Origin of the sequence: Burkholderia stagnalis (genome assembly GCF_902830275.1) — a bacterium.
Lineage (GTDB): Bacteria > Pseudomonadota > Gammaproteobacteria > Burkholderiales > Burkholderiaceae > Burkholderia > Burkholderia stagnalis.
The window spans coordinates 225,214-282,884 of sequence record NZ_CADESW010000007.1 but is presented as its reverse complement, the minus strand read 5'-3'; the positions used below and the strand labels follow the sequence as shown (position 1 = coordinate 282,884).

Here is a 57,671-nt window from a genome sequence, read left to right as displayed (position 1 = left end):
TTGGCGATCACCGAGCGGTCTTTCTCCGCCTTCGAGCCGAGGATCAGCAGCAGCGTCGCGTCGCCGCCGTCGTCGAGGATCATGTTCGCGAACTCGCCGTTCGGCCATTCGAAGATGCGGTGCGAGAACTCCCAGTATTCGTCGAGCGACTCGCCCTTGAACGCGAACACCGGCGTGCCGGCTTCGACGATCGCGGCAGCCGCGTGGTCCTGCGTCGAGAAGATGTTGCACGAGGCCCAGCGCACGTCGGCGCCGAGCGCCTTCAGCGTCTCGATCAGCACGCCCGTCTGGATCGTCATGTGCAGCGAGCCGGCAATGCGCGCGCCCTTCAGCGGCTGCTGCGCCTTGTATTCGTCGCGGATCTGCACGAGGCCCGGCATTTCGGTCTCGGCAATGTTCAGTTCCTTGCGGCCCCAGCCGGCAAGCGCCATGTCGGCGACGAGGTAATCGTTGGAAGCTTTGGAATCGATGACGGCGTTCATCACGCCCTCCTTTCTAAAAAAAGTTTAGAAAATGGTGACGTGAGCGCCGTTCAGGAAGCGGCTTGCCGGCGCAATGCGCACGGGCCCTGCCGCTTGGTGAAGCTTTCCGAGCCTGGCGGACGCTGATGGTCCGTCGCAACGCTCCTCGGAAAACGGGTGGGATTGTAGCAAATCGCCACGAAAATTGCGTGACCGGCACGCGCGTGTGCGACGCGCGCCGATGAAGGGGTCAGTTCTCCGTGCCGACCCACGCCTGCTCGCGCAGGCGCGCGCGCAGGCGTGCGACCGCCTGGCTGTGCAGCTGGCACACGCGCGACTCGCTGACCTCGAGCACCGCGCCGATCTCGCGCAGGTTCAGGCCCCGCTCGTAGTACAGCGACATCAACAGCTTCTCGCGCTCCGGCAGCCGCTCGATCGCCTCGATCAGCGCCTCGCGCAGATGCTCGTCGAGCAGCGACGACAGCGGATCGGCGTGATCGACGCGGTAGCGGTCGAGGAACGGCTCGTCGTCGGCCGCGCGGTCGAAATCCTCGTAGTAGATGAGCTGGCTGCCGTGCAGGTCCTGCAGCATCCCCTGGTATTCGTCGAGCGGCATGTTCAGGTGCTGCGCGATCTCCGCCTCGCTCGCGGCGCGGCCGAGCTGCTGCTCGACCTTGTGCACCGCGTGCTCGACCTCGCGCGACGTCTTGCGCAGGCTGCGCGGCAGCCAGTCGTTGCTGCGCAGCTCGTCGAGCATCGCGCCGCGGATGCGCTGCGTCGCGTAGGTCTCGAACTGCGCGCCCTGGTCTTCCTTGTAGCGGCCGGCCGCGTCCATCAGGCCGATCATGCCGGCCTGGATCAGATCGTCGAGATCGACGCTCGCCGGCATCTTCGCGACGAGCTGCAGGCCCAGGCGGCGCACGAGCGGCGCGTACTGCGACAGCACGTCGGCCTGGGAAATCCTTCCTTGAGCGTTATACATCGTGGCTCTCTCCTTCCGGTGGCGCTCACGCGGCGTGTGCCGCGCCTGCCTCGAACGACGGGCTGCCGCCCGCGCGGTGCCGTCCGGCGCCCGGCCGCGGGCGCAACGGCCAGTACAGCAAGTCGGCGGCGATCTGCCGGTAATCGCGCGCGGCCGGCGACGACGGAAACGCGTCGACTGCCGTGCGCACCAGGTCGCGCGCGCGCTCGACGAGCGGATCGGCGCTCACGCAGCCCGCATCGGCGATCGACACGGTCAGGTAGCGGCTCGCGACGCCCGCGAGGTTCTCGAACGCGGTCTTCGCGTCGTCGTGGCTGCCGACGTGGTTGGTCAGCACGCGGAACTGCGCGACCGCGTGCGCGAAATGCAGCCGCTTCATGCATGCGTAGGCCTCGGTGATCGCCTGCGCGGCCACCCGCGTGACGATCAGCACGTCGTGCGCCTCGCGCGCGAGCGCGGAGAAACCGCCGTCCGCGTCGAGCTGCGCGTCGATCAGCACGATGTCGGCCGGCCCGTCGATGAAATCGCTCAGGTGCGCTTCGCTGTAGCCGGCGCGCGCGAGCGTCGCCGCCGCGCACACGCCGAACCCGGCGGTGACGCGCGTGCGCTCGCCGTCGCGCAGCCACGCGCCGGCCAGCGTCGCCGCGGCCGAATTCACGTCGGCGCGCTCGTCGACGACGAGCACGTCCTTGCCCAGCGCGGCAAGCGCCGCGGCCAGGTTCACGACCGTCGCGGTGCAGCCGACCCCCGTCGGCCCGCCCACCACCGCCACGATCCTCGATGCGCGCCCGGCCAGCAGGCGCCGCAGTCCTTCGGCCTGGTCGATCATCGGTTTATCCAAAGCGCACCTCGTGCAGCTCGGCGGTCGAGCGTGCGGTCAGCGCGGACAGCAGCGCGGGCATGTCCTCGTCCTGCGGCACGAAGGGCGAGCCGTCGCGCGGCACGCAGAACGCGCTCTTCATCAGGAATTTCCGGGTCGCGACGTACAGGTTCTCCGGCACCTTCTGGCCGGTCGACACGTAGTGCACGGGCAGCTTGTAGCGGATCACCGTGTCGAGCACGCCGCCCAGATGGGTCGCCTCGTCGAGCTTGGTGAGGATGCAGCCGGCGAGCGCCGGCTGGCCGTCCGCGCTGCGGTACGCCTGCACGACCTCGTTGAGGGTGTCGCCGTGGCTCGTCGCGTTCAGCAGCAGCAGGCGCTGCACCGGCGTGTTCGCGCCGTGCAGCATCGCGATCTGGTCGGACACCGCGCGGTCGCGCTGGCTCATGCCGATCGTGTCGATCAGCACGATGTGCTTGTTGCGCAGCTCGGACAGCGCGAGCTGCAGGTCGCCGCCGTCCTTCACCGCGTGCACCGGCACGCCGAGGATCTTGCCGAAGATACGCAGCTGCTCGTGGCCGCCGATCCGGTAGCTGTCGGTGGTGAGCAGCGCGACCTTGCTCGCGCCGAAACGCATCACGCAGCGCGCGGCGAGCTTCGCGGTGGTGGTGGTCTTGCCGACGCCCGTCGGGCCCATCAGCGCGAACACGCCGCCGCGCTCCATCAGCGCATCCTCGCTGTCGAGCACCGGCAGGTTCGACGCGAGCACCGACTGCGCCCACTCGGACGCCTGCTCGAAGGTTTCCGTGCCTTCGCCCTGCGGCAGGTTGTCGACCATCATCCGCACCAGCTGCGCGGAGAAGCCGGCCGCGAACAGGTGCTTCGTCAGCGCGCCGTGCACGGGGCTGCGGCGCTGGCGCTCCTGCCACATCAGGCCGTCGAACTGCTCCTCCATCATCCCGCGCAGCGAACCGAGCTCGCTCATCACCGTGTCGTTGACGATGCGCTCGAGGCGCGCCTTCACCGCGTCGGCCACGGCCGCGGCCGTGTCCTCGGCCAGCCGTGCGCGCTCCGCGGGCTTCGCGGCGGGTGCGGCGGGTGCATCGGCGATACGGCGCGGCGCCGGTTCGTCGGCCGGCTGGCGGCGCGCGACGTTGCGCTCGACGTTGCGCACGATGTCGCGCGCCCATTCGGGGGTCGTCACGGTGCGGGCCGCGTCGTGCGGCGCGCGGATCGCGCTGTCTTCCGCCGGCGCAGCCTGCGCGCGCGCGATCAGCGCGTCGCGCTGCTGCGTCAGGCGCTTCGCGTGCTCGACGAGCCACGGGGCGGGTTCGGCGGGCGATCCTGCAGCCGGCACGCTCGCGGCCGGCGCCGCCGGTGCGTCTGCCGCGTCGGCGCTCGCGCCGAACACCGACGAGAACACGTCCGGCAAGCCGCCGTCGCCGGTCGCATACGGGTTCATCGCCGAAGCACGCGCCGCCGCCGCGGCGCTGGCCGCCGGCATCGTGCCGCCGGCCCGCAACGCCGCGCCGGGCAGCGCGGCCGCATCGGCAGCCGGCGGGGCGATCGCCGACAGTTCGGCATCGGCGAGCGCGACGATTTCGACGCTGCCGTCATCGAGCGTACGGTTCGACAGCACGACGGCGTCGGCGCCGAGTGCCTCGCGCACGAGACGCAGTGCGTCGCGGCTCGTCGCGCCGGTGAATTTGCGAATGTTCAAGCGGAACCCCCGATGACGTTAACGACCTTGATCGTGCGTGTGTCCGGCACTTCGGCGTACGACAGCACTTTCAATTGCGGCAGGCTGCGGCGCAGGAAGCGCGCCAGCATGGCGCGCAGCGCGTGCTGCACGAGCAGCACGGGCGGCAGCCCGAGATTCTGTTGACGCAGCATCGCTTCCTGCGTGCCGGTCAGGAGCGCGTGCGCGAGGCCCGGCTCGAGGCCCGGGTTCGCGCCGGTGGCGAGCGCCTGCGACAGCACGCGCTCGAGATTCGCGTCGAGGCCCATCACCTGCATCTCGCCGCCGCCCGGATACCACTGCTGCGTGATCGCGCGGCCGAGCGCGAGGCGCACCGCGGCGGTGATGTCGTATGCGTCGGTGAGGCGGCCGGCCTGCTCGGACACGGCTTCGATGATCGTGCGCATGTCGCGGATCGGCACGCCTTCCTCGAGCAGGTTCTGCAGCACCTTCTGCAGCGTGGTGAGCGAGATCGTCTTCGGCACGAGGTCCTCGACGAGCGACGGCGAATCCTTGCCGGTGCGCTCGATCAGCGCCTGCACTTCCTGGCGGCCGAGCAGCTCGGCCGCGTGCTGGACGACCAGGTGGTTCAGGTGGGTCGCGACGACCGTGCTCGCGTCGACCACCGTGTAGCCGTACACCTGCGCCTGCTCGCGCATCGCGACGTCGATCCACACGGCCGGCAGCCCGAACGCCGGGTCGGTGGTCGGCACGCCGGGCATCGCGGCCGTCACCTGGCCCGGGTTGATCGCGAGCCACTGGCCCGGGAACACCTCGCCGGCGCCGATCTCGACGCCCTTCAGCGCGATCCGGTACGCGTTCGGCCGCAGCTCGAGGTTGTCGCGGATATGGATCACCGGCGGCAGGAAGCCGATTTCCTGCGCGAATTTCTTGCGGATGCTCTTGATCCGCTTGAGCAGCTCGCCGTCGCTGTTCTTGTCGACGAGCGGGATCAGCCGGTAGCCGACTTCGAGGCCGAGCGGGTCGATCAGCTGCACGTCGTCCCAGGTCGCCTCGTGGCTGTCGGCCGGCAGCGCCGCGGGCGGCGCGATGTCGGAGACGTCGCCGGCCGCCTTGCGGGCCGCCGCGCGCTGCGCCTGCGTGCGCGCGAGCCAGATCGCGCCGCCGCCGAGCAGCAGGAACGCGAAGTGCGGCATGCCGGGGATCAGCCCCATGATCACGATGATCACGCCGGTGATCGTCAGCACGCGCGGGTTGGTGAACAGCTGGCCGGTGATCTGCGTGCCGATGTCCTCGTCGGTCGCGACCCGCGACACGATCACGCCGGCCGCCGTCGAGATCACGAGCGACGGGATCTGTGCGACGAGGCCGTCGCCGATCGTCAGCAGCGTGTAGTTCGTGCCGGCCGCGGCGAACGTCATGTCGTGCTGGATCATCCCGACGATCAGCCCGCCGATCACGTTGATGGCCATGATGATCAGGCCCGCGATCGCGTCGCCGCGCACGAACTTCGACGCGCCGTCCATCGAGCCGTAGAACTCGGCTTCCTGCGCGACGGCGGTACGGCGCTTGCGCGCCTGTTCCTCGTTGATCAGGCCCGCGTTCAGGTCGGCGTCGATCGCCATCTGCTTGCCGGGCATCGCGTCGAGCGTGAAGCGCGCGGACACTTCCGCGATCCGCCCCGCGCCCTTCGTGATCACCATGAAGTTGATGATCATCAGGATCACGAACACCACGATGCCGACCGCGAAGTTGCCGCCGACGAGGAAGTGGCCGAACGCCTCGATCACCTGGCCGGCTGCGTCCGGGCCGGTGTGGCCCTCGAGCAGCACGACGCGCGTCGACGCGACGTTCAGCGACAGCCGCAAGAGCGTCGAGAACAGCAGCACGCTCGGGAAGGCCGCGAAGTCGAGCGGCTTCATCGTGTACATGCTGACGAGCAGCACCATCACGGACAGCGCGATGTTGAACGTGAACAGCAGATCCAGCAGCAGCGGCGGCAGCGGCAGGATCATCATCCCCAGGATCATGCAGATGAGGACCGGGCCCGCGAGCGCGCGCAGGTTGGCGCCTGCGAGCAGGTTCGGGCGCTTCGCGAACAGGCCGGCGGGGGTGCTCATGCCTGGCCTCCGCGCGCGGTCGCGCCAAGCACGTCCTCGACCTCTTTCTGCTCATCCTCCGCCGACACCGACGCGCCCTTGTCCAGCTCGGCCGGCACGTCGAGATCGACCGGCGTGGCCGGCACGTCGCCGCCTTCACGCCGGAAGCGCTTGAGCTGGTACACCCACGCGAGCACTTCGGCGACGGCCGAATACAGCGAACCGGGAATCTCGCGCTCGAGTTCGACGTTGTGATACAGCGCCCGCGCGAGCGGCGGCGCTTCGAGCGTGGGCACGTTGTGCTCGGCGGCGATCTCGCGGATGCGCGCGGCGACGAGGTTCACGCCCTTCGCGACCACCTTCGGCGCGCGCATCTCGCCATCCGTGTATTGCAGCGCGACGGCGAAGTGCGTCGGGTTCGTGACGACCACGTCGGCCTTCGGCACGGCCGCCATCATCCGGCGCCGCGCGATCGCGCGCTGCTGCTGGCGGATGCGGCCCTTCACGTGCGGATCGCCTTCGTTCTCGCGATGTTCGCGCTTCACTTCTTCCTTCGTCATGCGCAGCTTCTTGTTGTACTGCCAGAGTTGATACGGCACGTCGAGCGCGGCGACGACCAGCATGCCGGCGACCGTCGTGCCGCAGCACACGGCGACGAGGTGCAGCGCATCCGCGAGCGCCGCGTCGAGCGGCTGGGTCGCGAGGCCGAGCAGTTCTTCCTTGCTGCGCCAGATCGCGATGCCGCCGATGCCGCCCACCACCAGCGTCTTCGCGAGCGACATGCCGAGCTGGATCGGCCCCTGGATCGAGAAGATCCGGCCGAGGCCCGTGATCGGGTTCAGGCGGTCGAACTTCAGCTCGAACGTCTTCGACGAGACCAGCCAGCCGCCGAGCGCCATCGGCGCGAGCAGCGCGGCGAGCCCCATCAGCGCCAGCATCGGCGCGAGCGCGGCGAGCCCTTCGAGGCTCGCGCTGCCCGCCGCCGACAGCATCCGGTTGGTATCGAACGCGGTCGCGCGCTCGAACGTGAACGCGCCGCGCAGCATCGTGCGCAGGTGCGTGCCGATCGGCCCCGACAGCAGCCACGCGCCGTAGAAGCCCGACGCGAGCAGCGCGAACGAAGCCAGCTCGCGCGAGCGCGCGACCTGCCCCTCCTCGCGCGCCTTCTCGCGGCGCCTCGGAGTGGCGGCTTCGGTTCTGTCGAGATCGCTCTCGTCTGCCACGGGGCCTCCAGACGGGTACGGCGGGATGCCGTTTTCCAGTGACACCGATTATTCATGGACCGGTCAACCGGCGATCGGTCGAGCAAAGCCGGGAAAGGGGGGTATTTCGGAGAATCGGGCGACGCTGCGGCGGGCGGCGGTCGCCGGTAGGCAAAGCGGTTTGGAAACGGGCGACGGGCAGCCGGCTACGAGCAGTCGGCTACGAGCAGTCGGCTACGGACAGTCGGCTACGTTCCGGCGACGGGCAGCCGGCGACCGGCGGCGGCGGGCACCCCGCCGCGGCCGCCTGCGATGCGCGCCGGTGGGTCAGGCCGCCGCGGCGAGCGGATCGGGCCCGAAGCGGTTCGGGCCGTTGTTGCCGCGCGAGCACATCCAGACGAGCAGGATGATCCCGCCGACGACCGGAATGAGCGCGATCAGCAGGAACCAGCCGGAGCGGCCGATATCGTGCAGGCGGCGCACCGTCACCGAGAGGCTCGGCACGATCAGCGCCAGCGAGACCAGCAGGGCCGCGATCGCCAGCAGCAGCGCGATCGTGTTCTCGCTGCGGCCGACCATCGTGACGAGCTGGCACGCGATCGACACGATGAACGTCAGCAACGCGAAATACCAGTATTCCGCGCGACGCGCGCGGCCGTCGAATCGTGCGTATTGATTGAAGACCGATTGAATTGCATCCGTGAAATTCATTTTATTGACCTCCTGTTCTATTTGAACGACACCGGACCAACGCGTGAAGTATAGGCGGGATTTTCAGGAAATCAGCCACTTTTGCGGCAGCCCCGGGCAGCGCTTTACGCCGGGCGGCGCGGCTGCAGCCGGATCGATTTAATCAATGACGTAACGCGTCATTTCGTTTTTTAAATCACGGCGGCGTGCCGTTATCGACGCGATAATCGCCCGCGCATTTGTTGCCGGAATATCCCGCCGCCCCGGCCGACAGAAGAAAAGGGGGCGATTGCTCGCCCCCCTCGTCATGCCGCCTGCGTAATGCCGTTCAATACGCGACGTAAGGCGCCGCGCCGCCGCTGCTGCGCCGGTCCATCCCGAAGTAGATCGTCTTGCCGTAGAAATGCGTGAGGCCGAGATCGAGCCACCCCGCGTTGCCGAACGGGCCCGCGATGTCGTTGAACGCGAACGCCGACGCGTTCGAGAACACCGAATCCGCATTCGCGACCGGCATCGACACCTGGCTCTGCGTGCCGTTCTGGCCGGTGAGCGTCGCCGTGTAGGTGACCGTCGACGCCGGGCAGTAGAACTCGGTGTTGCGCGTGCAGATCCGCTGCGTCGAATCGTTGAAGAAGTACGCGTTCGAGCCCGTATCGAAGAACGCGGTGACCGCGCCGCCGAGGAACGTCGCGTTGAGGTCGCCGGTCGTGGTGGACGTCAGCACGGTGCTCGCGCGCAGCGTATTGTTGGCCTGCGTGCCGATCCCGAACGTCAGCAGCCCGGTCGCGCTGCCCTGGCCGCTGCTCGCGATGTCCGGCATCTGCACGATCACGCCGTTGTTGTCGACCGCGAAACGGTGCACCGGGTTGGCGACCTGCTGCGCCAGCGGCACGAGCGTCACCGCGCAGCTCGCATTGCCGTTCGGGCATGCGTAGTAGTTGTTGCTCGCGGCGGCCGTCGTCGTCGTGCAGGTCGTGCCGCAGTCGAGCGGCGCCGGCCCGATGCCGAGGATGCCGTTCGCGCCGAGCGCGCTCGCCGTGTTGGCGGCCGTGCCGTTGTTCGTGCACGAGGTCGGCACGCCCGTGGTGCCGAGGTCGCCGAGAACCTGCACCGGCAGCGCGCTCGCCGTTTCGCCGCCGATCTTCAGGTCGGCGGTGCGCACCGAGCCCCACGTGTAGGTCGACACGAACTTGCCGCACTCGGCGAGCGGCGCGCCGCCCACGGTCGACACGGGCAGGCTGCCGAGCACGCCCGTCACGGCGCCGCTGACGAGCCGCAGCCCGTACGACGCGGTATCGACCAGCACGTTGTTGACGACCTGGCAGTTCGACGTGCCGGGCGCACAGACGGTCACGCTGACGGTCGGAATGTTGATGACGTTCGCGACGCCGCGATCCACGGTGATGACCGCGGTGTTCGACGCGACCGGCGTGGAGCCGCCGCCGTTGTTGTTGCCGTCGCCGCCGCCGCATGCGGCGACGAGCACCGCCGTCGCGGCCGCGAAGCTCAGCGCGCCGAACCAGCGGATGAAGGTACGAGGATTGCGCAAGATCGGTCTCCCGCTGTCACTGGATGTCGTTGCCGGTCAGGCCGGCAGGCAGCGCCTGCGGCAGCCAGGCCTGGCCGGAGAACGAGCCCATGTGGCCGCCCGTCCGGATCACGAGGGTGCCCGTCTCGACGGACACGGGCGCGCGCCAGCCGCGCGCCGCGTGGGCCGCGTCGACGCCGGCCCTGTACTGCGGGAAATAATTGCCGAGCAGCGCCGCGAGATCCGGCATCGTCGGGCCGCGCCACGCGAGCCCGAACACGCTGCCCGCGGCGGAGGTGTATTCGCGGATCACGGTGCCGGAACCGAGCGTGACCTCGCGCACGGTATAGGTGGCCGCGCTCGCCGACACGCCGTCGGCCGAGCGCATCGCGCGCTGCACCGCGCGCACGGTGGCGGCATGATCGTCCGCCGGCGGCGACATCGGCGCGCCGCCCAATTCAGCGTGCGCGTGGATGCTCCACAGCACGCCCATCGAGACCGTCGCGCACGCAACGGCACAGCCCAAACGTTTCAGCTTCACGTTCCCCCCCAGGGACTGGCCTCGTAGTCGATCGCGCGGCGGAGTCGCCCGCGCCATCGCCGAGGTTCATGTCAGACAAACCAAAAGATGTCTTGATGCTGAAGCGTAGTATGCCTGCGCGGCGTTTCAAAGTGTCAAGGACCGACGTTGGGGTTCGTCCGGGTTCGCGCAGGCGGCCGCCGTGACGGGCCGCCGCGATCCGCAATCCGGGTGCGACGGACGTGCGGCGCCGCCCGCTTGCCGGGCGGCGCCGCACGCGCCGGTCAGAAGCCGAGGCTGGCGAGCAGGTCGTCGACCTGCGCCTGGTCCTGGACCACGTCGGTCTTGCCTTCGGGGTTGATCTGCGGGCCGTTCAGCAGCGAGACGGGGCTGCCGGTGCTGCTCATCGTCTGCTCGGCCTCCAGCGCGAGCGCGGCCGCGGTCGCCGCGAACTGCTCGCGCCGCTCGGGCGCGATGTTCTCGACCAGCACGGTGAGCAGCTGCTGCTCGATCAGGTAGACCATGTCCGTGATCTTCTTGATCACCTGCCCGGTCAGATCCTGGAAGTCCTGCGCGAGCATGATCTCGAGCAGATGCGCATTGGTCGCGGTCGTCGCTTCCGGCAGCGCGCGCAGGAACGCGCGCGTGTCGTCCATCAGCTCGCGAACCTCCGCGCGCTCGATCGGCGCCGCATACCACTGCGACCAGCGCGCGTCGAGCGCCTCAGCCTCGTTCTGCATGCGTTCCTGCACCGGCTTGGCCAGCTCGATCGCGGACAGCACGCGTTCGGCCGCCTGCTCGGTCATCGTCGCGACGTAGCGCAAGCGATCGCGCGCGTCGGGCACGGCTTCCGCCGCGCGCTCGATATGCTTGTCGAGACCGAGTTCGCGCATCGAGTCGCGCAGCGCGCGGGTAACGTGGCCGATGCGCGCGAGGATGCGGTCGCTCGTCAGATCGGCGCCATCGGGCAAGCTGTCGGCGGCGAAGCCCGCCCCGGCCATCGCCGCGTGGATCGGCTCGTTCACGTCAGCTCCCGGTCTTGGCCATCTTGTCGATGATCTTGTTGAGCTTCTCGTCGAGCGTCGCCGCCGTGAACGGCTTCACGACGTAGCCGCTCGCGCCGGCCTGCGCCGCCGCGATGATGTTCTCCTTCTTCGACTCGGCCGTGACCATCAGCACCGGCAGGTGCGTGAGGGTCGCGTCCGCGCGGATTTCCTTGAGCATCGCCAGACCGTCGAGGTTCGGCATGTTCCAGTCGGAGATCACGAAGTCGAAGCCGCCGCCGCGCAGCCGCGCAAGGCCGGCCGCGCCGTCTTCCGCCTCGTCGACGTTCGTGTAGCCCAGTTCCTTGAGCAGGTTGCGGACGATCCGGCGCATCGTCGGGAAATCGTCCACCACCAGGATTTTCATGCTCTTGTCCATCTTCATTCCTTTCCAGATTCGTTTCGTCGGGACGCGTGCATGATAGCCCGCCTCCGTCGTTTTTCCTTATACGCGCTGCACCCGATCGCCCATCGTCGCGAGTCGCGCCATCACGCGGCGGCTCATGTCGGCGAGCGGCACGATTTCTTCCGCGCCGCCGAGCGCGATCGCCTCGCGCGGCATGCCGAACACGATGCAGCTCGCTTCGTCCTGCGCGAACGTGTACGCGCCCGCGCGCTTCATCTCCAGCAGGCCGGCCGCGCCGTCGCGGCCCATGCCGGTCAGGATCACGCCGAGCGCGTTCTTGCCGGCGTGCGTCGCCGCCGAGCGGAACAGCACGTCGACCGACGGGCGGTGCCGGTTCACCGGCGGCTCGTCGGACAGCTGCGCGATGTAGTTCGCGCCGCTGCGGGCGAGCAGCAGGTGCGCATGGCCCGGCGCGATGTACGCATGGCCGGGCAGCACGCGCTCGCCGTGCTCGGCTTCCTTCACCGAGATCCGGCACAGGCCGTTCAGGCGCTGCGCGAACGACTTCGTGAAGCCGGGCGGCATGTGCTGCGCGATCAGCACCGCCGGCGCATCCGGCGGCAGCGGCGTCAGCACTTCGCGGATCGCCTCGGTGCCGCCCGTCGACGCGCCGACGATGATCAGCTTCTCGGTACTGACGAGCGGATTGTTGATCATCGGCGCGGCCGGGTGGCCGCTGCTCGCGCGCGCGGCCGCGGCCTGCGGCTGCGGCGCCTGCCGCACGCGGGCGCGCGAGGCCGCACGGATCTTGTCCGCGAGCTTTTCCGCGTAGTCGAGCATGCCGTCGCGGATGCCGACGCGCGGCTTCGTGACGAAGTCGACCGCGCCGAGCTCCAGCGCGCGCAGCGTGATTTCCGAGCCGCGCTCGGTCAGCGACGACACCATCACGACCGGCATCGGCCGCAGGCGCATCAGCTTCTCGAGGAAGTCGAGCCCGTCCATGCGCGGCATTTCGACGTCCAGCGTGAGCACGTCGGGGTTGTGCTGCTTGATGAGCTCGCGCGCGACGAGCGGATCGGGCGCGGTCGCGCACACTTCCATGTCGGGCTGGCCGTTGATGATCTCCGTCATCAGGCTGCGGATCAGCGCCGAATCGTCGACGCACAATACCTTGATCTTATGCACTGCGTTCTTGCCTCCTGCTATTTCGATACGGTCTGGCTCGCGGCGCCTGCGCCGCGCGCACCGAACAATTCGATCCTCGGCCGTGCCGGCCGGGCCGGCGGCGCCGCGACCGGCTGCTTCGAGAGGTTGATCCCGCCGGCCTGCGCGGGCCGCCTGGCCGGCGCGGCGAACAGCTCCACGTGCGCGCGCGAGCGGGCGCGCACGGCTTCCGCGTGGCGCGCGAGCGCGGCTTCGCGCTCGGTCACGCCGGGCACCTGCAGGCGCAGCTTCTTCACCATCGCGCGCCCCGAATGCGGCATGAACGCGACCTTGCGCGGGTGCACGTCCTGCAGGTCCTCCGCCGTGATGCGGATGCGCTCGAGCGCGAGGTAGCGGCGCACGAAGTCCGCATTGCGGTCGCCGATGTTGATCGTCGTCATGCCGGCGAGCACGGCCGCGCCGCCGAACACCTTCGCCTCGAAGCGCTCGCGGCGGCCGCCCGCCTTGATCAGCTCGTTGATCAGCACTTCCATCGCGTATGCGCCGTAGCGCATCGACTCGGACGCGGCCGCGCAAGCGTCCGCGCCGTCGTCGGGCAACATGAAGTGGTTCATCCCGCCGATGCCCGCGTACGGGTCGTGCAGGCATGCGGCCACGCACGAGCCGAGCACGGTCACCAGCACCATGTCCTCGCCGGTCGTGTAGAACTCGTTCGGCAACAGCTTCACGCCCGGACGGCCGAAGTGGCTGTCGAAGTAGTGGTTGGTTGCGATCGGCAGCGCGCTCATCGCCGTTCTCCGACGGCCGGCGTCGCGGCCCCGCTCAGGCGCGCGCGCGGCGCGGCGCCGCCGCCGGCCGACGGCGCGCCCTTCGGCGCGCGCGTCAGTTCGTAGACCGTCTGGCCGCGCAGCCGGAACGCCTGCGTCACGTACGTGAAGTTCTCCGAGTGGCCGGCGAACAGCAGCCCGCCCGGCTTCACGAGCGGCTCGAAGCGCGACAGCACCTGCCCCTGCGTCGGCTTGTCGAAATAGATCATCACGTTGCGGCAGAAGATCGCGTCGAACGGCTTCGGGATCCCGTAGTCGGCATCGGTCAGGTTCAGCTGCTCGAAGCGGATCATCGCGCGCAGCTCGGGGCGCACCTTCACGCGGCCGGCCTGCGCGCCGGTGCCTCTCAGGAAGAAGCGCTTCAGGCGCTCCGGCGACAGGTGCTTGACCTGGTCGTACGTGTAGATGCCGGCCTCGGCCTTCGCGAGCACCTGCGTGTCGAGGTCGGTCGCGAGGATCGACGCGCTGCGCGCCGCCGAGTCGCCGAGCGCCTCGATCAGCGTGATCGCGATCGAATACGGCTCCTCGCCGGTCGACGCGGCCGAGCACCACACCGACACCGGCGCTTCGCGGCCCTTCACGAAATCCGCGAGGATCGGAAAGTGATGCGCCTCGCGGAAGAACGCGGTCAGGTTGGTGGTCAGCGCGTTGGTGAACGCCTCCCACTCGGCAGGATCGTTTTCCTGTTCGAGCAGGTCGAGATAGTCGCGGAACGAGTCGAGGCCACGCGCGCGCAGCCGGCGCGCGAGCCGGCTGTACGCCATGTCGCGCTTGTGCTCGGACAGCGAGATGCCCGCACGGTGATGGATCAGCGTACGGATGCGCGCGAAATCGGCGGACGTGAACGCGAAGTCGCGCCCCGTCTCGCCCGCCCGTTGCGGCGACCGGGAAGCGTCCCCGTGCGGGGCGTCCTGGGGTTCGGCACGATGCAAAGCGCGCGCGGACAGCATGATTTAGAAGGTCTCCCAATCGTCGTCGGACGCGCCGGCGGCCGCAGGCGCCGGCTTCGGCTCGCCTGCCAGCGCCGGACGCACGAGCGCGGGCTTCGCGGCCGGCGCGGCGGGCTTCGCGGCATCGGCGGCAGCCGACTTCGCGAGGCGCGGCGCGTAACCGCTTGCTGCCGGCGCCGCATGGGCGGCCGGGGCCTTCGGTTCGATCGCGGCGGCGGCGCGCTTCGCGGGCGCACGCGCGGCGGCGGGCGCCGGTGCAGGCGCATGCGCGTGCTGCGCCGGCCGCGCGGCGGGCTGCGCCGCCTTCGCGGGCGTATGCGCGATGCCGCCGATCACCCGCCAGCCCGACACGACCGCCTTCATCTGGCGCGTCTGCTCCTCGAGCGACGCGGCGGCGGCCGCGGCCTGCTCGACGAGCGCGGCGTTCTGCTGCGTGACGGCGTCCATCTGGCCGACCGCGCGGTTGACCTGCTCGATGCCGGTCGACTGCTCTTCGGACGCGGCGCTGATCTCGCCCATGATGTCGGTCACGCGGCGCACGGCCTGCACGATCTCGTCCATCGTCGTGCCGGCGCGCGCGACCAGCTCGGAGCCGCTCTGCACCTTGTCCGCCGAATCGCCGATCAGCTGCTTGATTTCCTTCGCGGCCGTCGCGCTGCGCTGCGCGAGCGAGCGCACCTCGCCCGCGACCACCGCGAAGCCGCGGCCCTGTTCGCCGGCGCGGGCCGCTTCCACCGCCGCGTTCAGCGCGAGGATGTTGGTCTGGAACGCGATGCCTTCGATCGTGCCGATGATGTCGACGACCTTGCCCGAGCTCGTCGCGATGTCCTGCATCGTCGACACCACCTGGCCGACCACCTCGCCGCCCTGCGTCGCGATGTCCGACGCGTTCACCGCGAGCTGGCTCGCCTGGCGCGCGTTCTCGGCGTTCTGCCGCACGGTGCCGGTCAGCTGCTCCATGCTCGATGCGGTTTCCTGCAGCGACGCGGCCTGCTCCTCGGTGCGCTGCGACAGGTCGGTGTTGCCGGTCGAGATCTCGCGCGCGCCGACGTCGACCGACTCGGCGCCGCGATGCACGGCCTGCACCATCGTCGTGACGGCGTCCTGCATCCGGCGGATGCCGCCGAACAGGCGGCCGATCTCGTTGTCGCCGGCGGCCTGCACCGGCGCGGTCAGGTCGCCCTCGGCGATGCGCTCGAAGTGCGCGACCGCCGATTCGAGCGGCTGCACGATCAGCCCGCGCAGCGCGAAGCGGATCACGATCACCATCACGACCGCCAGCGCGATGCCGGCCGTGATCAGCCCGATCATCAGCGCGATCCGCGTCTGCGTCGCCGCCTGGCGCGTTTCGGCGCGCTTCTGCAGCGCGCTGACGACGGCCGCCGCGGCCTGGTCGTAGACGACGAACATCGGGCTGATCTTCGTGTCGGCGATCGCGTGGTACGCGGCCATGTCGTTCGCGCGCGCGGCCGTGAACTCCGGCTCGACGCCGTCCTTCACGATCGTCGCGTAGCGGGCGGAGAGCTCGTCGAGCAGCGCCGGCTCGATGCCGTCCTTCGACGTCGACTGGAACGTCTGCCAGTTCTGGCTCGACTTCGTGAACAGTTCCTGCGCGCGCGCCAGCACCTTGGCCGCCTCGTCGGCGTTGCCGGCTTCGCTCAGCGCGCGGAAGCGGTCGAGCGACACGCGGGCGCGCAGCAGGTACGTCGACGTGTCGTCGAGCGCGTGGATCGCCGGCAGGTCGACGTGCGCGATCTCGTCGAGCGAACCGCTCGCGTGATGGAGCGCGTAGAGGCCGAGCCCGCCGACCGCCGCGGCGAGGCACGCGAGTATGAGCCCGACCGCCGTGAGCGTCGTGCGGATCGACCAGTTTTGCAACATCGCAGATTCTCCCGAAATTCCTTGCGCCCGGCCGTGCTTACGCGCCGAGCGTCTCGATCAGCGCCATTTCCCGGCTCGACATCAGTTTCTCGATGTCCATCAGGATCAGCATCCGGCCATCGACCGTGCCGAGGCCCGTCAGGTACTCGGTCGTCAGCGTCGCGCCGAATTCCGGCGCGGGCATGATCGCGTCGGTCTGCAGCGTCAGCACGTCGGACACGCCGTCGACCACCATCCCGACCACGCGATTCGACACGTTCAGGATGATCACGACGGTCTGGTGGTCGTACTCGACGCGGCCCAGGTGGAACTTGATCCGCATGTCGACGATCGGCACGATGATCCCGCGCAGGTTGATCACGCCCTTGATGAAATCGGGCGCGTTCGCGATGCGCGTGACGCTGTCGTAGCCGCGAATCTCCTGCACTTTCAGGATGTCGATCCCGTACTCTTCGTCGCCGAGCGTGAAGACGAGGAATTCCTGACCCGTCGCATCGCCATGCTCCGCATCGCGGCGGCTCGTGGCCGCGTTCGCCGCGGCCGGATTGATCATTTGGACTTCAGCAGACACGTTTGCCCCCAATCGGTTGATGGCGAGAGTCAGAACATCGCGACCGCGGCGCCCGCATGGGCCCCGTGCGTCGCACGCGTTTCGCGGTTCAGCGCCGCGACGTCGACGATCAGCGCGACGCTGCCGTCGCCGAGGATCGTCGCTGCCGAGATGCCGTGAACCTTGCGGTAATTGGTTTCGAGGTTCTTCACGACCACCTGCTGCTGGCCGACCAGTTCGTCGATCAGCATCGCGAAGCGGCGCCCTTCGGTTTCCATGATCGTGACGATCCCCTGGGTTGGATCGGTGCGCGCGTCGCCCACCGAGAACACCTCGTGCAGCGCGACGAGCGGCAGGTATTCGCCGCGCACGCGCACCACGCGCTCGCCGTTGCCGACCGTGTAGATGTCTTCCGCCGACGGCTGCAGCGACTCCATCACGAAGTTCAGCGGCAGGATGAAGATCTCGCCGCCGACCTTCACCGACATCCCGTCGAGGATCGCGAGCGTGAGCGGCAGCACGATGCGCGTCGTGGTGCCCTGGCCGGCGTGCGACGAGATCTCGACGTGGCCGCCCATCGACTGGATGTTGCGCTTCACGACGTCCATCCCGACGCCGCGGCCCGACACGTCGGTCACCGTCTCGGCGGTCGAGAAGCCCGGCGCGAAGATCAGCTGCCACACTTCGTCGTCGCTGATGTTGTCGGGAATCTGCATGCCCTGCTTCGCGGCCTTCGCGAGAATCCGCTCGCGGTTCAGGCCGCCGCCGTCGTCGCTGACCTCGATCACGATGTTGCCGCCGTGATGCGCGGCCGACAGCACGAGCTGGCCGACCGCGTCCTTGCCGGCGGCAAGCCGCTTGTCGACGGTCTCGATCCCGTGGTCGAGGCTGTTGCGCACGAGGTGGGTGAGCGGATCGATGATCCGCTCGATCAGGCTCTTGTCGAGCTCGGTCGCCTGGCCGAACGTGACGAGCTCGACCTGCTTGCCGAGCTTGCCGGCCAGGTCGCGCACGAGGCGCGGGAAGCGGCTGAACACGTAGTCCATCGGCATCATCCGGATCGACATCACCGCTTCCTGCAGGTCGCGCGCGTTGCGTTCCAGTTGCGCCATCCCGTTGAACAGGCGGTCGTGCAGCGCCGGGTCGAACGCGCTCGCGGTTTCCGCGAGCATCGCCTGCGTGATCACCAGCTCGCCGACCAGGTTGATCAGCTGGTCGACCTTCTCGACGCCGACGCGGATCGAGCTGCCTTCGCCGCCCGATGCGGCCGCGGCGGCCGGGCGCGCGCGCTTGTCGTCATGGTGCGGCTGCGCGGCCGGTTGCGCGGCAGCCGGCTGGGCGGCCTGCGGCTCGGCGGCCGGCGCGGGCGCGGGCGCGGCGGCGGGCTGCGGCTCGGCGGCCGGCGCGGCAGCGGCGGGGGCGGCAGCAGCCGGGGCCGACTGTGCGGCGGCCGGTGCGGCAACGTGGGCGTCGGCAGCCGCCTCGGCCGGTGCCGCGTTCGCGGCCGGCGCGGTGCCGCGGCCGATGCGGATCTGGCTTTCGTCGATCACGAAGCAGCACACCGCGACGATGTCGTCCGACGACACGTCCGATTCGAGCCACAGCGTCAGGTCGGCAGCCACCTCCTGGCGGCCGACGATCTTGCCGAGATTGCCGAGTTCCTCGGTGAGCAGCTCGCGGTCCTTCGCGTCGACGCCGGACAGCGTGATCTTCAGGTGCGGGCCGTCCCCCGTATCGGCCGGCGCGGCCGCGGCGGCCGGATGCGCGACCTCGAACGCCTGCTCGATCACATGATCGGGCGCGCCGGAGCCGGCCGGCTCGGCCGGTGCGGCGGCGGCCGGTGCGGGCGCCGGTGCGGCAGCGGGCGCCGGCGCGGCGGCCGCGTCGCCGCTGCTCGCGGCCTTCAGCCGCTCGAGCTTCGCGCAGATCGTCGCGGCGGCGGCCGCGTCAGGCTCCGCGCTCGCGCGGTAGTCGGCGAGCTGGTCGGACAGCACGTCCTTGGTTTCCAGGAACGCGTCGACCATTTCCTTCGTCAGCGTCAGCTCGTGGTTGCGCGCGCGGTCGAGCAGCGATTCGAGAATGTGCGTCGTGTCGGTAAGCGCCGAGAAGCCGAACGTCGCCGCCCCGCCCTTGATCGAGTGCGCGGCGCGGAAGATCGCGGCCAGATCCTCGGGATCGGGCGCATCGACGTCGAGGTTCAGCAGCAGCTGCTCCATCTGCGCGAGGAGCTCGTCCGCTTCATCGAAGAACGTCTGGTAGAACTGAGTGATGTCGAGAGTCATGCCGGGTCACCGGATAAATACGTCGCGTTCAGGTCAGGAAGCAGCCGGCGCGGACAGCGTCGCGACCAGGTCGATCAGCTCGGCCGGGTCGATCGGTTTCTCGATCCAGCCGGTGGCGCCAGCGTCGCGCGCGGCGGCCTTGAACGCATCGCTGCCCTCGGTCGTCAGCACGAGGATCGGCGCGTCCGCGTAGGCGGTCAGCTGGCGCAGCGCCGAGATCACCTCGAGCCCGCTCTTGCGCGGCATGTTCTGGTCGGTCAGCACGAGGTCGTAGCGCTTGGTGGCCGCCATGTCGAAGCCGGCTTCGCCGTCCGGCGCAACCGTCACGTCGTAGCCCGCCTGGACCAGCGTCGCCTGCAGCAGCGCGCGCATGGTCGCGGAATCGTCGATGGCAAGAATGGTTCGGATCATGTCTGTCTCGGGAGCATCAGGGTCGCGGCGCGGACGCGGCGGGCGCGACGGATGGGGCGAGCGCCGGGCGCGCAACCGCCGGCGCCGGGGCGGCCAGCTGCTGGGCAAGCTGCTTCGAGCCCGCCGCGTCGGCCGACAGCGTGGTCGTCGTCGCGTCGTCGCGCATCAGCGCGTCTTCGGATTTGCGGTTCAGCACGATCACGCTGATCCGGCGGTTTTCCGGATCGAGCGGATCGGCCTTGTTCAGGTTCTGCGTCGACGCGAGGCCGAGCACGCGCAGCACTTTCGCCTCGTCCATGCCGCCGGCGATCAGCTCGCGGCGCGACGCGTTCGCGCGGTCGGCGGACAGCTCCCAGTTGCTGTAGCCGCCTTCGCCGCCCGCATACGCCACCGCGTCGGTGTGGCCCTGCACGATGATGCGGTTCGGCACGTCGTTGAGGGTCTTGCCGATCTCGCGCAGGATGTCGCGCATGTACGGCTCGACGTGGTCGCTCGACATCGCGAACATCGGCCGCTTCTGCGAATCGACGATCTCGATGCGCAGGCCCATCAGCGTCGAATCGATGCGGATCTGCTGCTTGAACTGGCGTAGCGTCGGGTTCGCCTCGATCGCGGCCATCAGCTTGATCTGCAGGTCGTGCAGGCGCGCCTGCTCGCGGCGCTCGATCGCGCCCTGCGCCTGCGATTGCGCATTCTCGTCGTTCTTCTTCGCGACGCGGTCCGCGAGGCTCGTCGAGCCGTCGGTGCGGCGCGTCGTGCCCGCGTCGATGCTGGAGATGTCGCGCCCGCCGCCGTTGAGGATGCTCGAATCCTGCGCGCTGCGATCGCCGCTGCCGAACAGCGCGGCCTTCAGCGGCGTGTTGAAGTATTCGGCGATCCCCTTGAGCTGCACCGGCGTGACCGAGCTCAGCAGCCACATCAGCAGGAAGAACGCCATCATCGCGGTCATGAAGTCCGCGTACGCGAGCTTCCAGGCGCCGCCGTGGTGGCCCTTCTTCGCCGGGGCCACCCGCTTGACGACGATTGCGCGATCCTTGCTCTTGCTCATCTGGGGCTCCGCGTCACTTCGCCTTCACGCGGCGCACGTGCTCTTCGAGCTCGGCGAACGACGGCCGCTCGGTCGAGAACAGCACCTTGCGGCCGAACTCGACCGCGATCGCCGGCGCGTAGCCGTTCAGGCTCGCGAGGATCGTCACCTTGATGCACTGGAACATCTTGGTCGACTCGGCCACGCGCTGCTCCGCGAGGCTCGCGAGCGGCCCGATCAGGCCGTACGACAGCAGGATGCCGAGGAACGTGCCGACCAGCGCCTGCGCGATCATCGCGCCGAGCACCGCGGGCGGCTTGTCGGCGGAGGCCATCGTGTGCACGACGCCCATCACCGCCGCGACGATGCCGAACGCCGGCATCGCGTCGCCGACGCGCATCAGCGCGTGCGCGGGGCCTTCGCCTTCCGTGTGATGCGTCTCGATCTCCTCGTCCATCAGGCTCTCGATCTCGAACGCGTTCATGTTGCCGCCCACCATCAGGCGCAGGTAGTCGGTCAGGAATTCGACGATGTGGCGATCGGCGAGGATCTTCGGGTATTGCGTGAAGATCGGGCTCTTGTCCGGATCGTCGATGTCGGCCTCGAGCGTCAGCGTGCCTTCCTTGCGCGCCTTCGCGAGCAGCACGTACAGGAGCCCCATCAGCTCCATGTAGACGTCCTTGTTGTACTTCGAGCCCTTGAAGAGCGTCGGCAGCACTTGCAAGGTCGCCTTGATGGTCTTCATGCCGTTGCCGAGGATGAACGCGCCCACGCCCGCGCCGACGATCATCAGAATTTCGATCGGCTGGATCAAGGCGCCCAGATGCCCGCCTGCCAGCGCGTAACCGCCGAAGACGGACAAAATCGTCACGAGTGTTCCCACGATAATCAGCACTGCCCTGTCCCTCACGAATGGCCGGCGGGGAGACCGCCGTTAAGTGGTTTACGGCAGTCGGCAGGAAAACTTTGAGCGCCGCGCGCCGGCCGCCCGACGGTGTTTACCAGCAGTACGCGCCGTGTCGCGCATCGCTGCCGCCCCCGCCGCGCCGCCGCCCGGGCCCGGCCCGGCGAGGCTCAGAGCGCCATCGCCGCCCGTTCCGCCTGCGCGGCGGCCGCCTTGCGGGTCTTGCCCGCGCGCGACGGCGGCTGGCACAGGCCGCAGACGAAACCTTGATGCGGATCATGCGCATGCGCGACGAAGTGGCCGCCGCAGCGCGTGCACGGGGTCATCTGCAGCATCCCCGAATCGAAGAAGCGCACGAGCGTCCACGCGCGCGTGAGGCTCAGCGCCGCCTCGTCGCCGGACAGGTTCACGTGCTCCAGGTAGAGCCGGTACGCCTTCACGATCGACTGGATCGGCTCGCAGCGGCCGTGGTCCTGCATGAACCGGTAGATGTTGTAGAACAGCGACGAGTGAATGTTCGGCTGCCACGTCATGAACCAGTCGGTGGAGAACGGCAGCATCCCCTTCGGCGGCGACACGCCCTTCAACTCCTTGTACAGCTTGATCAGACGATCCCGCGACAGGCTCGTCTCCGCCTCCAGCAACTGCAGCCGGGCGCCCAGTTCGATCAGTTCGATGGCGAGGGTGATTTCCTTCACCTCGACCACGACGCTTTTGCTTGCCATAGTTGATAGCTGTCCGCGTGTCGTTGCTTCGGATGGAATCGCCGATGCGCCGCCCGACGGTGCGCGAGGCACCGGGACGAACGCAGGGCGGGACGCGTCAGCGGACGCTTTCGACCGGCTGGCCGGCCATCAGGATCGCCGAATGGGCGTTCGAGACGACTGCGCTGCGGCCCTTGTCCGCGAGCGACGACAGCAGTGCGTGATCGTCGAAGCGGAAGCGGCACAGCATCTGGTTCGACGCCGCGAGCTTCACGGTCTGCGCGAGCGTCAGGTTGCCGAGCACGTCGGCCAGTTCCTCGGAAATGCCCATGCGGAACATGCCCATCGCTTTGTCCTCGCGCAGCAGGCGCTGGGCGAGCAGGAGGTACGACAGGTTCACCTCTTTGATCTCACTGAGCATTTCGCTTGTAGCGCTCATGATTTCCCCGTTAAGAACTTCGGCCATTTGTGTTATGAAAACGTTTGCTCGATCGCATGGCTCGTGGCCCCGATTCGGCACGTTTATAGTCTTACAGCCGAATTTTGGCCAAACGGGTTTTATGCCGGTATCAGCGAAATGGCGTGCGCCATGCAGGATTTGTCTGTAAACCGTGTAGGAATTTTTCTGACAAAGCCAATTGAAAGGCTGGAGGCCGAAATGACGCGGCTGAATGCCGCGGAGGGCCGGTAGACGAGGGTTCCGGCGCGTGGATCGGTAAAAATTATAGTGCTTTTTCACGCAGGCGCAACAATAGTCTTGGCCATCTCACATTCTGCGCCACCGCCTTTTTCAACCCCGGGCATCGCCTTTCACGCGTATTTCAGCGTGTAACAAGCCTTAAGTGTTTGAAAAAACACTCGAACCCCGCCGGCCGATCCCGATAATGGACTTCAATGGGCAGCGCGACACGTGTCGGCCCGCCCCCGCAGCTTGCCGTACGGACGCCGCCCCCTCGGCGCCCGGCCACGCCCCGCCAACCGCGTGTTTCGGCAGGTCCCGCCCCTCATGCAACCTCGTACGGGATCGGAACAGGTGCGCCAGCGCCGCCCGCGACCGACACAGGAGATCGCCCATGCGCATTGCCCAGATCGCGCCGCTCTACGAAGCCGTCCCCCCGAAGCTCTACGGCGGCACCGAGCGTGTCGTGTCCTATCTCACCGAAGCCCTCGTCGAACTCGGGCATGACGTCACGCTGTTCGCCAGCGGCGACTCGGTCACGTCCGCCCGCCTCGAGGCGGCCTGGCCGCGCGCGCTGCGGCTCGATCCGTCGATCCGCGATTCGATCGCCCCCCATATGCGGCTGCTCGAGCACGTGGCGCGCGTCGCGCACGAGTTCGACGTGCTGCACTTCCACCTCGACTACCTGCCGTTCCCGCTGATGTCGCGCCTCGACACGCCGTACGTGACGACGCTGCACGGGCGGCTCGACCTGCCCGAGCTGCAGCCGGTGTTCGACGCGTTCCCCGATGCCCCGGTGGTGTCGATCTCCGATTCGCAGCGCAAGCCGCTGCCGCAGGCCGCGTGGGCCGGCACCGTGTACCACGGGCTGCCCGGCACGCTGCTCAAGCCGCAGCCGGACGTGAAGCCCGAGTACCTCGCGTTCCTCGGACGAATCTGCCCGGAGAAGCGCGTCGACACCGCCATCCGGATCGCTGCGCAGAGCGGGCTGCCGCTGAAGATCGCCGCGAAGGTCGACAAGGCCGACGCCGACTACTTCAAGGACGTGATCGAGCCGCTGCTGGGCGAGGCGCACGTCGAATTCATCGGAGAAATCAACGAGGCGCAAAAGCCCGCGTTCCTGTCCGGCGCGAAGGCGCTGCTGTTTCCGATCGACTGGCCGGAGCCGTTCGGGCTGGTGATGATCGAGGCAATGGCGTGCGGCACGCCGGTGGTCGCATTCAACCGCGGCTCGGTGCCGGAGGTGATCGAGGACGGCGTGACCGGCTTCATCGTCGAGGACGTGCAGGGCGCGGTCGGCGCGCTGCACCGGATCGACAGCCTGTCGCGCGACGCGATCCGCGCGCGTTTCGATACCCGCTTCAGCGCGAAGGCCATGGCGCAGCGCTACGTCGATACTTACGAAACGCTTTGCGCGGCAACCCGGCAGCCGGCATTGCGCCGCGCGGCGGGCGGCTAAAGCCGCAAATTCGCCGGGAAACCGCGCGAAAACAGCGCGGCAGCAGCCTGGAAACAGGCCGGAAACGAGCCGCGAAATGCGCGCCGAAATCGGCCGCGAAAAGCAAAAGAGCCGCATCGTCGATGCGGCTCTTTTCGTTTCCCGGTTCGCTTATTCGATCAGAAACCGGTCGCGGTTTTTGCCGACGATCCAATTCGGCGGCTTGCCGCGGCCACTCCAGGTGGCGCCCGACTTCGGGTCGCGGTATTTCGGCGGCAGCGGCGCCTTTTTCGGCGGCCGGCCGCGCCGCGCGCGCTCGGCGAATCCGAGATCCTGGGCGGTCAGGCCGTATTCGGCAATCACCCGCTGCACTTCGGCGATCACCGCCTCGACTTCCTGACGACGCACGTCATCCGCCTGAGCCTGCAAATCGGCGATCTGCGCCTTGAGTTTCGCGTATTGAGACATTTTCAGCTCCCTGTTTCATGATGCCCATGATGCGGCCCCGGCAATTCCAGCCTAGACACAAAGCATCCGTTACGCAATCCGCACTGCCACCGTGCCCGTTGAAATAAATGCCCGTATTCTTAACCGAAACGGCTATATCGAGAATGCGGGCTTATTCTAATAAAAGCCGTTCGTCAGCCATCCGAATTTAACAATCGTTGACCCTCTCGGCCCCGCTTCATTTCCTATAATCCAGACCAATTCCGGGATATGACGTCGATCCCGATGCCACCTTCCCCCTCCATTTCATTTGAACGGGAACACCTGCATGAATCTTTCTCAGCGCCTTGCGGCAGAGCTCTTCGGCACCTTCTGGCTGGTGCTCGGCGGCTGCGGCAGCGCCGTGCTCGCCGCGGCCTTTCCGGGCCTCGGCATCGGCTTCGCGGGCGTCGCGCTCGCGTTCGGCCTCACCGTGCTGACGATGGCATTCGCGATCGGACATATTTCGGGGTGCCATCTGAATCCGGCGGTGAGCGTCGGCCTGACGGTCGCCGGCCGCTTCCCGGCGCGGGACCTCGCGCCGTATATCGTCGCGCAAGTGGTCGGCGCGACGCTCGGCGCATTCGTGCTGTACCTGATCGCGACCGGCAAGCCGGGCTTCGACGTGGTGGGCAGCGGCTTCGCGACGAACGGCTTCGGCGAGCGCTCGCCCGGCCACTACGCGCTCGGCGCGGCGTTCATCTGCGAAGTCGTGATGACCGCGTTCTTCCTGTTCGTGATTCTCGGCGCGACCGACAAGCGCGCGCCGGCCGGCTTCGCGCCGATCGCGATCGGCCTGTGCCTGACGCTGATCCACCTGATTTCGATTCCGGTCACCAACACGTCGGTGAACCCGGCCCGCTCGACCGGCCCGGCGCTGTTCGTCGGCGGCGAGGCGATCGGGCAGCTGTGGCTGTTCTGGGTTGCGCCGCTGATCGGCGCGGCCATCGCCGGAATCGTCTATCCGCTGGTCGCGGGGCGCGACAACGCCCTCGACCTGCTGCCGCCGGCATCCGCCCGCACAAGCGAATAACACACTACGGGGTCAAGCGGGCAGGAGCAGCGAGCCTCACGCTGTCGAAGAAAATCGAGGCAGGCAGTTTCGACGGGCGCCATCGGCGCCCGTTTTTCATTCAGCGCGCGGCCACGCCGCCGTCGAGCGCGAACAGCGTGCGCAGGTGGCGCGCGACGCCCGCGTCGAAGTTGTTGCCGATCCGCGGAATGTGCGGCAGGCGCGCGACGAGATCGGGGTTCGCGTTGTTCATCATGAACGCGTGGCCCGCGGTTTCGAGCAGGTCGATGTCGTTCATGTTGTCGCCGAACGCGATGCAGTGGCCCGTTTCGACACCGATCCGCCCGAGCACCGCGCGCAGCGCGCGGCCCTTCGACACGTTCGCCGCCATCACCTCGAGACAGTCGGGCAGCGAGTACGTCACGTACAGCGCGTCGCCGAATTGCGCGTGCAACCGTTCGGACACGACCGCCAGGTCCGCCGGCTCACCGATGTACAGCACCTTCGCGATGTCCGAGCCCGCATGCGCGGCCATGTCGATCACGTCGTAGCGGAAACCCGAATCCTGGTGGAAATCGAGCAGGTGCGGCGCGTCGCGGTCGATCAGCCAGCCGTGATCCGCGAACAGGTTGACGATCACGCGGCCGTGCGCGCCGACGATGTCGGGCTGCACGAGGCGGCGGACGATCGCCGGATCGATGTCCTGCGCGTGGATCGTCGCGTCGTCGGGCGCATGCACGCGCGCGCCGTTCGACGTGATCAGGTACGGCCGGATGCCGAGCAGGTCGCGAATGCCCGCGACGTCCGCATAGTGGCGCCCGGTCGCGATGATGAACTGCAGGCCGTCGCGGTCGAGACGGCGGACGGTCTCGATCGTGTACGGATCGAGCTGGTGATCACTGTTCAGCAGGGTGCCGTCGAGATCGGTGGCGATGGCTTTGTACATGGGACGGAGTAGGACGCGGGTGGCTCAGCGGAACCGCCATTCTAGCGTCGCGCTCCGGGCGGCGTCGGGCGGTTGTCAGGATCGGGGGCGGAGGAGCCGAGGAGCCGAGGAGCCGAGGAGCCGGGGAGCCGGGGAGTCGGGGAGTCGGGGAGTCGGGGAGTCGAGGAGCCGAGGAGCCGGGGAGCCGGGGAGCCGGGGAGCCGGGGAGCCGGGGAGCCGGGGAGCCGGGGAGCCGGAGAGTCGGAGAGTCGGAGAGTCGGAGAGTCGGAGAGTCGGGGAGTCGGGGAGTCGGGGAGTCGGGGAGTCGGGGAGTCGGAGAGCCGGAGAGTCGGAGAGTCGGAGAGTCGGAGAGCCGGAGAGTCGGAGAGTCGGAGAGTCGGAGAGTCGGAGAGTCGGAGAGTCGGAGAGTCGGAGAGTCGGAGAGTCGGAGAGTCGGAGAGTCGGAGAGTCGAAGAGCCGGGGCCGCGCCGCCGCACCGGCCGGCCTCGCGCGGGCCCCCGCACGGCGGGCGCGCACCGACGGGCAGCGCGTGTGCCGCACCCGTGGCGCACCCGCGCCGCTCAAGCGCCGCCGGCCACCGCCAGCGCGAGGCGCAGTGCGCCGTGCGCGGAATCCTCGAGCGGCGCGCGCAGCCGTGCCGCATGGCGCGCGGGCACCGCGGGCGCGAGCGCGTCGGCCAGCCCGCCGCATAGCGCAACCGGCAGCGCGTGCAGCGGATCGAGCGCATCGATCATCTTGCCGATCTCGTCGCCCGCCTGCGCGATCAGCGCCGCCGCATACGGATGCGTGCGGTGCGCGAACACGAGCGGCGCGAGGCGCGCATAGGCCGTCTGGTTCGCGTCGCACGACCATGCGACGAGCGCGTCGCGATCCGCGGCGCCGGTCTCGGCGAGCAGCGCGCCGGCGAACGCGTCGCGCGGCGCGCGGCCGTCGAGCGCCTGCTGCGCGTACGCGAGCGCGCGCATGCCGAGCCACGCGCCGCTTGCCTCGTCGCCCGACGGAAAGCCGAAGCCGCCCGCGATCCGGCACGCGCCGGCCGCATCGAGCGCCGCCGCGATGCTGCCGGTGCCGAGCGCGACGATGAGCCCCGGCGCGCCGCCGTGCGCGCCGACGACCGTCGTGTAGGCATCGCTTTCGACCGCCAGCGCATCGAGCGGCGCCTGCGCGCGAAACGCCGCGAGCCAGCCCGCATTGTTCACGCCCGCCAGCCCGCAGCCGAGCGCGCAGCGCGACCAGTCGAACGCGATGCCCGCCTGGGTGAATGCGTCCGCGCACGCGACCCCGATCGACGCCCACGCGCGCTCGATGCCGAGGCCGAGCCCCGACGGGCCGCCGCGCCCTTGCGCGAGCTCGCGGCCCTGCCGATCCGCCAGCACCGCGCGGGTGCCGGTGCCGCCGCCGTCGATGCCGATCGCGTAAAGAATTTCCGTCATCACTTCATCCTGCCGATTCGAACAGGCGCCAAGCTTAACCGGATCGGCGCCGCGCGCCCATCTGCCGTTCGGCCGGCTTTGCCGCGCGCCGGTGCTTCCGCTATGCTGGCGCGATCGAATCGACATGGGAAGCGAGGCAGACGATGGCGCAGCGGTGCAACTGGGTGAAGACGGAGGCGGACGCTCACTATCACGATACGGAGTGGGGCATGCCGTCTCACGACGACCGCCATCTGTTCGAGATGCTGATCCTGGAAGGCGCGCAGGCCGGGCTGTCGTGGTCGACGATCCTGAACAAGCGCGCCGGCTACCGCGCCGCATTCGCCGATTTCGACGTCGACGCGGTCGCGCGCTTCACGCCGAAGCGCATCGACAAGCTGCTCGAGGATCCGGGCATCGTGCGCAATCGCGCGAAGGTGGAAGCCGCGGTGACCAACGCGCGGGCCGTGCAGCGGATTCGCGACGAACACGGCTCGCTCGCCGCGTTCATGTGGTCGTTCGTCGACCACGCGCCGATCCAGAACGCATGGGAGTCGTATCGCGACGCGCCCGCGTCGACCGAGCGCTCCGACGCGCTCAGCAAGGCGCTGAAGGCATACGGCTGCAAGTTCGTCGGCTCGACGATCTGCTACGCGCTGATGCAGGCCACCGGCATGATCAACGATCACGAACTCGGCTGCCCGTGCCGCGCGCAGTGCGCGGCGCTCGGCGGCAAGCAGCCGGCGCGCGCGAAACGCGCGCGCTAGCCGGAACGCGGCGCGACGGGCCGCTCAGCGCGATGCAGCCGGCCCAGCCAACGCAGCCGCCCGCGCATTGCGCGCCGCGCGCACCCGCCCCGCACGCTTCTTCAGCCAGATCCAGACACCCGTCACGCCGAGCATCGCGATCACGATCCCGAGCGCGCTGACGGCCGCGCGGCCCGCCACGCCCGCGATCCGCCCGGAGTGCAGCGGGAACTGCGCCTGCATGAACAGGTCGCCGGCCGAGCCGCGCCCCGGCACCTGGGCGGCCACCGGCTTGCCGGTCACGGCGTCCCAGTACAGCCATGCGTTGCCGAGCCCGACGTCGCCGTGGTCGTTGCCGGGCGTGAAGTAGCCGACTGCATAGACATTCATCGCCGGCACGAACAGCAGCGCGCCAGGCGGCGCGGCAAAGCCCGCGTCGCGCCCCGCCGCGCGCGCGATCTCGACGATCCGTTCGCGCGGCAGCGTCACGCTGCCCGCCGGCGCGGGCGGGAACCGCTCGGGGTTCGTGTACGGCGTCGCGGCCAGCGGCGAGAACCGCGCGACGAGCGGGCGCACCACCTCGTTGGAGAGATTCATCGACACCGACGTGACCGCAACGACGAGCAGCAGCCCCCACACCCACACGCCGCCCGACCGGTGCAGGTCGAACACGAGCGGATAGCCGCCGCGCCGCACGCGAAACGCGAACGACTTGCGCCAGCTTTTCACGCTCGGAAAGGCCAGCACCAGCGCGATCAGGCAATCGAGCGCCCAGACGATGCCGACGATGCCCATGGTCCAGAACCCGAGATTCACGCCGCCGCGCACCGGCAGGAACAGCGTGTAGTGCAGCCGGTAGATGAACGGCATCAGGTCGAGCCGCGCCAGCGACAGCGCACCCCACTCGCGGCGGCCCTGCACGGCGCCCGTGGCCGGGTCGATCGCGATCTGGTTGAAGTCGAGCGCCGCCGGCTGCCCGGTGGCCGGGTCGACGCGCGGCACGACGCCGGCCTGCAGCGTCCGGCCGGGCTCGACGCCGAGCGGCAGATAGGTGACCTGCACGCGCGGATCGGCCGCCTCGATCCGGCTCGCGAGCGCCAGCGCGGAAAGCGGCGCGCCGCTGCTGCGTGCCACGTAGAAATCGGGATTCAGCTGCGCGTCGAGTTCGTGATCCCACGCGATCAGCGCGCCGGTCAGCCCCGCGACGAACAGAAACAGCGCGATCGCGAGACCGAACCAGCGGTGCAGGCGCACCAGCACAGGCCGCAGCACCGCGTTCATCGCGCACCGCGCAAAAGCGGGCGGCGCGCACGCGCGCCGGCCCGGATCATCGTCGGAAGGCTGGTCATGGGTATGGTCGAGAAAGCCAGCATGCGCCCCGCCCGCGCGCGGCGCGGCCGGATGTCCTTGCAATCGTCATGGAATTGTTGCGGAGCCAACGGGTTTTGATACGATGCGCGGCATTTTAACGTAATGAGAATGATTCGCACTATCGTTCTTTGAACTTGCACAATGACCGACCGCCTGATCCGCTGTTCCGCCCATCCGCTCCGGCTGGCCGCCGCCCTCGCGTTCTGCGCGGCGTCGCTCGCCCGCGCCGACGAAGCGCCCGCCGGCGCCGCCACCCTGCCGGCCCTCGACATCACGGCCACGCACGATTCGCCGCAGCACTTGCGCGATGAAATCTCGAGCGGCGCGCTCGGGTCGCGCCGCCAGCTCGACACGCCATTTTCGACGACGATCGTGACCAGCGACGAACTCGAGGCGCGCCGGCCGTACAAGCTCGGCGACGTGTTCGCGGGCGACGCGTCGGTGTCCGACAACAGCGGCGCGTACGGCGCGTGGGCCAGCTACACGACCGTGCGCGGGATGCAGCTCGACTGGCAGAACGGCTACAAGATCAACGGCCTGCCGTTCGTCGCGTACGGCATCACGATGCCGTACGAGCAGCTCGAACGCGTCGAGCTGCTGAAGGGGCTCGGCGGCTTCATGTACGGCTTCGCGACGCCCGGCGGCATGGTCAACTACGTGACGAAGCAGCCGGGCGCGACGCCGGTGCGCAGCGTCGACGTCGGCTATCGCAGCACCGGCATCTGGACCGAGCACGCCGACCTCGGCCAGCGCTTCGGGCCGAACGGGAGGTTCGGCGCGCGGCTGAACGCGACGCACGAGGAAGGCAAGACCTACAACGACGGCAACATCCGCCGCGACAGCGTCTCGCTGGCGCTGCAGGCGAACCTGACGCGCGACCTGTCGGTCACGTTCGACGCGCTGTACCAGGATCGCCGCACGACGGGCCAGACGCCGTCGATCTACATGGGCAGCTACACGGGCAGCGCGCTGCCGGCGACGCTGAGCGGCGGCACGACGAACCTCGGCAGCAACGACCAGTACCTGAACACGAACCTGCAGCTCTACACGTTCGGCGTGCAGTACCAGCTCGCGCCCGACTGGCAGCTCAGCACGACCTACAGCTACAGCAAGGCGACGCGCCGGCGCAACGAGAGCACGCTGTACCTGCAGAACGCGGCCGGCGACTACACCGACAGCCGCTACGTGGGGATGGAGGACCACCGCTTCAGCCAGTGGCAGGCGATGCTCGAAGGCAAGGTGCGCACGGGCCCGTTCAGCCACCAGATCGTGCTCGGCGCGTCCTGGCAGAAGCAGGCGAACGACTATTCGACGAACAGCGTGTTCCAGTCGCTCGGCGCCGGCAATATTTACTCGCCGAACCCGCATCGCTTCGAAAGCCCGCACGGCATCGTCCAGTACCGCGACAGCGAGATCACGCAGAAATCGCTGTTCGCGAGCGACACCGTCGCGCTCACCGAGCGCTGGTCGGCACTCGCCGGCGCGCGCTACATGAACTACGAGCAGACCTCGTTCAAGCCGACCGGCGGCGAGAACCCCGGCTACAGCCAGAACGGCGTCGTGACGCCAACCTTCGCCGTGATGTTCAGGATCGCGCCGACCACCACCGCGTACGCGAGCTACGTCGAATCGCTCGAACCGGGCAGCCGCGTCAACGACATCTACGCGAACGCGGGCGTCGTGCTCAAGCCGCTGCGCAGCAAGCAATACGAAGTGGGCATCAAGAGCGAGCATGCGCGCTGGAGCGCGACGGCCGCGCTGTTCCGCATCGAGCGCCGCGCGGAATACGCGAACGCCGCGAACGTCTATGTGCAGGACGGCGAATCGGTGTTCCAGGGGATCGAGCTCGGCGCGACCGCGCAGCTCGGCAAGCACTGGAACGCGGGCCTCGACGTGATGCTGCTCGACGCGTGGTATGCGAAGGGTGCCGCCAACAACGGCAACCGCGTCGCGGGCGCGCCGCGCTTCGTCGTGGCCGGCAAGCTCGGCTATGCGGTGCCGGGCGTGCCGGGCCTCACGCTCGGCGCCGACGCGAAGTTCACGGGCGCGACGCCGCTGCGCGCGGCCGGCGGCATCGACGCGCCGGGCTTCCTCGTCGTCAACGCGGGCGCGAGCTACCTGACCCGCATCGGCGGCCGCGAGCTCACGCTGCGGGCGTCGATCGACAACCTGCTGAACCGCCGCTACTGGGAATTCCAGTACGCGGGCTACGTGAAGCCGGGCGACCCGCGCACGGTGAGCGTGAGCGCGAAGCTCGACTTCTGACGGCGTGCGGGCAGCGGGCGGCGCGGCCTCGCCGCTGCCCGCCGCCCGGACGGCGCCCCAGGGCCTGTTCACGCTAATTTAATAACGGGCTTGCGCCGGCCCTAACGGCGCGCAAAAAGCAAAACGGCGGAGCGGCTTCTTTCGAAGCACGCTCCGCCGTTTCGCGGCGAACCGGGGAAGCTTTTAGTGGAGCTTCTTCGGCAGCATCTGGCTGCGCAGGCGCTTGTGCAGGCGCTTGACGGCAGCTGCCTTCTTGCGCTTGCGGACTGCGGTCGGCTTTTCGTAAGACTGGCGCTCGCGCAGTTCAGCGATCAGGCCATTTTTTTCGATAGCGCGACGAAAGCGGCGAATCGCCACTTCGAACGGCTCGTTTTCTTTCAGAAGAATCGTCGTCATGTCGTTCCTAAATTGCTTAAACGGTCAAAAACGTAGCGGCCAAGCGCCACGCACCGGCCATCCGGGCGTTCCCACAACAGGCGAAACGAGCGGAAATACGGCCTCGGAGGCCGGAAAAGAGAGGCGGAAAGCACCGCGAGTACGCTTCACAGCCGCGTGCAGCGCCGCGTTTGACTGCCAGCAGAGATGCCGTAACGGCAACAGGCGTGACAGAAAATCTCAATTCAGCCCGCCATCATAGCAGGGAATCACAGACAAAACCACCCTTTTCGTGATCCCGCCGCCGCCGCGCGACAGCCGCGGCCGGTCCGGCCTTGCGCGGGCCGGCGGCCCGCACCGGCCGGCATGCCCGCCGGCCTTGGCGTCGCGCGCGATCCGCGGGGCCGCTCGAGCTTCCGTCCCGAATTTCATCGATCAACCCTCTAAAGTTTTCGCCGGGTGCCGCCGTCAACCAGGAAAGGCGGCCAGCGCAACTCGCGATAAGCGCGACGCCGAGATTGAAAACCTGCCTCACACAGGCGTTTTCCCAAACGAGGAAGCAAATGCTGAACATCAACACCAACATCCTGTCGCTGTCGACGCAGACGAACCTGTCGGGCACGCAAAACGCGCTGTCGCAGGCAATCAACCGCCTGTCGTCGGGCAAGCGCATCAACACCGCAGCTGACGACGCGGCAGGCCTCGCGATCTCGACGTCGCAAACGGCAGCGATCAACGCGCTGACGCAAGGCGTGGCAAACGCGAACAACGGCATCTCGATGATCCAGACCGCCAACGGCGCGCTGCAATCGACGATCGACAACCTGCAACGCATCCGCGTTCTGGCACAGCAATCGGGCGACGGCTCGCTGGATTCGGGCGCACGTGCGAACCTGCAAGCTGAAGTGACGACGCGTCTCGGCGAAATCGACCGTGTCGCGACGCAAACGACGTTCAACAGCCAGACCATCCTGAGCGCGGCAGGCAACGTCACGTTCCAGATCGGCGCGGCAGCGAACCAGACCGTCGCCGTCAACTTCGGCGGCACGGTGTGGAACAGCTCGGGCATGAACGTGAACACCCTGAGCGTCAGCGACCAGACGGCAGCTCAGTCGGCACTCACGTCGATCGACGCGGCACTGAAGCAAGTCAACACGTTCCAGGCACAGCTGGGTGCGGCACAGAACACGTTCTCGGCTGCCATCTCGACGACGCAAACCCAGGCAACCAACATGAGCGCAGCTCGCTCGCAGATCACCGACGCGGACTTCGCGACGGAAACGGCGAACCTGAGCAAGGCGCAAGTGCTGCAGCAAGCAGGCATCTCGGTTCTGGCGCAAGCGAACTCGATGCCGCAGCAAGTCCTGAAGCTCCTCGGCTAATCGAGAAGCACGCGCGGCGGGCAGTTCGCCCGCCCGCCTCCGGGCTCGGCGGCGTCGCCATGCCGCAGCGCGACGCCGCCGCAACAGCCCCGACACGAATTCTCCAGGGAGGCATGCCTCCCTCTTTGCATTGAACCGCGGCCACCCGCCGCATCGCGCGCGTTGATTGCGCGGACGACCGGAGCAACGGCATGACCACTACCACCCCCGTCAGCAGCGCGGATATCAGCAGCATCCTGGCCCAGGCCGGGCAATCGCTCATCAGCGGCTCGACCAATTCGACGCTCGACGTCAATTCGCTCGTGACGACGATGGTTCAGTCGAAGACGGCAGGACAAGCGGCCATCCTCAATGGCAAGCTGACCACCGACAACACCCAACTGACGGCGATCGGCCAGCTGAAGTCCGCCCTGTCCGCGCTGCAGACCGCGATCACCGGCCTGTCGAACGGCAGCACGCTCTCGAGCCTCGCCGCGACGGCGAGCGGCACCGGCATCACGACGACGATCAAGAGCGGCAGCGGCGCCGTGGCGGGCTCGTACCAGGTCAATGTCTCGCAGTTCGCGTCCGCCAACAAGCTGACGTCGGCCGGCCTCACGTCGTCCGATGCGATCACGGCCGGCTCGCTGAGCATCACGTACGGCAGCAACCCCGCGTTCAACGTCAACGTGTCGGCCGGCGCAGCGCTGTCCGACATCGCATCGTCGATCAACGCCGCGTCGGGCAATCCGGGCGTCACCGCGTCGGTCGTCACGGGCTCGGACGGCCAGCACCTCGTGCTGCAATCGAACCAGACCGGCGCAGCCAATACCATCGCGATCACGGGCGCGGGCGTCAATTCGAAGCTGACGTCGGGTTACGCGACCACCACGCCGGCCGCCGACGCGAAGCTGACGATCGACGGCACGCCGGTCACGAGCGCGTCGAACAGCGTGTCGGGCGCGCTGACGGGCGTCACGCTGACCCTGGCGCCGGGCACCCTCGCGCTCAACACGCCGCAGACGATCACGCTGTCGCAGGACACGTCCGCGATGACGACCGCGATCAACAATTTCGCGACCGCGTACAGCAACTTCGTGACCACCGCGAAACAGCTGTCGTCCTACGATCCGACGACGTCGAACGCCGGCCCGCTGCTCGGCGACTCGATGCTGACCTCGATCCAGAACACGCTCGCGACGGCGCTCAGCAGCGGCGTCACGACGGGCGGCAAGACCTATTCGCTCGCCTCCGTCGGCATCAACCTGAACGCGGACGGTTCGCTGAAGGTCGACACCGCCACCCTGACCACGGCTCTCACGTCGAACAACTCGGCGGTGTCGGCGATCTTCAACACGACCAACGGCATCGGCAAGACGCTCAATTCGCTGATCACCGGCTACACGCAGACGAACGGCCTGATCGACCAGCGCACCAAGGCGATCAACGCGGACGTGGCGAACCTGACGAGTCAGCAGACCCAGCTGTCGACCTACGCGGCCCAGCTGACGAAGCAGTACAACGCGCAGTTCACCGCGCTGAACACGCTGATGGCGACGATGGCGAACAACACGAAGTATCTGACCCAGCTGTTCGGCGGCCAGAACAGCGCCGGCGCGCTCGCCACCAACAAGTAAGCGCCCGCCGCACCGCCCCCTCGGAGCCGAACCATGACGACCGCCACCCTGTCCCGCGCCCTCGACCTGACCCGCGCGATGCAGTCGGCGACCGACGCGCGCGACTGGGTGCGCGTCGCCGCCCTCGCCGACGAACGCTCGCCGCTGCTGATGGGCCTGTCCAGCGACCAGGCGCCGGACGCGCTGGACCTGCTCCGGCAGATCATGGCGATCGACGCGTCGATCACGGAGCAGGCCCATGAGGACCGGGAGCGTCTGAGCGCGGAATTTGCGCAGTCTCGCGACCGGATCAAGGCCGCGAGCCTGTACCAGACGACCGGCATGCTGTGACCGGCCCGGCGCTTCGGGCGCCGCGCCTTTCGAACAACAAGACGCCGCCAGTCGAGCGGAGCGCGTTGTCGCCTTACCGTCGAGCCGCTTCAATGCGGCTTTTTTTTTGGTTCGTCGCGGAATGCCGCCGGCCGGGCCGCGCGATCGCGTCGCGCGTCACCCTTGCCTGCACGCCGCCCGTTACCGCTCCGCGCGTTCGACGGCCGCGTCGACCATCTGCGCGAACGCCGTTTCCAGGTGACGGGCAAAACGCGGCGCATCGCACAGCGGCGAGCGCAGCAGGCGCTCCCGCAGCCCCGCGCGCACCGCCGCGAGCCGCGGCAGGTCGCTCGCGAATGCCGCCGCCTTCGCGACATAGTCATCGTCGTCCTGCGCAATCCATTCCGGCATGTCGAGCGTATGCAGGATGCTCTCGCCGATGTGCGACAGGAACCGCCCGCCGCGCCGCGTGACCAGCGGCACGCCCATCCACAGCCCTTCCAGGCTCGTCGTGCCGCCCGGATACGGGAACGGGTCGAGCGCGATATCGATGTCGTTGAACGCGCTCAGGTGCGCGAGCCGCGTCGAGCCGCCGCGCATCGGCAGGCGCTGCGCGTCGATGCCGTGCGCGGCGAACCGTGCAGCCAGGCTCACGCGCAGCGCCGCCTCGTCGAGCTGCGGCGATTTGAGCAGCAGGCGCGACCCCGGCACCGCATGCAGCACGCGGGCCCACAGCGCGATCACCGCGTCGCCGAGCTTGTTCGCGTTGTTGAGGCTGCCGAACGTCACGACGCCGTTGCCGGCGGCCGGCAGCGGCTCGACGGCAAGCGGCTGCGGCGGCGGCGTGAAGCACAGATAGCTGTCCGGCAGCCGCCACGGCCGCTCGACGAAGTGCGTCTCCTCGCCGGCCGGCAGCACGTGGCGGTCGCCGATGATGTAGTCGATCTCGGCGATGCCGGTCGTCGCGAAATAGCCGAGCCAGGTCGCCTGCACCGGCGCAGGCTTCCACGCGAACAGCGGCAGGCGGTTCAACGACGTGTGGCCGCTCAGGTCGATCAGGATGTCGATGCCGTCGCCGGCGATCAGGTCCGCCGCGGCCTCGTCGTCGAGCGCGGTGATGTCGCGCCAGATCGCGCAGTGCCGCTTCAGCGCGGCCGTCGTGTCGTCCTCGCGCGACTGCGTCGCGTACGCGGCGAGCACGACCTTCGACGGATCCAGCGCCGCCGCCACGGCCAGCAGGAACACCGTGACCGGATGCGAGCGCAGGTCGCCGGACACGAGGCCGACGCGCAGCGTCCGCCCGCCGGCCGCGCGCGGCGCGTGCCGCCGCGGCGACGCCCGTTCCGCCATCCGCGCGCCGAATTGCATCGCATGGTCGAGCAGCTGCGCGGGCGGGCAGCGCTCGATGCTGGCCTGGTAGAACAGGCGGCCCGAGTGCGCGCCGGCATAGGACGGATCGAGCTCGAGCGCGCGATCGTAGCTCGCGAGCCCGGCCTCGAAGTGCCACAGCGTACAGAGAATTTCCGCGGACACGGCATGCATGTGCGCGGTCTGGCCCGGCAGCGCGAGCGCGATCCGGCAGCTTTCGAGCGCTTCCGGCCGCTTGCCCTGCCGCACCAGCACCTGCGCCAGATGGTGATGCAGCTCGGCGCGGTCGGGCGCCGCGGCGATCGCGCGCCGCAGGCTCGCCGCGGCGCCCTCGAGATCGCCCGCGCGGTCGAACGCGGCGGCCAGGCTGAGCAGGACTTCGGCGCTGCCGCCCTGCGACGCGCGCGTCAGGCTCTCGATCGCCGGCGCGAGCTCGTCGCGCTCGAACAGCACGACCCCGAGGCTGTGATGCGCCTGGTACAGGTGCGGCTGCAGCTCGATCGCGCGCCGGTAGCAGCGCACCGCGTCGTCGAGCCGGCCTTGCACGCGAAACACGTTGCCGCGGTTGTAGTGCGCGTCCGCATAGGCGGGTTCGAGCGCGATCGCCTTGTCGTAGGCGCGCGCGGCGGCGTCGAGCGCGTTCTTGTCGCGCAGCGCGTTGCCGAGATTGTTGTACGCCTGCGCGTAATCGGGGCGCAATTCGAGCGCCTGCGCGCAGCTCAGCATCGCGGCGTCCGGATCGCCCGCGTCGCACAGCGCATTGCCGAGGTTGCTGTGCGCCTCCGCGTAGGCGGGCATCAGCGCGACCGCGCGCCGGTAGGCCGCGATCGCGTCGTCGAGCCGGCCGTGCGCGCGCAGCATGTTGCCGAAATTGTTCAGGTAGACCGGCTCGGCGCGCAGCGCGATCGACCGCTCCATCAATGCGATGCCGGCGGGAAACTGGCCGAGCTGGCAGGCGAGCAGGCCGAGGAAATGCGTTGCGTCGGGCTGGTCGGGCTCGCTGCGGCGAATCGCCTCGTACAACTCGCGCGCGTCGGCCAGGCGGCCGGCCTGGTGATGCGCGAGCGCCGCGTCCAGCTGCCGGGCGATTTCGCTCATCGCGCGCCCCCGGCGGGCGCATCACCCGTCGCGTAGACGTCCCACATGCCGTGCAGCGCATCCTCGAGGTTGCGCGCGAAGCGTGCCGCATCGCACAGCGGCGACGCCAGCGTGCGCTCGCGCAGGGTCGCCCGCAGCGTCGCCAGCCGCTCCCGGTCGCGCGCGAACGCGACCGCCTTCTCCAGGTATGCCGCTTCGTCGTCCGCGATCCAGTCGCCCATGCCCGCCGCGTGCAGCAGGCTTTCGCAGATGTGCGTGACGAACCGGCCGCCCTTCATCCCGATCACCGGCACGCCCATCCACAGCGCCTCGGCGGTGGTCGTGCCGCCCGGGTACGGGAACGGGCTCAGCGCAATGTCGATGCGGTTGTACGCGCCGAAGTATTCCGCACGCGGCGAGCCGCCCTCGAGAATCAGCCGGTCCGCGCCGACGCCGTGCCGCGCGAAGCGCTCGAGCGTCGCCTGGTTCAGGTCGCCGGTGCCGAACTCGAACGCCTTCAGCATCAGGCGCGCGTCCGGCAGCGCATGCAGGATGCGCGACCACAGCGCGACCACGTCGTCGCTGACCTTGGTCAGCTTGCCGAAGCAGCCGAACGTGACGCCGCCGTTGGCCGCCATCGGCAGCGGGCCGACCTCGACGTCGTACGGCGGCGGCGTGAAGCACAGGTAGCTGTCCGGCAGCCGCCAAGGCTTCTCGACGAAGTGGTGCGCCTCGTCGGCCGGCAGCGTATGCGCATCGCCGATGAAATAGTCGATCGCGTCGCAGCCAGTGGTCGCGAAGAAGCCGAGCCAGCTCGCCTGCACCGGCGCGGGCTTGTGCCCGAAGATCGGCACGCCGCTCCAGTTGGTGTGGCCGGCCATGTCGATCAGGATGTCGATGCCGTCGTCGTGGATCATCCGCGCGGCCTGCTCGCGGCTCATGCAGGTCAGCTTGTTCCAGCTCGCGAAGCCGGGCTTGAGCCGCGCGGTCACGTCGTCCTCGACGACGAAGGTCACGTATGCGTGCGGCTCGATGCGCGAGCGGTCGAGCCGCGCGAGCACGCTTTCCAGGAAGATGCCGACCGGGTGCTGGCGCAGGTCGCCCGACACGAAGCCGACGCGCAGCGGCCGCCCCCGCGCCTGCGCGACGCGCGCTTCGCGGTCGTGCTCGAACGGGACCGCGTCGCGCGCGAGATATTCGCCGTAGCGGCGCGCTTCCGCGATCCACTCTTCTGGCTCGAACGCAGGCGAGCTCGACATGTTGAACATCAGCCGCGCGTAGGCGCGATGCGGGTCGTGGTCGATCGCCACGCGGAACGCGTCCACCGCGCCGGCGAAATCGCGCTTCGCCCACAGGATGTCGCCGAGCGTCAGCTGGATCTTCACGGGATCGATGCCGAGGTCGCGCGCGATCCCGGAATGCTTCATCGCGTCGTCGAGCTTGTCGAGCCGGAACAGCACGGCGGCGAGGTTGTGATGCGCGTCGGCGTCGTCGGGGTTCAGGTCGATCGCGTGCCGGTGGCTCAGCTCCGCGGCGGCCAGCCGGTCGAGGTTGTGATACGCGAGGCCGAGGAAGTTGTACGCGTCGGCCAGCTCGGGATCGAGCTCGATCGCGCGCCGGCACAGCTGCACCGACTGCTCGTATTCGCCCTGCTGGCCGCGCAGTTCGCCGAGCCGGGCCCACGCCGGCGCATGCGCCGGGTCGATCGCGACCGCCTGCTCGAACAGCTTGCCCGCGTTGTCGAAATCGTTCATGCCGCGCAGCAATTTGCCGAGCACGTAGTGTGCATCCGCGTCGTGCGGATCGAGCCCCGCGCGCGCATGCTCGACCGCGCCGTGCGGATCGCCGGCCGCGATCAGCGTCGCGCTCAGCCCCTGGTGCGCAACGCGAAGCCCGGGCTGCAGCGCGAGCGCGCGGCGATAGGCGTCGGCCGCCGCGTCGAGCTTGTCCTGCGCGCGCAGCACGCTGCCGAGGTTGCTGTACGCCTGCGCGTACTGCGGGTGGTGCGCGATCGCCTTGCCGTAGCTCGCGGCCGCCGCGTCGTGCTCGCCCAGGTCCTGCAGCGCGTTGCCGAGATTGTTGTACGCCTCCGCGTAGCCGGGGCGCAGCTCGATCGCGCGCGCGCAGCTCATCATCGCCGCCGCCGGATCGCGCGCATCGCGCAGCGCGTTGCCGAGGTTGTTGTGCGCCTCCGGATAGTCCGGCCGCAGCGCCACCGCGCGACGGTAGTGCGCGATCGCGTCGTCGAGCCGCCCGCATTCGCGCAGCATGTTGCCGAGGTTGTTGAAGTACGCCGCGTCCGGCCGCGCGACGAGCGAGCGCTCCATCAGCGCGATGCCCGCGTCGTACTGCTTGAGCTGGCACGCGAGCAGGCCGAGGAAGTGCATCGCGTCCGGCTGGCCCGGCTGCGCGGCGAGAATCGCGTCGTACTGCGCCTTCGCTTCCGCGAGACGCCCTGCCTGATGATGCGCGAGCGCCGCCTGCAGCGTGTCGAGGATATCGTTCATGCTTCGTTTGTCGTCTCTGTATAGCGTTGCCACATACCGAGGAACGCCGCTTCGAGATGCGCCGCGAACCGTCGTGCGTCGCACAGCGGCGACGCGAGCAGCTGCGCACGCAGCCCGGCGCGCAGCGCGGCGAGCCGCTCGCGGTCGTGCACCGCGGCAATCGCCTTCGCGACGTAAGCGTCCTCGTCGTCGGCGATCCAGTCGCCCATGCCCGCCGCGTGCAGCAGGCTTTCGCAGATGTGCGTGACGAACCGGCCGCCCTTCATGCCGAGCACCGGCACGCCCATCCACAGCGCCTCGGCGGTGGTCGTGCCGCCCGGGTACGGGAACGGGCTCAGCGCGACGTCGATGCGGTTGTACGCGGTGAAATACTCGGCGCGCGGCGTTGCGCCCTCGAATTCGAGCCGGGCCGCGTCAATGCCGTGCCGCGCGAAGCGCGCGATCGTCGCGTCGCGCACGCTCGCGCGGTCGAGCTCCTGCGCCTTGAGCAGCAGCCGCGACTCCGGCAGGTCATGCAGCAGCCGCGACCAGGTGCGCACGACGTCGTCGCCGATCTTCACGAGCTTGCCGAAGCAGCCGAACGTCGGATAGCCGCGCGCCGCCATCGGCAGCGGGCCGACCTCGACGTCGTACGGCGGCGGCGTGAAGCACAGCCAGCTGTCCGGCAGCCGCCAAGGTTTCTCGACGAAGTGGTGCGCCTCGTCGGCCGGCAACGTATGCGCATCGCCGATGAAATAGTCGATCGCATCGCAGCCGGTCGACGCGAAGAAGCCGAGCCAGCTCGCCTGCACCGGCGCGGGCTTCCAGCCGAACACGGCGAGCCCGCTCGCCTGCGTATGGCCGGCCAGGTCGACGAGGACGTCGATGCCGTCGTCATGGATCATCCGCGCGGCCGCGGCCGGGGAGCGCCCGGCGATCGAGCGCCAGCCGCACGCGTGCGGCTTCAGCCGCGCGGTGATCGCGTCTTCCTCGTCCACCGTCACGTACACGCGCAGGTCGATGCGCGTGCGATCGAGGTACACGAGCACGCTTTCCAGGAAGATGCCGACCGGGTGCTGGCGCAGGTCGCCCGACACGAAGCCGACGCGCAGCGGCCGCCCTTGCGCGCGCGCGGCCCGCTCGCGCGGATCGTGCACGTAGCGCGTCGAACGCGCGGCCAGGTGCCGGCCGTAGCGCCGCGCGTCTTCCAGGTAGTCGGCGGGGCTCACGCACGCGGACGCCGCCGCGCTGAACAGCAGCCGGCCCAGCACTTCCGCCGCGTCGTCGCCGGCGTCGTCGCGCACCAGCGCGAGCGCGTCGCGATATGCAGGGACCGCCGCGTCGACGTTGCCCTGCGCACGCTGGATGTCGCCGAGGTTGACGCGCATCGACACGGTGGGCGCGCCGGCGTCCAGCGCGCGCCGGCAAAACGCGAGCGCTTCGTCGAGCCGGTTCAGCTTCAGCAGCACGACCGACAGGTTGTGGCACGCGCCGGCGTCGGCCGGGTTCAGCGCGACGGCCGTGCGATAACTGGCCTCGGCGTCGTCGAGCCGCTCCAGCCCGTGATACGCGTTGCCTGCGTTGTTGTGCGCGTCGGCGAGGTTCGGCGCGAGCCGGATCGCGTCCAGCGCGTGCGCGAGCGCCTCCGCGTAGCGCATCTGCCGGCGGCGCACGCCGCTGAGGTTCGCGTGGGCAACCGCCATCGACGCGTCCAGCTCGATCGCCCGGCCGTAGTGCGCAGCGGCGCCGTCGAGATCGCCGGTGTCGCGCAGCAGGCCGGCGAGATTGTTGTGGACGCTCGCATCGCCGCTTTCCGCCGCGATGCGCAACGTGCTCACGGCTTCGTCCAGCGCACCCTGCGACCACTGCACGAGACCCAGGCCGTGACGCGCGGCGTGCAGGCCCGGCTGCAGCGCGAGCGCGCGGCGATAGGCGTCGGCCGCCGCGTCGAGCTTGTCCTGCGCGCGCAGCACGTTGCCGAGGTTGCTGTAGGCCTCCGCGTACTGCGGGTGATGTGCGACCGCCTTGCCGTAGCTCGCGGCCGCCGCGTCGTGCTCGCCCAGGTCCTGCAGCGCGTTGCCGAGGTTGTTGTACGCCTCCGCGTAGCCGGGGCGCAGCTCGATCGCGCGCGCGCAGCTCGTCATCGCGGCCGCCGGGTCGCGTGCGTCGCGCAGCGCGTTGCCGAGGTTGTTGTGCGCCTCCGGATAGTCCGGCCGCAGCGCCACCGCGCGGCGGTAGTGCGCGATCGCGTCGTCGAGCCGCCCGCATTCGCGCAGCATGTTGCCGAGGTTGTTGAAGTACGCCGCGTCCGGCCGCGCGACGAGCGAGCGCTCCATCAGCGCGATGCCCGCGTCGTACTGCTTGAGCTGGCACGCGAGCAGGCCGAGGAAGTGCATCGCGTCCGGCTGGCCCGGCTGCGCGGTGAGAATCGCGTCGTACAGCGCCTTCGCTTCGGCGAGACGCCCCGCCTGGTGATGCGCGAGCGCCGCCTGCAACGTCTGCCCGATGCCGTCCATCTCGTTCGCCGTGCTCAATACGGATGCGGATCGCGTCCGAAATCGATCAGCCGGCCGCCGTGCTCGATCATCACGGCCGACGCGGCGATCCCTTCGCGGGCCATCTCGGCGACGATGTCGCGCGCGCGCCACTGGGTCGGGATGATGATCACGTCGGCCGGCGCGGCTTTCAGCGCGTCGCGGAACACGATCTGCTGCCCGGTGCCCGGCACGCAGGTGCCGACCTTGTCGGGATCGGAATCGACGACGAGCGGGAAGCGGGCCGCGTCGGCGTCGAAGTGATGGATGAACGCCGCCGCCTTGCCGGTGCCGCCCCAGATCGCGACCCGCCGGCCCGACTCGGCCAGCTCGGCAAGCTGTTGCGCGATATCGGCGCGATGTGCGACCGTGCGGGCCGCGAAGCGCGCCGCGGCATCGGCGCGCGCGCGCGCGGGCGCCGGCACGCCGAGCCGCACCAGCGCATAGACGACCTCGCCGTCGTAGCCGTGCGCGAGCGTGACGATCTCGCCGGCGCGCGCCATCAGCGCGCGGAACGATTCGGTCGTGAACTGCGATACGTGCTCGTAGAAGAAATCCGCGAGGCGCTCGGTCTCGAACACGCGGTCGATGCACGGCACCTCCGCGAACAGCCAGCACGGGTTCGGCTGGCTCGCCGCGCCCCACGCGAGCTGCTCGACGAGCTTCGCCGGTTCGGTCAGGTGTTCGAGCACGTGGCGGATCACGATCGCGTCGGGCCGGAATTCGGCCATGTCGGCGAGCGGTTCGAACAGGCGCGCATGGAACTCGATGCCGTTGCCGGTGCCGACGCTCGCGTTCGGATCGAAGCCGATGAAGCGCCCGCCCGTGCTCGCCTGCGCGAGGCCGCGCACGAAGTGCGCTTCGCCGCAGCCGATCTCGACGACGGTCGGCGCCGCGGACAGGCTGCCGAGCAGCAGGTCGCGCGTGGCCGCCAGATGCCCCTTCCAGATGCCGCCGCTGTTGAACATGCGGTTCGGATTGCTCTGGTACGGAATCGCGTCGTAATGGAAGCGGTGATTCCACACGTGCGAGCAGCGCGGGCACTGCACGAACTCGAGCGCATGGCGCGGCAGCGCGCGCGCGCTTTCGGCGGAATCGGGCCACGCGAGCGTCGCCAGCGTGCAGGCGCCGGCATCGAAGAACGGCGCGGCGATCGCGTGCGCGCAGACGGGGCAGGCGGCGTCGATCAGGTTGAGACTCATGCTTTCACCAGGTTGCGGAAGTAGGCGATCGTTTCCTTCAGGCCGTCTTCGAGCTGCACGCCCGGCTGCCAGTCGAGCCGCTGGCGCGCGCGGCCGATGTCCGGCCGGCGCTGCAGCGGATCGTCGGTCGGCAGCGGCCGGTATTCGATCCGGCTCTTCGAGCCGGTCAGGCGCAGCACGCATTCGGCCAGCTCGCGGATCGTGATCTCGCTCGGGTTGCCGAGGTTCATCGGGCCGGTGTCGTCGTCCTGGTCCATCATCCGCAGCAGCCCTTCGACGAGATCGTCGACGTAGCAGAACGAGCGCGTCTGGCTGCCGTCGCCGTACAGCGTGATCGGCTCGCCGCGCAGCGCCTGCATGATGAAGTTCGACACGACGCGGCCGTCGTCGGCGCGCATGCGCGGGCCGTAGGTGTTGAAGATCCGCACCACGCGGATGTCGACGCCGTGCTGCCGGTGGTAGTCGAAGAACAGCGTTTCCGCGCAGCGCTTGCCTTCGTCGTAGCACGCGCGCGGCCCGTTCGGGTTGACGTTGCCCCAGTAGCTTTCCTGCTGCGGATGCTGCTGCGCGTCGCCGTACACCTCGCTCGTCGACGCCTGCAGGATGCGCGCGCCGCAGCGCTTCGCGAGGCCGAGCATGTTGATCGCGCCGAGCACGGCCGTCTTCACCGTCGACACGGGGTCGCTCTGGTAATGGACCGGGCTCGCGGGGCACGCCATGTTGAACACGCGATCCGCCTCGACGTACAGCGGCAGCCACACGTCGTGGCGGATCACCTCGAAGTTCACGCGGCCGATCAGGTGTGCGATGTTTTGCTTGCTGCCGGTGTGGAAGTTGTCCACGCACATCACGTCGTGGCCGGCATGCACGAGGCGCTCGCACAGGTGCGAGCCGAGAAAGCCCGCGCCGCCGGTGATCAGGACCGCGGCGCCGTTCACGCGGACGCTTCCGGCGCGGCGTCGACGTGGCGCGCCCACATCGCGTGCAGCGCATCCTCGAAGTTGCGGGCGAAGCGGGGCGCATCGCACAGCGGCGACGCGAGCACCTGCGCGCGCAGCGTCGTGCGCAGCACCGCCAGCTCGGCCGGCTTGCCGACCTGCGCGACGGCCTTCGCGACATACGCGTCGTCGTCGTCCGCGATCCACTCGGGCAGCCGCGCCGCATGCAGCAGGCTCTCGGCGATATGCGACAGGAACCGGCCGCCGCGCCGGCACAGCACGGGCACGCCCATCCACAGCGCCTCGGCGGTCGTCGTGCCGCCCGGGTACGGGAACGGGCTCAGCATCAGGTCGACGCGGCGGTACGCGGCCAGGTACTCGGCACGCGGCGAGCGGCCTTCGAGGATCAGGCGCTGCGCGTCGATGCCGTGCGCCGCGAAGCGCGCGGCGAGCGCCTGCTGTTCGCGCGGATCGTCGAGATGCTCCGCCTTCACGAACAGCTTCGCGCCCGCGACCGACTGCAGCACGCGCGACCAGACCGCGACGACGCGATCGGTGATCTTCGCGAGCTTGCCGAAATAGCCGAACGTCGGATGGCCGTTCGCGAGCATCGGCAACGCGCCGACGTCGATCGCACCGGCCGGCGGCGTGAAGCACAGATAGCTGTCCGGCAGATGCCACGGCCGCTCGGTGAAGTGCGCGGCCTCGGCGGGCGGCAGCACGTGGCGGTCGCCGATCACGTAGTCGATCGCGCGCACGCCGGTGCTCGCGAAGTAGCCGGGCCAGCTCGCCTGCAGCGGCGCCGGCTTCCACGCGAACAGCGGCAGGCGGTTGTAGATCGTGTGACCCGATGCGTCGAGCAGCACGTCGATGCGGTCTGCGCGGATCTGCGCGGCCGCCGCCTCGTCGCTCAGGCCCGCGATGCAGGTCCACGTCGAGAAGGTCGGCTTGATGCGGGCGGTGAGATCGTCCTCGACGTCGCGCGTCGGGTACGCATGCATCTCGACCCGGTTCGCGTCGAGGTGCTTCAGCATGCTCTCGATGAAATAGCCGACCGGGTGCGACTTGAGGTCGCCCGACACGATGCCGACCTTCAGCGGCCGCCCGACGCGGGCGGTCAGGTCGACGAGCCAGTCCGTCCACGGCTTCGCGCGGCGCGTGACGAGTTCGTCGTAGCGTGCGGCCTCGGCGAGATACGCGTCTTGGTCGAACGCCTCGCTGCAGTGGCTCGCGAACAGCAGGTTGCTGCGCGGCTCAGGCAGATCGGGGCGCAGCGCGACCGCGTGCTGGTACGCCTCGAGCGCGGCCGGAATCTCGTTCAGGTCGAACAGCGCGTTCGCAAGGTTGTTGTATGCCTTGGCGTTGTCCGCCTGCAGCGAGATGACCTTGCAGAACGCATCGACGGCCGCGCGGGCGTCGCCGGCGAGCCGCTGCGCGTTGCCGAGGTTGTTGTACGCGTCGACGTAGTCGGGCCGAAGCTCGATCGCGAGGCGGAAGCACTCGGCGGCGGCGGCATGGCGGTTGTCCGCCTGCATCACGTTGCCGAGGTTGTAGTAGTAGATCGCGTCCGGCCGGATCCCGATCGCCGCCATGATCAGGTCGGAGGCCTCCTGATAGCGCCCGTACTGATGGCCGATCAGGCCGAGGAGGTGAAGCGCGTCCGCGTGCCGGGGATCGGCGTCGAGGATCTGCCGGTACAGGGTCTCGGCCTCTTCGAGGCGGTCGGCCTGATGGTGCGCCAGCGCGTGCTCGATCGTGGCGGTGGCGGGGGAAATGGGCATCATGAGATCGGTCGTCCTGCTAGCCAATACGGGGTTCGAAACGCGGCCTGCGCCGACGCGTCGGCCGCGCGGGGCGCGCTGCCGGAAATTGCGCGAGCGGCGCGTCATCCGGTCGCGGATTCGCAACGCCCCGGGGGCGGCGCCGCGCACGGATGACCCGTCGATATCGCGTCGCAGCGCCTTCACGCGCCTGCTGCTGCGGCACGCACGGACAGTCCCCGACGTGTCCGAATTCTCCTCGCGCGCGCCGCGTTCCAATTCGGCGATCAGGTGCCGGAATTGGTCGCTATTCCCGCGACTGCAAGCCGCTCGAAAACCGCGCCGGATCATCCTGCATCCATCGAAATGCGGGGTGAAATGGGCCGCTAATCCGACATTCGATCCTGACGGCGCTCGATAGACTTGATCGCAGAAAGATGACCGGATTGCACCGTGCGAACGACCGGGCGCCCCGCTTGCGCGCCGCGACGCGCACGGGCCCGGTTGCCGCATCGGACGCCGGTCGCGCACGCGATCCCGTTTCGCCACGGCACTTCGTTCGGTCTCACCCTCAGCCCCTGGAGCCTTTTGTATGCACGAGTCTTCCATCATCACCAACTCGAACGACGACCAGCTCGCCGCGCGCCGCGAACTGTTCGACCTGCTGCACGCGTATCCCGCGACCCCCGAGGAACTCGAGCGCTCGCTCGGCCTGTTCGTGCGCGGCTCGCTGCTCGCGCGGATCCTCGGCACGTTCGAGGTGTACCAGCAGATCGTGAAGCTGCCGGGCTCGATCCTCGACATGGGCACGTGGCGCGGCCAGACCGCGGTGCTGTGCGAGAACTTCCGCGCGATCCTCGAGCCGCTGAACTTCCAGCGCCGCATCCACGCGTTCGATACGTTCACCGGCTACGCAGGCTTCTCGGATAACGACTCGCGCGATCGCAAGCTGTTCTCCGACGGCACCTATTCGGTGGAAAGCGGCTACGCGGACCTGCTGCGCAAGCTGCTGTCGCTGCACGAGCGCAACAACGCGATGGGCCACGTGAACGGCAAGCACCATGTGTGGGAAGGCGACTGCCGCGACACGCTGGCCGCGTTCAATGAAGCGCACCCGGGCGAGACGATCGCGCTCGCGTGGTTCGACCTGAACGTGCCGCTCCCGACGGAGCAGGCGTTCGAAGCGGTGCTCGAGCGGCTCGTGCCGGGCGGCGTGGTCGCGATGTGGCAACTGATGCGCGGCCATCAGGCGCCCGCGGAAGGCATCCACTACCTGCAAAAGGTGCTCGGCAAGATCCCGCACCAGATCCACCGCACGCAGGCGTATCCGTCGCTGTGCTACCTGACGTTCCCGGAAGGCGGACGGGGGCGCAAGTAAATGAAGATCGCGATCCTCGGCAACGGCATCCTCGGGCTGATGACGGCCCGGGCATGGCAACGCGCGGAACCGGGCGTCGAGCTCGTGATCGTCGGCCCGGCGCTGCGCCCGGGCTCGGCGACGCGCGCGGCGGCGGCGATGCTCAACTCGTTCACCGAACTCGAAGGCGACTCGCTCGGCACGCCGCTCGACCGCTTCAAGTTCGAGCTGAGCCGCGCGGCAACGGCGGCCTGGCCCGGCGTGTTTGCCGAGATCTGCACGCCGGCGCGCGAGGTCGCCCACGGGTTCGGCACGTACGTGCTCAACAACGCGGCGACCGACGCGCTCGACGATGAGAACTTCGCGGCGGTGAAGCGCTTCTGCCGCGAATTCGAGGAGCCTTGCGAGGCCGTCGATCCGTCAAGCATCCCGAACTATCACCCGGACCCGCGCTATCGCGCGCTGAACGCGCTCTACCTGAAGCGCGAGGGCTGGGTCAATCCGAAGCAGTTTCTCGACGCGCTGACGGCCTCCGTCGCACAGGCCGCCAACACGACGCTCGTCGATGCCGAAGTCGAGCGGCTCGACATCGCGGGCGGGCGCGTCGTCGCGGCGCGGCTGTCCGACGGCAGCACGCTCGACGCGGACCGCTTCGTGCTCTGCAACGGCGCGAACCTTGGCGAGGTGCTGCGCGCGAGCGCGCCCGAGCTGCCGGTGCAGCGGCTGTTCTACGGCATCGGCATGTCGGTCGAGCTGCAGAGCAAGGAGCACGTGCACACGCACTGCATCCGCACGACCAACCGCGGCCTCGCCTGCGGCGTGTATTCGGCGCCGTACGGGCCGGACCGCACGCTGATCGGCGCGAGCAACTACATCAGCCCGGTGCCGATCGACCACGGCCACGTCGGTAGCGCGTACTCGCTGCTGAAGGCGGCGATGGACCAGATCAACAGCAAGTTCTACCGCGCGAACCTCGTCAACGTGAACGTGGGCTGGCGGCCGATGACGTCCGACCTGTATCCGCTGTTCGGCGAGACCAGCGTGCGCGACCTGTGGATCCTCGGCGGCACCAAGCGCGACGGCTTCCACCTGTCGCCGGTGCTGTGCCGCGACCTCGTCGCCGCGATGCGCGGCGAGCCGATCGACCCGCGCTACGCGGAACTCGCGCCCGAGCGGCCGCTGATCCGCAACATGACGCGCGAGGCCGCGATCGCGAAGACGGTGCGGCACCAGATCAACGCCGCGTACCAGCACGACTTCGAGCCGGCGCGCAACCGCATGGTCGAGCAGCTGCAGCGCTCGATGCGCGCGGACCTCGAGGCGCTGCACGACCAGGTCGGCGCGACCGACTGGGGCATTCCGCCCGAGCTGGTCGACATGTACCGGTACGGCCACATCCCGGCATGAGCGGCACGCCCCTGAGACCCGTCGCGAAGCGCGTGGCGATCCTCCAGTCGAACTACATCCCGTGGAAGGGCTACTTCGACCTGATCGCCGCGTGCGACGAGTTCATCCTGTACGACGACGCGCAGTACACGCGCCGCGACTGGCGCAACCGCAACCAGATCAAGACGCCGCAGGGCGTGCAATGGCTGAGCGTGCCGGTGAAGGTGAAGGGCAAGTATCACCAGCCGATCCGCGAAACCGAGATCGACGGCGCCGACTGGGCGCCGCAGCACTGGAAGCGGCTGCAGCAGAACTACGCGCGCGCGCCGCACTTCGCGCGCTATGCGGACGCGCTCGAGGCGCTCTACGTCGGCCGCCGGTACGACACGCTGAGCGAGCTGAACCGCACGCTGCTGACGTGGGTCAACGAGCAGCTCGAGATCGGCACGCGCATCTCGTCGTCGTCGGACTACGACCTGCACGGCGATCGCACCGAGAAGCTGCTGAACCTGTGCGTGCAGGCCGGCGCCACCGAATACCTGTCGGGCCCGGCCGCGCGCAGCTATCTGGACGAGAGCCTGTTCGCGCAAGCGAACGTCGCGGTGCGCTGGTTCGACTACCCGGCCTATCCCGAGTATCCGCAGCAGTGGGGCGCGTTCGTGCACGGCGTGACGGTGCTCGACGTGCTGTTCAACTGCGGCCCCGACGCGCGCCGCTACGCGCTGTGCCCGCGAGCGTGACGCGATGCCCGCGCATGCATCCCGGCACATGAAACCGCACGGCGACGGCCCGTGCGCCCGCGCGATCGCGGCCCGCCGGGACGCCTGAGCGGCACGCGTCCCGCGCCGCGCCGCCGATCGCCCGTCACTTTCCGAGGACCCTGACCATGTTCGGCCCACCCAACCTCGATTGCATTCCGTTCGGCCGCCCGTTCGTGGTCGGCAAGGAGCTCTACTACATCGCGAAAGCGGTCGAGCAGGGCGGCCTCGCCGGCGACCAGGCGTTCACGAAGCTGTGCCACCAGTGGCTCGAGGCGCGCATCGGCTGCCGGCGCGCGCTGCTCACGCACTCGTGCACGGCCGCGCTCGAGATGGCCGCGATCCTCGCCGACGTGCAGCCCGGCGACGAAGTGATCATGCCGTCCTACACGTTCGTGTCGACCGCCAACGCGTTCGTGCTGCGCGGCGCGACCCCGGTGTTCGTCGACATCCGCCGCGACACGCTGAACCTCGACGAGACGCTCGTCGCCGCCGCCATCACCGAGCGCACCCGCGCGATCGTGCCGGTGCACTACGCGGGCGTCGCGTGCGACATGGACACGATCGGCCAGCTCGCCGAGGACCACGGCCTGTGGGTGATCGAGGACGCCGCGCAGGCGCTGCAGTCGACGTGGAACGGCAAGCCGCTCGGCAGCCTCGGACACCTCGCGTGCCTCAGCTTCCACGAGACCAAGAACGTGATCTCGGGCGAAGGCGGCGCGCTGCTGGTGAACGACCCGCGCCTCGTCGAGCGCGCGGAGATCATCCGCGAGAAGGGCACCAACCGCAGCCAGTTCTTCCGCGGGCAGGTCGACAAGTACACGTGGGTCGACGTCGGCTCGTCGTTCCTGCCGGGCGAGCTGATCGCCGCATTCCTGTACGCGCAGTTCGAGCACGCGGACGTGATCACCGCGCAGCGGCGCGCGACCGTGCAGCGCTACCAGGACGCGCTGCAGCCGCTGCACGCGGACGGGCTGATCGCGCTGCCCGCGATTTCGCTCGCCGAGCGCGGCAACGGCCACATGTTCTATTTCCTCGCGCGCGACCTCGCCGAGCGCAGCGCGCTGCTGCAGCAGATCCGCGACGCGGGCGTGAACGCCGTGTTCCATTACGTGCCGCTGCACAGCTCGCCGGCCGGCCAGCGCTACGGGCGCTGCGGGTCCGGCATGTCGGTGACGGAGCTCGTCGCCGACCGGCTCGTGCGGCTGCCGCTGTACCACGACATGACCGAAGCCGAACAGGACCGCATCCTCGAGGTGGTCTTCGATTTCTACCGCACCCGATGACGACGACGATTCCGACTTCCGGCCCGACGCACCGCGGGTCGCGCATCTTTGCGCGGCTCGACCACCCGTACTACGTATGCGCGCCGAGATACCGGCAGACGTCCGGCGGGGTCCGCGCGATGCACTACCTGTGCCACGTGCTGAACCTGCTCGGCCACGAAGCGTATGTCAACACGGATGGCATGCATCCGGACCTGCGCACGCCGCGGCTGACCAACGACATCGTGCAGTCGCACGCCGACGCGAATCGCAGCGCGATCGCCGTCTATCCGGAAATCGTCTCCGGCAATCCGTTCGGCACGCGCACCGTCGCGCGCTACCTGCTCGCCGAACCCGGCCGCATCGAGGGCAACGCGATCGACCTGCAGCCGAGCGACCTCGTGTTCACGTTCGGGCCCTCGCTGGTGCCCGCAGGATGGCAGGCGGACCTGCTGCGCATGCCGCTGGTCGACACGCGCATCTTCAACAGCGACGGCGTCGACGACGCGCGCCGCAGCGGCACGGCCGTCTTCATCAACCGGCACCTGATACGCGGCGGCAGCCTGCATCCCGTCACCGCCGATTCGATCGAGATATCCAATCGCGTGCCGGAACGCTCCGCGCACGAACTCGCGGCGCTGTTCCGGCAGGTCGAGTGCGTGTACCTGTACGAGTGGTCGACCGCCGCATTCGAGGCGCTGCTGTGCGGTTGCCCGGTGGTGTGCATTCCGAACGACGCATCGCTGCCCGAGCCGTACCGCTGGGTGATGGACGGCAAGGGCATCGCGTGGGCGCTCGACGAACAGGAGATCGCCCACGCGAAGGCCACCGTTCATGAAGCGCGCGACGCGTACCTGCAGGAAGAGGAGACGTTCTGGCGGCAGCTGCAGACGTTCATCGACAAGACCCAGGCCCGCGCGGACGAACTGGACGCGCTGGCCGTGGCGGCCGGCGCCGCCGGCCGCCAGCCGGCCTCGCCGCGCAAGCGCCTCGCGGTCGTGACCGCCGAGCCGGCCGAGCACGCGCGCGCCAGCGTGCGCTTCGTGCAGCCGTTCGCCAGGCTGGCGCACGAATGGGAATTGAGCTTTCCCGTCACGCACGCCGGCATCGATGCGGACGCGCTGCAGCGCGCCGACCTGATCGTGCTGCAGGGCGACACGCCGGGCCTGCTGTCCCCGGCCGCGCTGGAACAGCTGTTCGCGCTCGGCAAGCCGATCGTCCACGAAATCGACGCCCCGCTCGAAACGCTGCTCGCCGGCACGCCCGGGGCCGCCGACAACGCGCGCCGCAGCGCGAACGTGCGCTACGCCGCGCAGCGCGCGCACGCGCTCGTCGTGCCGTCGGAGGATCTGGCGCGGCAGTACCGGCAGGTCAACGCGTCGGTCCATGTGCTGCCGACCGACATCGACGTCGAACGGCTGTACCGCGCGGCGCCCGGCGTGCGCGATCACGTGAACCTCGCGGTGTCCGGCGCCGGGCTCGACGGCCCCCGTCTCGAACAGGCCCGGCTGGCGCTGGCCGAGCTGCGCCGCCGGTATCCGGGCAGGCTCCGGGTGTCGTTCGTCGGGCCGGCGCTGCCGGCCGGCTGGGACGGCGATCCGGACGTCGCGCTGATCGCCGCGCCCGCGCCCTATGACGCCTATGCGGACCAGTTGAAGCACGCCGACCTCGACATTGCGCTGGTCGCGTCGCCGGTCACGCTGCGCGACGACGATCCGCCGCGCGCGTGGCTCGAATGCTCGGCGGCCGGCGCGGCCACGGTGCTCGTCGCCGCGCCCGCGCCAGGCAGCGCGGTCGTCCACGGCCGCACCGGCTGGCTCGTCGCCGACGCCGCCGACGCGTGGGTCGACGCGATCGCGCACCTGATCGAGCATCCGCAGGCGCGCGCGCAACTCGCCGCGGCCGCGCAGGACGCGCTCCGCGCGCGGCACGACGTCAACCGCAACGCCGCGCGCCACGGCGCGCTGTATGCGCGGCTGCTGGAACAGAACCGGACGCCGGCGCCCGGCGCCGCGAGCGCGGACGCCGCGCCGCGCCGCAGGCGGCTCGTCGTGTATTCGGTCGAGCCGCCCGAAAGCGCGTCGGCGCGGGTTCGCCTCGTGCAGCCGTTCGACCGGCTGCGCGACGAGTGGGAGTTCGTCTGGGGCATTCGCGACGGCCGGATCGACAGCAGCGTGCTGGCTGACGCCGACGCCATCCTGCTGCACCGGATGACGCCCGGCGTGCTGACGGACGACGGCCTGCGGGCCATCTTCAGTCTCAAGAAGCCGGTGATCTACGAAACCGACGACCTGCTGACCGACCTGCCCGCCGCGCATCCGCTCGCCGCGCCGGGCGGCATGGCGCGCGCCGGGCTCGAGTACGCGCTGCTCAACGCGGCGGCCGTGATCGTGTCGACGCCGTTCCTCGCGGGCCGCTACCGGCTGTCGAACCCGCGCGTGCACGTGCTGCCCGACTGCGTCGATTTCGATCGCTTCCATCAGCCGGTGACCGCGCGCGACGATGCGTACGTGACGATCGGCATCGCCGGCGCGGCGCTGCGCGACGAGAATTTCGCGCTCGTCGACGCGGCGCTGCAGGCGATCTGCGCGCGCCATCCGGGCAAGGTGAGGATCTGCTTCATCGGCGCGCACGTGCCGGCCGGCTGGGCGTCCCATCCGGCGGCCACCTGCGCACCCGCGGCCGCCGACTACCGCGCGTACGCGCAGCGCCTGCTGGAGCGGCGCTGGGACATCGCGCTGCTGCCGCTCGCCGACACCGACTACAACGCGGGCAAGAGCACGATCCGGTGGCAGGAATACGCGGCGGCCGGCATCGCGACGATCGTCAGCGACCGGCCGGCCTATCGCTGCGCGCTCGACGACGGCTGCGACGGCCTGCTCGTCGACGATACGGCGGCGGCATGGCTCGACGCGATCGAGCGGCTGATCGCGCAACCCGCGCTGCGCCGCCGGATCGCCCGCACCGCGCAGGCGAAGGTGCGCAAGCATCACGCGCTGCAGCAGGCGCTGCCGCGCTATCGCGACGTCTATCTGCAATGCGCCGGCCAGCCTGCCGCCGCGCCGGCCGCAAGCACGGACGCGCCGATTCCCGGCGTGCTGATCCTCGACGCCCACGGCGACCTGGAGCAGGTGCGGCTCAATCTCGACGAAGTCGCGGCGCTGCCGGAGCAGGATCTGCTGGCGGTCGTGGTGACCACGTCGCAGGCCGCGCTGCCCGGGTGGACCGACAAGGTGCGCTACCTCGGCACGACGACGCAGGAATACGCATCGACCGTCGAGCAGCTGTGCGCGCTGCCGGCCTTCGACTGGAAGCTGATCATGGAGGCGGGGGATCGTGGCAATGCGGGCGCGCATGCGCCCGTCGATGTGACGACTGTGTAGCGTTGCGCGGGCGGGGCCGTCGCGGAGGTCCGCCGGCCCCGCCCGCCGTTCAGTTGCTCGAACACCCGCCGCAGCCGCTCGAGCCGCATGAGCTCGAACTGCACGAACTCGATCCCGAGTCGCTCGAGCAACTGCTGTCGCCGCCATCCGAATCGGACGACCCGCCGCCTTTCGCCGCGGCAGGCATCGCCAGCGGCGCCATCAGCGGATTCGCATACGCGGCCCACGCGGTGCCGGCGAGCGCGCCGGCACCGAACAGCGCGGTCGCCCACAGCAGCGCGTCCGGCGTGGCGCGGTCGTCCCGGCGCGCCTCGCCATGCGCATCCAGTGCCGCCTGGCCGCCACGCGTCATGCCGCCGCGCCCGAACCCGCTCAGGCGCGCACTCACGAGGTGATACCCGATCGAGAACCCGGCCATGCAGATCATGAGGAGCAGCACCGGCCGCCCGCGGCTCAGGCCGATCGCGAGCTTCGCCGCGCCCGTGCCGAACACGAGCAGCGCGATCGCACGCGCGGCGATCCGCGCCGTACGCATGTCGCCGGGCGCCCACAGCCAGCCGTTGCGGCGCAGCCCGGCGACGATGCCGGACTCGCGCTGCGCGAGACGCGTGCGAAACGCCCCATAGGTCGTTTCTCGGCCGGGCTGCGCGTTCAGCCAGGCCCATTCGTCCGCCAGGTGGCCCGTGTGTGCGCGTGCCGAATCGGCAACCCGCACCCGCGAGCCGCGCTTGTGGACCTGGAGCCAGATCGCGTCCGCATGGAGGAGCGACAGCGTCGCGACCTGCGTCATCCGCGACGCGCCGCCCGCGAGATACCCGGCTTCCTCCGCGCTCAGGTCGGGTGACGATTCACGGTGGCGTGCGCCCCATGGGCGGCAGCGGTGTTCGAGCCGCTGCAGGCCCGCGATCAGCAGTAGTGCGGCCACGCAGGCCGGCACGTAGAACGCGAGGAACTGCGGGCCGGAGAAGTTCAGCACGTTGAAATCCCGCGCGGATGCGCAGGTTGCCGCGACGCTCGCCAGCGCGGCGGGCCATGACAGTCTCGTCAGGCGGCGCAGGCGGTGCGCGATGCGCTCGCGGCGGGAGGGTTCGGTGTGCGCAACGGTGTGCGGCTCATCGGGCGTGCGCGCCGCCGGTTCGGGCGCCGAACGCGGCCAGATCGTCTCGGGCGGCTCGCTGCCGAACAGCCGCCGATAGCTGTCGAGCGTGCGCCGGTAGTGCCGCGCGTACCGGTCGGCTTCGTCCGGCGCGCCGGTGCCGGGCATGTGGTGCAGCGGCGCGCGCAGCACGCCGGCGCAGAACACGTCCCAGTATTCGCGCGTGTACTGCAGATGCAGGTGCCACGCGGCGTCCACCGCGTGCGACGGCGTGACCGGATGGCCGGCCGCCTGTGCGAGGAACGCGAAGCGCTTGTATTCGTCGATGACGCCCAGCGCGCGCGCGTGCGTCCAGCCTTGCGCGTCGGCAAGGCGGCGGCTGTACGGCTGCGGCGCATCGGGCACGTCCGGCGAATAGGCCTGCAGGCGCGCGAGCAGCGCGCGCTGCGGTTCGGTCAGCGCGCGTGCATCGGCCGCGGCCGGGGAAGACGGGAAGCGAGCCATCGAAGGGGTCGCGCGATGCGCGGACGGCCGCCGCGATCAACGCTTGCTGTTGTCGTTGCGGGGGATTCTCGCATGGGGGTGCGGCGGGTGGAATACGGGGTGCATCGTCCGCCTGCATGCGCGATGGCCCGGCGTTCGGTGTGCCGTCGCGCGCCACGCCACGCTATGGCGCGTCACGCCGCAGCACGAGGCCGCGCTTGCCGGCATCGACCACACCGACCCACGCATTGCCGTCGACACGCGCGACGCGCACGTCGCCCGCGATGCGGCGCGTCGTCGTGGCCTGGCGCGTCGACAGGTCGATCGTCGCGAGCGTGCCGGCCGCCGGCTTGTCGCACGTCGTGCCGATCACGGTGATCGTCGAGCCGGTCACGCCGATCGATGCGAGATCGCACACGATCTTGCGCGTCGTGAACTGCTGCGCGAGCTT

Annotated in this window: 47 protein-coding genes and 1 riboswitch (2 of these 48 only partly in view); of the genes, 12 read left to right on the top strand and 35 right to left on the bottom strand. The window is 69.4% G+C overall.

Features of this window, described 5'->3' with window-relative positions:
• From ahcY to flhD, 22 genes are all read right to left on the bottom strand, one after another.
• On the bottom strand, window positions 1-482 hold the 5' end (the start) of the coding sequence (gene ahcY / locus HWY45_RS15600) for an adenosylhomocysteinase (RefSeq protein WP_059563953.1). 937 nt of this gene lie to the left of the window's left edge; 482 of the gene's 1,419 nt are visible here — the first part of the coding sequence; the start codon lies at window positions 480-482; the stop codon falls past the left edge of the window.
• Window positions 483-516: 34 nt separating this feature from the next.
• Window positions 517-635: riboswitch (S-adenosyl-L-homocysteine riboswitch) on the bottom strand.
• Window positions 636-711: 76 nt separating this feature from the next.
• Entirely contained in the window at window positions 712-1,443 is a 732-nt protein-coding gene (locus tag HWY45_RS15595) for an RNA polymerase sigma factor FliA (protein ID WP_059563952.1), read from the bottom strand.
• A gap of 25 nt (window positions 1,444-1,468) precedes the next feature.
• A complete protein-coding gene (locus HWY45_RS15590) occupies window positions 1,469-2,284 on the bottom strand; it encodes a MinD/ParA family ATP-binding protein (protein WP_059804338.1) in 816 nt (271 codons plus the stop codon).
• Window positions 2,277-3,983 carry a flagellar biosynthesis GTPase FlhF gene (gene flhF, locus HWY45_RS15585; RefSeq protein ID WP_059882145.1) on the bottom strand — a complete coding sequence of 569 codons (1,707 nt, stop codon included), beginning with the start codon at window positions 3,981-3,983 and terminating at the stop codon, window positions 2,277-2,279. The genes HWY45_RS15590 and flhF overlap by 8 nt, the downstream gene beginning before the upstream one ends.
• Window positions 3,980-6,082 (bottom strand): flagellar biosynthesis protein FlhA, encoded by a 2,103-nt coding sequence (gene flhA, locus HWY45_RS15580; protein ID WP_059804333.1) that lies wholly within the window; start codon window positions 6,080-6,082, stop codon window positions 3,980-3,982. The genes flhF and flhA overlap by 4 nt, the downstream gene beginning before the upstream one ends.
• Entirely contained in the window at window positions 6,079-7,284 is a 1,206-nt protein-coding gene (flhB, locus tag HWY45_RS15575; protein ID WP_059882147.1) for a flagellar biosynthesis protein FlhB, read from the bottom strand. Before flhB ends, flhA begins: the two co-directional genes overlap by 4 nt.
• A gap of 306 nt (window positions 7,285-7,590) precedes the next feature.
• Entirely contained in the window at window positions 7,591-7,974 is a 384-nt protein-coding gene (locus HWY45_RS15570; RefSeq protein ID WP_059563947.1) for a DUF805 domain-containing protein, read from the bottom strand.
• 307 nt (window positions 7,975-8,281) lie between these two features.
• Window positions 8,282-9,502 carry a DUF3443 domain-containing protein gene (locus tag HWY45_RS15565; protein ID WP_059882149.1) on the bottom strand — a complete coding sequence of 407 codons (1,221 nt, stop codon included), beginning with the start codon at window positions 9,500-9,502 and terminating at the stop codon, window positions 8,282-8,284.
• 16 nt (window positions 9,503-9,518) lie between these two features.
• A complete protein-coding gene (locus HWY45_RS15560) occupies window positions 9,519-10,022 on the bottom strand; it encodes a DUF2844 domain-containing protein (protein WP_060092204.1) in 504 nt (167 codons plus the stop codon).
• Window positions 10,023-10,285: 263 nt separating this feature from the next.
• Window positions 10,286-11,026: a protein phosphatase CheZ gene (gene cheZ, locus HWY45_RS15555; RefSeq protein WP_059563944.1), complete on the bottom strand. Its 741-nt coding sequence runs from the start codon at window positions 11,024-11,026 to the stop codon at window positions 10,286-10,288.
• A 1-nt stretch (window position 11,027) separates the two neighbouring features.
• Window positions 11,028-11,423: a chemotaxis response regulator CheY gene (cheY, locus tag HWY45_RS15550; RefSeq protein ID WP_026045350.1), complete on the bottom strand. Its 396-nt coding sequence runs from the start codon at window positions 11,421-11,423 to the stop codon at window positions 11,028-11,030.
• 66 nt (window positions 11,424-11,489) lie between these two features.
• Window positions 11,490-12,575, bottom strand: a complete 1,086-nt coding sequence (locus HWY45_RS15545) for a protein-glutamate methylesterase/protein-glutamine glutaminase (RefSeq protein WP_059563943.1) — start codon at window positions 12,573-12,575, stop codon at window positions 11,490-11,492.
• A gap of 17 nt (window positions 12,576-12,592) precedes the next feature.
• The gene (gene cheD / locus HWY45_RS15540) at window positions 12,593-13,342 is read right to left on the bottom strand and encodes a chemoreceptor glutamine deamidase CheD (protein ID WP_059563942.1); all 750 of its coding nucleotides are present in this window, start codon (window positions 13,340-13,342) and stop codon (window positions 12,593-12,595) included.
• Window positions 13,339-14,331, bottom strand: a complete 993-nt coding sequence (locus HWY45_RS15535; RefSeq protein ID WP_059563941.1) for a CheR family methyltransferase — start codon at window positions 14,329-14,331, stop codon at window positions 13,339-13,341. Before HWY45_RS15535 ends, cheD begins: the two co-directional genes overlap by 4 nt.
• Window positions 14,332-14,334: 3 nt before the next feature.
• Window positions 14,335-16,212 (bottom strand): methyl-accepting chemotaxis protein, encoded by a 1,878-nt coding sequence (locus HWY45_RS15530; protein ID WP_059882151.1) that lies wholly within the window; start codon window positions 16,210-16,212, stop codon window positions 14,335-14,337.
• Window positions 16,213-16,249: 37 nt separating this feature from the next.
• The gene (gene cheW / locus HWY45_RS15525) at window positions 16,250-16,765 is read right to left on the bottom strand and encodes a chemotaxis protein CheW (protein WP_059563939.1); all 516 of its coding nucleotides are present in this window, start codon (window positions 16,763-16,765) and stop codon (window positions 16,250-16,252) included.
• A 47-nt stretch (window positions 16,766-16,812) separates the two neighbouring features.
• Window positions 16,813-19,044, bottom strand: coding sequence for a chemotaxis protein CheA (cheA, locus tag HWY45_RS15520; RefSeq protein ID WP_059882153.1), 2,232 nt, complete (start codon window positions 19,042-19,044; stop codon window positions 16,813-16,815).
• A gap of 33 nt (window positions 19,045-19,077) precedes the next feature.
• A complete protein-coding gene (locus HWY45_RS15515; protein WP_026045349.1) occupies window positions 19,078-19,455 on the bottom strand; it encodes a response regulator in 378 nt (125 codons plus the stop codon).
• Window positions 19,456-19,471: 16 nt separating this feature from the next.
• Window positions 19,472-20,503, bottom strand: a complete 1,032-nt coding sequence (gene motB / locus HWY45_RS15510; RefSeq protein WP_059882156.1) for a flagellar motor protein MotB — start codon at window positions 20,501-20,503, stop codon at window positions 19,472-19,474.
• A 13-nt stretch (window positions 20,504-20,516) separates the two neighbouring features.
• Window positions 20,517-21,377, bottom strand: coding sequence for a flagellar motor stator protein MotA (gene motA / locus HWY45_RS15505; RefSeq protein WP_010093026.1), 861 nt, complete (start codon window positions 21,375-21,377; stop codon window positions 20,517-20,519).
• Between the two features lie 179 nt (window positions 21,378-21,556).
• The gene (gene flhC, locus HWY45_RS15500; RefSeq protein ID WP_017334903.1) at window positions 21,557-22,111 is read right to left on the bottom strand and encodes a flagellar transcriptional regulator FlhC; all 555 of its coding nucleotides are present in this window, start codon (window positions 22,109-22,111) and stop codon (window positions 21,557-21,559) included.
• A gap of 97 nt (window positions 22,112-22,208) precedes the next feature.
• Window positions 22,209-22,529 (bottom strand): flagellar transcriptional regulator FlhD, encoded by a 321-nt coding sequence (gene flhD / locus HWY45_RS15495; RefSeq protein WP_026045348.1) that lies wholly within the window; start codon window positions 22,527-22,529, stop codon window positions 22,209-22,211.
• Window positions 22,530-23,163: 634 nt separating this feature from the next.
• On the opposite strand from flhD, the gene HWY45_RS15490 reads away from it, so the two are divergent.
• Window positions 23,164-24,228 (top strand): glycosyltransferase family 4 protein, encoded by a 1,065-nt coding sequence (locus tag HWY45_RS15490; RefSeq protein ID WP_059882158.1) that lies wholly within the window; start codon window positions 23,164-23,166, stop codon window positions 24,226-24,228.
• Between the two features lie 150 nt (window positions 24,229-24,378).
• On the opposite strand, the gene HWY45_RS15485 is transcribed toward HWY45_RS15490, so the two are convergent.
• Window positions 24,379-24,675, bottom strand: a complete 297-nt coding sequence (locus HWY45_RS15485; RefSeq protein WP_017334900.1) for an H-NS histone family protein — start codon at window positions 24,673-24,675, stop codon at window positions 24,379-24,381.
• Between the two features lie 307 nt (window positions 24,676-24,982).
• Here HWY45_RS15485 and aqpZ point away from each other — a divergent pair, with 307 nt between their 5' ends.
• Window positions 24,983-25,726: an aquaporin Z gene (gene aqpZ / locus HWY45_RS15480; protein WP_059882160.1), complete on the top strand. Its 744-nt coding sequence runs from the start codon at window positions 24,983-24,985 to the stop codon at window positions 25,724-25,726.
• A gap of 100 nt (window positions 25,727-25,826) precedes the next feature.
• Here the strand turns inward: aqpZ and HWY45_RS15475 are convergent, their stop codons facing one another.
• Window positions 25,827-26,651 (bottom strand): Cof-type HAD-IIB family hydrolase, encoded by an 825-nt coding sequence (locus HWY45_RS15475; RefSeq protein WP_059882162.1) that lies wholly within the window; start codon window positions 26,649-26,651, stop codon window positions 25,827-25,829.
• Window positions 26,652-27,211: 560 nt separating this feature from the next.
• Window positions 27,212-28,084, bottom strand: a complete 873-nt coding sequence (locus HWY45_RS15470) for a glucosamine kinase nucleotide-binding domain-containing protein (RefSeq protein WP_059882164.1) — start codon at window positions 28,082-28,084, stop codon at window positions 27,212-27,214.
• 143 nt (window positions 28,085-28,227) lie between these two features.
• Between HWY45_RS15470 and HWY45_RS15465 the strand changes: the two genes are divergently transcribed.
• On the top strand, window positions 28,228-28,830 hold the full coding sequence (locus tag HWY45_RS15465) for a DNA-3-methyladenine glycosylase I (protein WP_059882166.1): 603 nt from the start codon (window positions 28,228-28,230) through the stop codon (window positions 28,828-28,830).
• Window positions 28,831-28,854: 24 nt separating this feature from the next.
• Here HWY45_RS15465 and HWY45_RS15460 read toward each other — a convergent pair whose 3' ends face one another.
• Complete coding sequence (locus HWY45_RS15460; RefSeq protein ID WP_059882168.1) at window positions 28,855-30,090, bottom strand: PepSY-associated TM helix domain-containing protein; 1,236 nt, start codon at window positions 30,088-30,090, stop codon at window positions 28,855-28,857.
• Window positions 30,091-30,321: 231 nt separating this feature from the next.
• Here HWY45_RS15460 and HWY45_RS15455 point away from each other — a divergent pair, with 231 nt between their 5' ends.
• Window positions 30,322-32,445 (top strand): TonB-dependent siderophore receptor, encoded by a 2,124-nt coding sequence (locus HWY45_RS15455; RefSeq protein WP_059882170.1) that lies wholly within the window; start codon window positions 30,322-30,324, stop codon window positions 32,443-32,445.
• Between the two features lie 183 nt (window positions 32,446-32,628).
• Here the strand turns inward: HWY45_RS15455 and rpsU are convergent, their stop codons facing one another.
• Window positions 32,629-32,841 (bottom strand): 30S ribosomal protein S21, encoded by a 213-nt coding sequence (gene rpsU / locus HWY45_RS15450; protein ID WP_006401410.1) that lies wholly within the window; start codon window positions 32,839-32,841, stop codon window positions 32,629-32,631.
• A gap of 542 nt (window positions 32,842-33,383) precedes the next feature.
• On the opposite strand from rpsU, the gene HWY45_RS15445 reads away from it, so the two are divergent.
• From HWY45_RS15445 to HWY45_RS15435, 3 genes are all read left to right on the top strand, one after another.
• Complete coding sequence (locus tag HWY45_RS15445; RefSeq protein WP_059804290.1) at window positions 33,384-34,202, top strand: flagellin domain-containing protein; 819 nt, start codon at window positions 33,384-33,386, stop codon at window positions 34,200-34,202.
• Window positions 34,203-34,393: 191 nt separating this feature from the next.
• Window positions 34,394-35,818 carry a flagellar filament capping protein FliD gene (gene fliD / locus HWY45_RS15440; protein ID WP_059882172.1) on the top strand — a complete coding sequence of 475 codons (1,425 nt, stop codon included), beginning with the start codon at window positions 34,394-34,396 and terminating at the stop codon, window positions 35,816-35,818.
• Window positions 35,819-35,851: 33 nt separating this feature from the next.
• Entirely contained in the window at window positions 35,852-36,148 is a 297-nt protein-coding gene (locus HWY45_RS15435; RefSeq protein ID WP_059804283.1) for a flagellar protein FliT, read from the top strand.
• Between the two features lie 180 nt (window positions 36,149-36,328).
• Here the strand turns inward: HWY45_RS15435 and HWY45_RS15430 are convergent, their stop codons facing one another.
• From HWY45_RS15430 to HWY45_RS15405, 6 genes are read right to left on the bottom strand one after another with little or no spacing between them, the layout of a single operon-like run.
• Window positions 36,329-38,593 (bottom strand): O-linked N-acetylglucosamine transferase, SPINDLY family protein, encoded by a 2,265-nt coding sequence (locus HWY45_RS15430; RefSeq protein WP_059882174.1) that lies wholly within the window; start codon window positions 38,591-38,593, stop codon window positions 36,329-36,331.
• Entirely contained in the window at window positions 38,590-41,079 is a 2,490-nt protein-coding gene (locus tag HWY45_RS15425) for a tetratricopeptide repeat protein (RefSeq protein WP_059882175.1), read from the bottom strand. The genes HWY45_RS15430 and HWY45_RS15425 overlap by 4 nt, the downstream gene beginning before the upstream one ends.
• Complete coding sequence (locus tag HWY45_RS15420) at window positions 41,076-43,574, bottom strand: tetratricopeptide repeat protein (protein ID WP_059882388.1); 2,499 nt, start codon at window positions 43,572-43,574, stop codon at window positions 41,076-41,078. The genes HWY45_RS15425 and HWY45_RS15420 overlap by 4 nt, the downstream gene beginning before the upstream one ends.
• A 14-nt stretch (window positions 43,575-43,588) precedes the next feature.
• Window positions 43,589-44,794: a methyltransferase domain-containing protein gene (locus HWY45_RS15415; RefSeq protein ID WP_059882177.1), complete on the bottom strand. Its 1,206-nt coding sequence runs from the start codon at window positions 44,792-44,794 to the stop codon at window positions 43,589-43,591.
• On the bottom strand, window positions 44,791-45,732 hold the full coding sequence (locus HWY45_RS15410) for a UDP-glucuronic acid decarboxylase family protein (RefSeq protein WP_059564019.1): 942 nt from the start codon (window positions 45,730-45,732) through the stop codon (window positions 44,791-44,793). Before HWY45_RS15410 ends, HWY45_RS15415 begins: the two co-directional genes overlap by 4 nt.
• The gene (locus HWY45_RS15405; RefSeq protein WP_059563921.1) at window positions 45,729-47,516 is read right to left on the bottom strand and encodes an O-linked N-acetylglucosamine transferase, SPINDLY family protein; all 1,788 of its coding nucleotides are present in this window, start codon (window positions 47,514-47,516) and stop codon (window positions 45,729-45,731) included. The genes HWY45_RS15410 and HWY45_RS15405 overlap by 4 nt, the downstream gene beginning before the upstream one ends.
• 568 nt (window positions 47,517-48,084) lie before the next feature.
• Between HWY45_RS15405 and HWY45_RS15400 the strand changes: the two genes are divergently transcribed.
• The 5 genes from HWY45_RS15400 (at window position 48,085) to HWY45_RS15380 (ending at window position 55,641) form a co-directional block, all read left to right on the top strand.
• A complete protein-coding gene (locus tag HWY45_RS15400) occupies window positions 48,085-48,870 on the top strand; it encodes a class I SAM-dependent methyltransferase (RefSeq protein ID WP_059563920.1) in 786 nt (261 codons plus the stop codon).
• Complete coding sequence (locus tag HWY45_RS15395) at window positions 48,871-50,256, top strand: NAD(P)/FAD-dependent oxidoreductase (protein ID WP_059882179.1); 1,386 nt, start codon at window positions 48,871-48,873, stop codon at window positions 50,254-50,256.
• The gene (locus HWY45_RS15390; protein ID WP_059804266.1) at window positions 50,253-50,975 is read left to right on the top strand and encodes a WbqC family protein; all 723 of its coding nucleotides are present in this window, start codon (window positions 50,253-50,255) and stop codon (window positions 50,973-50,975) included. Before HWY45_RS15395 ends, HWY45_RS15390 begins: the two co-directional genes overlap by 4 nt.
• 146 nt (window positions 50,976-51,121) lie before the next feature.
• Window positions 51,122-52,279 carry a dTDP-4-amino-4,6-dideoxygalactose transaminase gene (gene rffA / locus HWY45_RS15385; RefSeq protein WP_059882181.1) on the top strand — a complete coding sequence of 386 codons (1,158 nt, stop codon included), beginning with the start codon at window positions 51,122-51,124 and terminating at the stop codon, window positions 52,277-52,279.
• The gene (locus HWY45_RS15380) at window positions 52,276-55,641 is read left to right on the top strand and encodes a glycosyltransferase family protein (RefSeq protein ID WP_060046176.1); all 3,366 of its coding nucleotides are present in this window, start codon (window positions 52,276-52,278) and stop codon (window positions 55,639-55,641) included. Before rffA ends, HWY45_RS15380 begins: the two co-directional genes overlap by 4 nt.
• A gap of 49 nt (window positions 55,642-55,690) precedes the next feature.
• Here the strand turns inward: HWY45_RS15380 and HWY45_RS15375 are convergent, their stop codons facing one another.
• Window positions 55,691-57,241 (bottom strand): TIGR04222 domain-containing membrane protein, encoded by a 1,551-nt coding sequence (locus tag HWY45_RS15375; protein ID WP_059882185.1) that lies wholly within the window; start codon window positions 57,239-57,241, stop codon window positions 55,691-55,693.
• Between the two features lie 163 nt (window positions 57,242-57,404).
• On the bottom strand, window positions 57,405-57,671 hold the 3' end of the coding sequence (locus HWY45_RS15370) for a hypothetical protein (RefSeq protein WP_059882187.1). 858 nt of this gene lie beyond the right edge of the window; 267 of the gene's 1,125 nt are visible here — the last part of the coding sequence; its start codon lies beyond the right edge, outside the window — the gene reads right to left on this strand; it ends in the stop codon at window positions 57,405-57,407.

Coding starts and splice junctions, on each gene's coding strand:
- HWY45_RS15375 (WP_059882185.1), bottom strand. CDS start 57,241: ATGGCTCGCTTCCCGTCTTCCCCGGCCGCGGCCGATGCACGCGCGCTG.
- aqpZ (WP_059882160.1), top strand. CDS start 24,983: ATGAATCTTTCTCAGCGCCTTGCGGCAGAGCTCTTCGGCACCTTCTGG.
- HWY45_RS15380 (WP_060046176.1), top strand. CDS start 52,276: ATGACGACGACGATTCCGACTTCCGGCCCGACGCACCGCGGGTCGCGC.
- motB (WP_059882156.1), bottom strand. CDS start 20,503: ATGAGCAAGAGCAAGGATCGCGCAATCGTCGTCAAGCGGGTGGCCCCG.
- flhC (WP_017334903.1), bottom strand. CDS start 22,111: ATGGCAAGCAAAAGCGTCGTGGTCGAGGTGAAGGAAATCACCCTCGCC.
- HWY45_RS15405 (WP_059563921.1), bottom strand. CDS start 47,516: ATGATGCCCATTTCCCCCGCCACCGCCACGATCGAGCACGCGCTGGCG.
- HWY45_RS15535 (WP_059563941.1), bottom strand. CDS start 14,331: ATGCTGTCCGCGCGCGCTTTGCATCGTGCCGAACCCCAGGACGCCCCG.
- cheA (WP_059882153.1), bottom strand. CDS start 19,044: ATGACTCTCGACATCACTCAGTTCTACCAGACGTTCTTCGATGAAGCG.
- HWY45_RS15465 (WP_059882166.1), top strand. CDS start 28,228: ATGGCGCAGCGGTGCAACTGGGTGAAGACGGAGGCGGACGCTCACTAT.
- HWY45_RS15430 (WP_059882174.1), bottom strand. CDS start 38,593: ATGAGCGAAATCGCCCGGCAGCTGGACGCGGCGCTCGCGCATCACCAG.
- cheD (WP_059563942.1), bottom strand. CDS start 13,342: ATGAGCGCGCTGCCGATCGCAACCAACCACTACTTCGACAGCCACTTC.
- flhD (WP_026045348.1), bottom strand. CDS start 22,529: ATGAGCGCTACAAGCGAAATGCTCAGTGAGATCAAAGAGGTGAACCTG.
- fliD (WP_059882172.1), top strand. CDS start 34,394: ATGACCACTACCACCCCCGTCAGCAGCGCGGATATCAGCAGCATCCTG.
- cheW (WP_059563939.1), bottom strand. CDS start 16,765: ATGATCAATCCGGCCGCGGCGAACGCGGCCACGAGCCGCCGCGATGCG.
- HWY45_RS15445 (WP_059804290.1), top strand. CDS start 33,384: ATGCTGAACATCAACACCAACATCCTGTCGCTGTCGACGCAGACGAAC.
- HWY45_RS15455 (WP_059882170.1), top strand. CDS start 30,322: ATGACCGACCGCCTGATCCGCTGTTCCGCCCATCCGCTCCGGCTGGCC.
- HWY45_RS15435 (WP_059804283.1), top strand. CDS start 35,852: ATGACGACCGCCACCCTGTCCCGCGCCCTCGACCTGACCCGCGCGATG.
- HWY45_RS15570 (WP_059563947.1), bottom strand. CDS start 7,974: ATGAATTTCACGGATGCAATTCAATCGGTCTTCAATCAATACGCACGA.
- rffA (WP_059882181.1), top strand. CDS start 51,122: ATGTTCGGCCCACCCAACCTCGATTGCATTCCGTTCGGCCGCCCGTTC.
- HWY45_RS15390 (WP_059804266.1), top strand. CDS start 50,253: ATGAGCGGCACGCCCCTGAGACCCGTCGCGAAGCGCGTGGCGATCCTC.
- HWY45_RS15425 (WP_059882175.1), bottom strand. CDS start 41,079: ATGAACGATATCCTCGACACGCTGCAGGCGGCGCTCGCGCATCATCAG.
- HWY45_RS15395 (WP_059882179.1), top strand. CDS start 48,871: ATGAAGATCGCGATCCTCGGCAACGGCATCCTCGGGCTGATGACGGCC.
- cheY (WP_026045350.1), bottom strand. CDS start 11,423: ATGGACAAGAGCATGAAAATCCTGGTGGTGGACGATTTCCCGACGATG.
- HWY45_RS15490 (WP_059882158.1), top strand. CDS start 23,164: ATGCGCATTGCCCAGATCGCGCCGCTCTACGAAGCCGTCCCCCCGAAG.
- rpsU (WP_006401410.1), bottom strand. CDS start 32,841: ATGACGACGATTCTTCTGAAAGAAAACGAGCCGTTCGAAGTGGCGATT.
- HWY45_RS15415 (WP_059882177.1), bottom strand. CDS start 44,794: ATGAGTCTCAACCTGATCGACGCCGCCTGCCCCGTCTGCGCGCACGCG.
- flhA (WP_059804333.1), bottom strand. CDS start 6,082: ATGAGCACCCCCGCCGGCCTGTTCGCGAAGCGCCCGAACCTGCTCGCA.
- HWY45_RS15470 (WP_059882164.1), bottom strand. CDS start 28,084: ATGACGGAAATTCTTTACGCGATCGGCATCGACGGCGGCGGCACCGGC.
- HWY45_RS15420 (WP_059882388.1), bottom strand. CDS start 43,574: ATGGACGGCATCGGGCAGACGTTGCAGGCGGCGCTCGCGCATCACCAG.
- HWY45_RS15515 (WP_026045349.1), bottom strand. CDS start 19,455: ATGATCCGAACCATTCTTGCCATCGACGATTCCGCGACCATGCGCGCG.
- HWY45_RS15530 (WP_059882151.1), bottom strand. CDS start 16,212: ATGTTGCAAAACTGGTCGATCCGCACGACGCTCACGGCGGTCGGGCTC.
- HWY45_RS15475 (WP_059882162.1), bottom strand. CDS start 26,651: ATGTACAAAGCCATCGCCACCGATCTCGACGGCACCCTGCTGAACAGT.
- HWY45_RS15485 (WP_017334900.1), bottom strand. CDS start 24,675: ATGTCTCAATACGCGAAACTCAAGGCGCAGATCGCCGATTTGCAGGCT.
- HWY45_RS15460 (WP_059882168.1), bottom strand. CDS start 30,090: ATGAACGCGGTGCTGCGGCCTGTGCTGGTGCGCCTGCACCGCTGGTTC.
- HWY45_RS15595 (WP_059563952.1), bottom strand. CDS start 1,443: ATGTATAACGCTCAAGGAAGGATTTCCCAGGCCGACGTGCTGTCGCAG.
- HWY45_RS15400 (WP_059563920.1), top strand. CDS start 48,085: ATGCACGAGTCTTCCATCATCACCAACTCGAACGACGACCAGCTCGCC.